This window comes from Pseudorhodoferax sp. LjRoot39 (assembly GCF_964253035.1).
GTDB lineage: Bacteria > Pseudomonadota > Gammaproteobacteria > Burkholderiales > Burkholderiaceae_C > Pseudorhodoferax.
Genome location: NZ_CAXUQL020000001.1, coordinates 1,326,864 through 1,382,291 on the forward strand (window position 1 = coordinate 1,326,864; position 55,428 = coordinate 1,382,291).

At 70.2% G+C, this 55,428-nt stretch carries 52 protein-coding genes and 1 pseudogene (2 of these 53 running past the window's edge); 28 read left to right on the forward strand and 25 right to left on the reverse strand.

The features are described from left to right. On the reverse strand, positions 1-1,432 hold the 5' portion of the coding sequence (locus ACSQ4M_RS06305; RefSeq protein WP_436188743.1) for a pectate lyase. The gene continues 581 nt to the left of window position 1, outside the view; only the first 1,432 of its 2,013 coding nucleotides appear in the window; its start codon is at positions 1,430-1,432; its stop codon lies beyond the left edge, outside the window. Between the two features lie 251 nt (positions 1,433-1,683). Beyond that, a complete protein-coding gene (locus ACSQ4M_RS06310; protein ID WP_436188744.1) occupies positions 1,684-2,244 on the reverse strand; it encodes a pyridoxamine 5'-phosphate oxidase family protein in 561 nt (186 codons plus the stop codon). Between the two features lie 98 nt (positions 2,245-2,342). Between ACSQ4M_RS06310 and ACSQ4M_RS06315 the strand changes: the two genes are divergently transcribed. Next, positions 2,343-3,293, forward strand: coding sequence for a LysR family transcriptional regulator (locus ACSQ4M_RS06315; protein ID WP_436188745.1), 951 nt, complete (start codon positions 2,343-2,345; stop codon positions 3,291-3,293). Positions 3,294-3,353: 60 nt separating this feature from the next. Here ACSQ4M_RS06315 and ACSQ4M_RS06320 read toward each other — a convergent pair whose 3' ends face one another. After that, positions 3,354-4,796 (reverse strand): serine hydrolase, encoded by a 1,443-nt coding sequence (locus tag ACSQ4M_RS06320; RefSeq protein ID WP_436188746.1) that lies wholly within the window; start codon positions 4,794-4,796, stop codon positions 3,354-3,356. 1 nt (position 4,797) lies between these two features. After that, positions 4,798-5,550, reverse strand: coding sequence for a GntR family transcriptional regulator (locus tag ACSQ4M_RS06325; protein WP_436188747.1), 753 nt, complete (start codon positions 5,548-5,550; stop codon positions 4,798-4,800). A gap of 115 nt (positions 5,551-5,665) precedes the next feature. Between ACSQ4M_RS06325 and ACSQ4M_RS06330 the strand changes: the two genes are divergently transcribed. The 5 genes from ACSQ4M_RS06330 to ACSQ4M_RS06350 all read left to right on the forward strand — a co-directional run bounded on the left by ACSQ4M_RS06330 (position 5,666) and on the right by ACSQ4M_RS06350 (position 10,321). After that, positions 5,666-5,947, forward strand: coding sequence for a UxaA family hydrolase (locus tag ACSQ4M_RS06330; RefSeq protein WP_436188748.1), 282 nt, complete (start codon positions 5,666-5,668; stop codon positions 5,945-5,947). 269 nt (positions 5,948-6,216) lie between these two features. Continuing rightward, on the forward strand, positions 6,217-7,392 hold the full coding sequence (locus tag ACSQ4M_RS06335; protein ID WP_436188749.1) for a UxaA family hydrolase: 1,176 nt from the start codon (positions 6,217-6,219) through the stop codon (positions 7,390-7,392). Positions 7,393-7,395: 3 nt separating this feature from the next. Next, positions 7,396-8,322, forward strand: coding sequence for a hydroxyacid dehydrogenase (locus ACSQ4M_RS06340; RefSeq protein ID WP_436188750.1), 927 nt, complete (start codon positions 7,396-7,398; stop codon positions 8,320-8,322). Further along, positions 8,319-9,329: an Ldh family oxidoreductase gene (locus ACSQ4M_RS06345; RefSeq protein WP_436188751.1), complete on the forward strand. Its 1,011-nt coding sequence runs from the start codon at positions 8,319-8,321 to the stop codon at positions 9,327-9,329. The genes ACSQ4M_RS06340 and ACSQ4M_RS06345 overlap by 4 nt, the downstream gene beginning before the upstream one ends. Positions 9,330-9,364: 35 nt before the next feature. Continuing rightward, a complete protein-coding gene (locus tag ACSQ4M_RS06350) occupies positions 9,365-10,321 on the forward strand; it encodes a Bug family tripartite tricarboxylate transporter substrate binding protein (protein WP_436188752.1) in 957 nt (318 codons plus the stop codon). Positions 10,322-10,324: 3 nt separating this feature from the next. Here ACSQ4M_RS06350 and ACSQ4M_RS06355 read toward each other — a convergent pair whose 3' ends face one another. Beyond that, the gene (locus ACSQ4M_RS06355) at positions 10,325-11,374 is read right to left on the reverse strand and encodes a LacI family DNA-binding transcriptional regulator (RefSeq protein ID WP_436188753.1); all 1,050 of its coding nucleotides are present in this window, start codon (positions 11,372-11,374) and stop codon (positions 10,325-10,327) included. A gap of 210 nt (positions 11,375-11,584) precedes the next feature. Between ACSQ4M_RS06355 and ACSQ4M_RS06360 the strand changes: the two genes are divergently transcribed. The 7 genes from ACSQ4M_RS06360 to ACSQ4M_RS06390 all read left to right on the forward strand — a co-directional run bounded on the left by ACSQ4M_RS06360 (position 11,585) and on the right by ACSQ4M_RS06390 (position 19,098). Next, positions 11,585-12,571, forward strand: a complete 987-nt coding sequence (locus tag ACSQ4M_RS06360; RefSeq protein ID WP_436188754.1) for a Bug family tripartite tricarboxylate transporter substrate binding protein — start codon at positions 11,585-11,587, stop codon at positions 12,569-12,571. Between the two features lie 13 nt (positions 12,572-12,584). Next, entirely contained in the window at positions 12,585-14,306 is a 1,722-nt protein-coding gene (locus ACSQ4M_RS06365; protein WP_436188755.1) for an N-acyl-D-amino-acid deacylase family protein, read from the forward strand. 89 nt (positions 14,307-14,395) lie between these two features. Continuing rightward, the gene (locus ACSQ4M_RS06370) at positions 14,396-15,112 is read left to right on the forward strand and encodes a GntR family transcriptional regulator (protein WP_436188756.1); all 717 of its coding nucleotides are present in this window, start codon (positions 14,396-14,398) and stop codon (positions 15,110-15,112) included. A 115-nt stretch (positions 15,113-15,227) separates the two neighbouring features. Continuing rightward, positions 15,228-16,259: a taurine ABC transporter substrate-binding protein gene (locus ACSQ4M_RS06375; protein ID WP_436188757.1), complete on the forward strand. Its 1,032-nt coding sequence runs from the start codon at positions 15,228-15,230 to the stop codon at positions 16,257-16,259. A gap of 3 nt (positions 16,260-16,262) precedes the next feature. Beyond that, positions 16,263-17,060: an ABC transporter ATP-binding protein gene (locus tag ACSQ4M_RS06380; protein ID WP_436188758.1), complete on the forward strand. Its 798-nt coding sequence runs from the start codon at positions 16,263-16,265 to the stop codon at positions 17,058-17,060. Beyond that, positions 17,057-17,857 carry an ABC transporter permease gene (locus tag ACSQ4M_RS06385; protein WP_436188759.1) on the forward strand — a complete coding sequence of 267 codons (801 nt, stop codon included), beginning with the start codon at positions 17,057-17,059 and terminating at the stop codon, positions 17,855-17,857. The genes ACSQ4M_RS06380 and ACSQ4M_RS06385 overlap by 4 nt, the downstream gene beginning before the upstream one ends. 5 nt (positions 17,858-17,862) lie before the next feature. After that, positions 17,863-19,098: a pyridoxal phosphate-dependent decarboxylase family protein gene (locus ACSQ4M_RS06390; protein WP_436188760.1), complete on the forward strand. Its 1,236-nt coding sequence runs from the start codon at positions 17,863-17,865 to the stop codon at positions 19,096-19,098. A 16-nt stretch (positions 19,099-19,114) separates the two neighbouring features. On the opposite strand, the gene ACSQ4M_RS06395 is transcribed toward ACSQ4M_RS06390, so the two are convergent. From ACSQ4M_RS06395 to ACSQ4M_RS06430, 8 genes are all read right to left on the reverse strand, one after another. Further along, positions 19,115-20,209: a GGDEF domain-containing protein gene (locus tag ACSQ4M_RS06395; protein WP_436188761.1), complete on the reverse strand. Its 1,095-nt coding sequence runs from the start codon at positions 20,207-20,209 to the stop codon at positions 19,115-19,117. Positions 20,210-20,314: 105 nt separating this feature from the next. Beyond that, the gene (locus ACSQ4M_RS06400) at positions 20,315-21,253 is read right to left on the reverse strand and encodes a CobW family GTP-binding protein (RefSeq protein ID WP_436188762.1); all 939 of its coding nucleotides are present in this window, start codon (positions 21,251-21,253) and stop codon (positions 20,315-20,317) included. Continuing rightward, positions 21,250-22,878 (reverse strand): amidohydrolase, encoded by a 1,629-nt coding sequence (locus ACSQ4M_RS06405; protein ID WP_436188763.1) that lies wholly within the window; start codon positions 22,876-22,878, stop codon positions 21,250-21,252. The genes ACSQ4M_RS06400 and ACSQ4M_RS06405 overlap by 4 nt, the downstream gene beginning before the upstream one ends. 7 nt (positions 22,879-22,885) lie before the next feature. Continuing rightward, a complete protein-coding gene (locus tag ACSQ4M_RS06410) occupies positions 22,886-24,550 on the reverse strand; it encodes an amidohydrolase (RefSeq protein WP_436188764.1) in 1,665 nt (554 codons plus the stop codon). Between the two features lie 15 nt (positions 24,551-24,565). Next, positions 24,566-25,594: an ABC transporter ATP-binding protein gene (locus ACSQ4M_RS06415; RefSeq protein WP_436188765.1), complete on the reverse strand. Its 1,029-nt coding sequence runs from the start codon at positions 25,592-25,594 to the stop codon at positions 24,566-24,568. Further along, positions 25,591-26,625: an ABC transporter ATP-binding protein gene (locus tag ACSQ4M_RS06420; RefSeq protein ID WP_436188766.1), complete on the reverse strand. Its 1,035-nt coding sequence runs from the start codon at positions 26,623-26,625 to the stop codon at positions 25,591-25,593. Before ACSQ4M_RS06420 ends, ACSQ4M_RS06415 begins: the two co-directional genes overlap by 4 nt. A 187-nt stretch (positions 26,626-26,812) precedes the next feature. Further along, positions 26,813-27,721 (reverse strand): ABC transporter permease, encoded by a 909-nt coding sequence (locus tag ACSQ4M_RS06425; protein WP_436188767.1) that lies wholly within the window; start codon positions 27,719-27,721, stop codon positions 26,813-26,815. A gap of 7 nt (positions 27,722-27,728) precedes the next feature. Then, complete coding sequence (locus ACSQ4M_RS06430) at positions 27,729-28,706, reverse strand: ABC transporter permease (RefSeq protein ID WP_436188768.1); 978 nt, start codon at positions 28,704-28,706, stop codon at positions 27,729-27,731. A gap of 115 nt (positions 28,707-28,821) precedes the next feature. Between ACSQ4M_RS06430 and ACSQ4M_RS06435 the strand changes: the two genes are divergently transcribed. Further along, positions 28,822-29,961: a response regulator gene (locus ACSQ4M_RS06435; protein WP_436188769.1), complete on the forward strand. Its 1,140-nt coding sequence runs from the start codon at positions 28,822-28,824 to the stop codon at positions 29,959-29,961. A 48-nt stretch (positions 29,962-30,009) separates the two neighbouring features. Here ACSQ4M_RS06435 and ACSQ4M_RS06440 read toward each other — a convergent pair whose 3' ends face one another. The 3 genes from ACSQ4M_RS06440 to ACSQ4M_RS06450 all read right to left on the reverse strand — a co-directional run bounded on the left by ACSQ4M_RS06440 (position 30,010) and on the right by ACSQ4M_RS06450 (position 33,607). Beyond that, positions 30,010-31,608 carry an ABC transporter substrate-binding protein gene (locus ACSQ4M_RS06440; protein WP_436188770.1) on the reverse strand — a complete coding sequence of 533 codons (1,599 nt, stop codon included), beginning with the start codon at positions 31,606-31,608 and terminating at the stop codon, positions 30,010-30,012. 162 nt (positions 31,609-31,770) lie between these two features. After that, positions 31,771-33,204, reverse strand: coding sequence for an NAD(P)/FAD-dependent oxidoreductase (locus tag ACSQ4M_RS06445; RefSeq protein WP_436188771.1), 1,434 nt, complete (start codon positions 33,202-33,204; stop codon positions 31,771-31,773). 4 nt (positions 33,205-33,208) lie between these two features. Next, positions 33,209-33,607, reverse strand: coding sequence for a nuclear transport factor 2 family protein (locus ACSQ4M_RS06450; RefSeq protein WP_436188772.1), 399 nt, complete (start codon positions 33,605-33,607; stop codon positions 33,209-33,211). A gap of 120 nt (positions 33,608-33,727) precedes the next feature. Here ACSQ4M_RS06450 and ACSQ4M_RS06455 point away from each other — a divergent pair, with 120 nt between their 5' ends. The 6 genes from ACSQ4M_RS06455 (at position 33,728) to ACSQ4M_RS06480 (ending at position 39,413) form a co-directional block, all read left to right on the forward strand. Continuing rightward, positions 33,728-35,251 (forward strand): PLP-dependent aminotransferase family protein, encoded by a 1,524-nt coding sequence (locus ACSQ4M_RS06455; protein ID WP_436188773.1) that lies wholly within the window; start codon positions 33,728-33,730, stop codon positions 35,249-35,251. 202 nt (positions 35,252-35,453) lie between these two features. Continuing rightward, the gene (tauA, locus tag ACSQ4M_RS06460) at positions 35,454-36,455 is read left to right on the forward strand and encodes a taurine ABC transporter substrate-binding protein (RefSeq protein WP_436188774.1); all 1,002 of its coding nucleotides are present in this window, start codon (positions 35,454-35,456) and stop codon (positions 36,453-36,455) included. 4 nt (positions 36,456-36,459) lie between these two features. Next, positions 36,460-37,257, forward strand: coding sequence for a taurine ABC transporter ATP-binding protein (locus ACSQ4M_RS06465; RefSeq protein WP_436188775.1), 798 nt, complete (start codon positions 36,460-36,462; stop codon positions 37,255-37,257). Beyond that, complete coding sequence (locus tag ACSQ4M_RS06470; RefSeq protein ID WP_436188776.1) at positions 37,250-38,107, forward strand: ABC transporter permease subunit; 858 nt, start codon at positions 37,250-37,252, stop codon at positions 38,105-38,107. Before ACSQ4M_RS06465 ends, ACSQ4M_RS06470 begins: the two co-directional genes overlap by 8 nt. Positions 38,108-38,171: 64 nt before the next feature. Further along, entirely contained in the window at positions 38,172-38,555 is a 384-nt protein-coding gene (locus ACSQ4M_RS06475) for a DUF1090 family protein (RefSeq protein ID WP_436188777.1), read from the forward strand. A 60-nt stretch (positions 38,556-38,615) separates the two neighbouring features. After that, on the forward strand, positions 38,616-39,413 hold the full coding sequence (locus tag ACSQ4M_RS06480; protein WP_436188778.1) for a TSUP family transporter: 798 nt from the start codon (positions 38,616-38,618) through the stop codon (positions 39,411-39,413). A gap of 247 nt (positions 39,414-39,660) precedes the next feature. On the opposite strand, the gene ACSQ4M_RS06485 is transcribed toward ACSQ4M_RS06480, so the two are convergent. The 3 genes from ACSQ4M_RS06485 to ACSQ4M_RS06495 all read right to left on the reverse strand — a co-directional run bounded on the left by ACSQ4M_RS06485 (position 39,661) and on the right by ACSQ4M_RS06495 (position 42,236). Continuing rightward, positions 39,661-40,203 (reverse strand): Fic family protein, encoded by a 543-nt coding sequence (locus ACSQ4M_RS06485; protein ID WP_436188779.1) that lies wholly within the window; start codon positions 40,201-40,203, stop codon positions 39,661-39,663. After that, positions 40,098-41,159: an AlbA family DNA-binding domain-containing protein gene (locus ACSQ4M_RS06490; RefSeq protein ID WP_436188780.1), complete on the reverse strand. Its 1,062-nt coding sequence runs from the start codon at positions 41,157-41,159 to the stop codon at positions 40,098-40,100. The genes ACSQ4M_RS06485 and ACSQ4M_RS06490 overlap by 106 nt, the downstream gene beginning before the upstream one ends. A gap of 309 nt (positions 41,160-41,468) precedes the next feature. Continuing rightward, the gene (locus tag ACSQ4M_RS06495) at positions 41,469-42,236 is read right to left on the reverse strand and encodes an IclR family transcriptional regulator (RefSeq protein WP_436188781.1); all 768 of its coding nucleotides are present in this window, start codon (positions 42,234-42,236) and stop codon (positions 41,469-41,471) included. Positions 42,237-42,332: 96 nt separating this feature from the next. Here ACSQ4M_RS06495 and ACSQ4M_RS06500 point away from each other — a divergent pair, with 96 nt between their 5' ends. From ACSQ4M_RS06500 to ACSQ4M_RS06515, 4 genes are all read left to right on the forward strand, one after another. Next, a complete protein-coding gene (locus tag ACSQ4M_RS06500) occupies positions 42,333-43,958 on the forward strand; it encodes a GMC family oxidoreductase (RefSeq protein WP_436188782.1) in 1,626 nt (541 codons plus the stop codon). A 70-nt stretch (positions 43,959-44,028) separates the two neighbouring features. Further along, a complete protein-coding gene (locus tag ACSQ4M_RS06505; RefSeq protein ID WP_436188783.1) occupies positions 44,029-45,147 on the forward strand; it encodes a TRAP transporter substrate-binding protein in 1,119 nt (372 codons plus the stop codon). A 64-nt stretch (positions 45,148-45,211) separates the two neighbouring features. After that, positions 45,212-45,760, forward strand: coding sequence for a TRAP transporter small permease subunit (locus ACSQ4M_RS06510; RefSeq protein ID WP_436188784.1), 549 nt, complete (start codon positions 45,212-45,214; stop codon positions 45,758-45,760). Next, positions 45,757-47,070: a TRAP transporter large permease gene (locus ACSQ4M_RS06515; RefSeq protein ID WP_436188785.1), complete on the forward strand. Its 1,314-nt coding sequence runs from the start codon at positions 45,757-45,759 to the stop codon at positions 47,068-47,070. The genes ACSQ4M_RS06510 and ACSQ4M_RS06515 overlap by 4 nt, the downstream gene beginning before the upstream one ends. A 31-nt stretch (positions 47,071-47,101) precedes the next feature. Here ACSQ4M_RS06515 and vapC read toward each other — a convergent pair whose 3' ends face one another. From vapC to xsc, 6 genes and pseudogenes are all read right to left on the reverse strand, one after another. Then, positions 47,102-47,512, reverse strand: coding sequence for a type II toxin-antitoxin system tRNA(fMet)-specific endonuclease VapC (gene vapC / locus ACSQ4M_RS06520; protein WP_436188786.1), 411 nt, complete (start codon positions 47,510-47,512; stop codon positions 47,102-47,104). Further along, a complete protein-coding gene (gene vapB, locus ACSQ4M_RS06525; protein WP_436188787.1) occupies positions 47,512-47,745 on the reverse strand; it encodes a type II toxin-antitoxin system VapB family antitoxin in 234 nt (77 codons plus the stop codon). The genes vapC and vapB overlap by 1 nt, the downstream gene beginning before the upstream one ends. Positions 47,746-47,803: 58 nt before the next feature. Next, a complete protein-coding gene (locus tag ACSQ4M_RS06530) occupies positions 47,804-48,412 on the reverse strand; it encodes an N-acetyltransferase family protein (RefSeq protein ID WP_436188788.1) in 609 nt (202 codons plus the stop codon). Next, positions 48,366-48,584 carry a DUF7661 family protein gene (locus ACSQ4M_RS06535; protein ID WP_436188789.1) on the reverse strand — a complete coding sequence of 73 codons (219 nt, stop codon included), beginning with the start codon at positions 48,582-48,584 and terminating at the stop codon, positions 48,366-48,368. The genes ACSQ4M_RS06530 and ACSQ4M_RS06535 overlap by 47 nt, the downstream gene beginning before the upstream one ends. A gap of 7 nt (positions 48,585-48,591) precedes the next feature. After that, positions 48,592-49,530: pseudogene (locus ACSQ4M_RS06540) on the reverse strand (bifunctional enoyl-CoA hydratase/phosphate acetyltransferase); the annotation flags it as partial. Between the two features lie 13 nt (positions 49,531-49,543). Then, positions 49,544-51,361, reverse strand: a complete 1,818-nt coding sequence (xsc, locus tag ACSQ4M_RS06545; RefSeq protein WP_436188790.1) for a sulfoacetaldehyde acetyltransferase — start codon at positions 51,359-51,361, stop codon at positions 49,544-49,546. A 132-nt stretch (positions 51,362-51,493) separates the two neighbouring features. On the opposite strand from xsc, the gene ACSQ4M_RS06550 reads away from it, so the two are divergent. The 4 genes in view from ACSQ4M_RS06550 to ACSQ4M_RS06565 are tightly spaced (at most 44 nt apart) and all read left to right on the forward strand, a layout consistent with a single transcriptional unit that may run on beyond the window. Next, positions 51,494-52,312 (forward strand): IclR family transcriptional regulator, encoded by an 819-nt coding sequence (locus ACSQ4M_RS06550; protein WP_436188791.1) that lies wholly within the window; start codon positions 51,494-51,496, stop codon positions 52,310-52,312. Positions 52,313-52,322: 10 nt separating this feature from the next. Further along, positions 52,323-53,285 (forward strand): AAA family ATPase, encoded by a 963-nt coding sequence (locus ACSQ4M_RS06555; RefSeq protein WP_436188792.1) that lies wholly within the window; start codon positions 52,323-52,325, stop codon positions 53,283-53,285. Between the two features lie 44 nt (positions 53,286-53,329). Beyond that, positions 53,330-55,066, forward strand: coding sequence for a cobaltochelatase CobT-related protein (locus ACSQ4M_RS06560; protein WP_436193972.1), 1,737 nt, complete (start codon positions 53,330-53,332; stop codon positions 55,064-55,066). Between the two features lie 29 nt (positions 55,067-55,095). Beyond that, positions 55,096-55,428: the 5' portion of an MOSC domain-containing protein gene (locus tag ACSQ4M_RS06565; protein WP_436188793.1), read on the forward strand. It continues 189 nt past the right edge of the window; the window shows 333 of its 522 coding nt (coding positions 1-333); its start codon is at positions 55,096-55,098; the stop codon falls past the right edge of the window.

Genomic DNA, 55,428 nt, shown 5'->3' on the forward strand with positions numbered 1-55,428 from the left:
CGTTCCAGATGTTGCTGCCGTAGCGGTGCGGGAAACGTGGGCGGTTGGACTCCAGCTCCACGACCCGCGCGTGCGTACCGGTCAGGATGCTCTCGGGGTCGCCGTCCGGCCGCTCCGCAGTGCGCGAGCGCTGGTTGTTGCGCAGCGCGCAGGTGTCGATCCAGTCGAACACCTTGCCGAGCTTGGACAGGTACTTCCTGTCGCCCGTCAGCCGGAAGTAGTGGAACAGCTGCGTGGCATTGGTGATCGAGACCGAAGGGCTCAGGCCGCGTGGCTCGTAGCTGCGTGCCGCGGCCGGCAGCCCGGCCTTGCGCAGCACGCCATAGGCATCCACCGTGTCGGCCGACAGGTGCTGCAGGCCCCAGCCGGCCTGCGGCGTGGTCGTCGCATTCGGGTTGCTGGCCTTGGCGGTGTCGCCGTCGTACTCGTACATGATGTTGTACATGCAGTCCATGGCGGCCACGGCCGGCGCCTTCAGGTCCATGTCCCCGAGGCCGAAGGAGGCGAGCATCAGGAACTTGATGTTCTCGCCCATCACGTCGTCGTTGAAGGTCACGAAGTTCGTGTAGTCGCCGTCTTCCATGCCGCTGAAGATGCCGGTGTAGCCCGGCTGGCCCGGGACGCCGCCGGGGCCCTGGCAGATGTAGTCGCCGTTCAGGTTGCCGGCCACCAGCTGCTCCCAGCCCGGGCCGGTCGGCGGCCAGTTCGGCGCCGGCATGGCCCGGGTGGCGTTGTAGGCCCGCGGAAAGCGCTGCGGCCAGCCGCCGGCGGCGACGCCGGACTTGAACTGCGCATCGAGGATGAAGGCGATGGCCTTGTCCACCGCGGTCTTGAAGCGCGCGTCCTTCTTCTCCAGGTACATGCGCAGCATGAACTGCGCCGACACGGCCGTGGTGGCGTCGTCGAAGGTGGCGTTGCCGTAGTAGTGCTGGAACTCCTCCAGCCGCCAGCCGTTGGCGCCGACCGTCTCGTACCAGCGCTTGAGCGAGGCCTCGCCGGCCAGGTCGTAGATGTAGTTCCAGCCGCCCGAGGGGTGCTGGGCCTCGACCATGACCAGCGCCGTGCGTTCGGCGGCCTTGTAGAAGGTCTCGTCCTTGGTGGCGTGGTAGGCGTCGATCAGCGCGTGGCCCACCGACGGTGTGCCGGTCGGTTGCATCCAGACCATGGACGCGGTGGCCTCCATCTCGCCCCAGCACTTGTTGCGGTTCGATGCCAGGTAGGACCAGACATAGGCGCCGCTCGAAGAGACGCTCTGGTCCATGTAGCGCGCGGCGCGCCGCATGGCCAGCTTGGTCGACTGGCGAAACGGATCGGGATCGACGGGCAGTTCGGGTTCGGCCGGCGTGACCGGCGCGCTGTCACCGTCGCCGCCGCCGCAGGCGGTGGTCACAAGGGCTCCGGCAACGGAACCGAGAAAAAGTCTGCGCTCCATGGTGTCTCCTGCTTGGAATGAAAAGGGCGCATGGCCCGAGGGCAGCGCCGGGCGATATCGCCTAACTCATACGATGTCCTGCCAATGAAGCAGCCGGGTCAATTCGAATTACTTCTAAGTAAACGTTTAACTTTTGGAGTTCAATGGGTCGGGTTGTCGTACGACTGACTGTATGGTCTCTTCGATCATGAAGTCAATGCGGGTCGGGCTTGGGGTATTCCCGGGGGGTGGCGAGCCCCCCGGCCCAGCCTTCAGTCGCCGTCCGCCTGCAAGGCGGCGATCTCGGCCTCGCTCCAGCGCGGCGTGATGTGCTGCGCGCAGTTCCAGTCGAAGGCCTGCAGCCGCAGCCGCACGATGCGCTCGGGCTTGCCGCGGTAGCCGGGCACGACCACCTGGGCGGTCAGCGCCGGGTCGGCGTCCAGCGCCAGCACCTCGGCATGCGCGTAGATCTTCAGCCGCGCGCGGCGCCGGTAGTCCATCAGGAACAGGCTCACGCGGTCGTTCGCGCGCAGATTGCCGGTGCTGATGTACTGCCGGTTGCCGCGGAAATCGGCAAACGCCAACGTGCGCTCGTCCAGCACCTTCAGGAAGCCGCGCGGCCCGCCGCGGTGCTGCATGTAGGGCCAGCCGGTCTCCGACACGGTGGCCATGTAGAAGCTGTCGCGCTCGGCGATGAAGGCCGCCTCGTTCTCGGTGAAGCGGTCGAATTCGCGGTGGCCCGGGAAGTCGGTCCACAGGCTGTCGGCGCCCATCTCGGTCTGGGCGGCGCGCACGCTCGGGGTGATGGCGATGTCGAGGTATCCGTAGGCCATGTGCTTCTCCTGGTGGTGTGTCCCAATGGTCCGCCTTTCCAAGTGAATTGATAATCCGTCGATCCGGAGAATCACTCTCCCGAAATATGAGAGGACACATGGACCGCCTCGATGCCATGGCGATGCTGGTCAAGGTGACCGAGACCGGCAGCCTGTCGGCCGCCGGCCGGGCGCTGCAGGTGCCGCTGGCCACGCTGAGCCGCCGCATCGCCGACCTGGAGGCGCAGCTGGGCACGCGCCTGCTGCTGCGCACCACGCGCAAGCTCACGTTGACGGATGCCGGCCAGGCCTATGTGGCCGCCGCGCGCCGGATCCTGGAGCTGGTGGACGCGGCCGAGCAGGAGGCCGCCGGCGAGTACCAGGCGCCCAAGGGCGAGCTGGTCGTGACCGCGCCGGTGCTGTTCGGCCGGCTGCATGTGCTGCCCATCGTGGGCGACTTCCTGGCGGCCTTCCCGCAGATCGACATCCGGCTGCTGCTGGCCGACCGCAACGTGGACCTCGTCGACGACCACGTGGACATGGCCGTGCGCATCGGCCGCCTGCCCGACAGCGGCATGGTGGCCACGCAGGTCGGCCTGCTGCGCACGCTGGCTTGCGCCAGCCCGGCGCTGCTGGTTGCGCACGGCGTGCCGCAGGCGCCCGAAGACCTGGCCCGGCTGCCCTGCATCGCCGTCGACACGCCCATGCCCGCGCCGTCCTGGCGCTTCCGCGATCCGCCATCGGGCGCGGCGCGCGATGTCGCGGTGCGGCCGCGGCTCGCGGTGACGAACCCGCAGGCCGCGGCCGACGCGGCGGTGCGCGGCATCGGCTTCGTGCGCTTGCTGCACTACCAGGTGGCCGATGCGCTGCGCAGCGGCGCGCTGCAGCCGGTGCTGGAGGCCTACGAGCCCGCGCCCGCGCCGGTGCATCTGGTGCACGCTGCACGCGGACAGATGCCGCTCAAGATGCGCCGCTTCCTCGATGCTGCCGCGCCGCGCTTGCGGCAGGTGCTGGCGCAGATCGCGGCGGGTGCGCCGACTGGGGAGGCACAGGTGGGCGACCCACGCTGATACCGGCGTGCGGCATGCCTTGCACCTCCGAGAGGCATTGCCGAAGCCAACACCTGCCGGTCAATCGCACGGCTGAAAGCGAACGCAGGCGGGAACGCTGCGAATCGCCACGAGTGTGTTCTCTCCGTCGATGCGCTCGGCCCTGAACTTCACGCTGGCGCCCGCGTGCAGCCCCGCAACGAGGGCCGGCTCGCGCACACGAAAGCGCAGCGTCGTGAACGGCAGGTTCGACGCGGGCACGAGCTTCAGGTGCACAACCATGCGCTTGCCGCCGTCTTCCTCGGTGATGGAGCGCACGGTGGCCCGCGTCTCGACCGGGCTGTCCTGGGCCACCGCTGCAGCGGCGGGCGCGGGCGTGCTTGCCGGCCCGCCCGCATGCTCCAGCGTGGCGGCCACCACCTGGTGGAGCAGGTGCTGCTGCACGCGGCCGACGCTGCCGTCGCCGTACTCGCCCGCGGTCAGCACGGCGACCAGGTCCAGGCTCGGGACCACGAACAGGCGCTGCCCGCCGTTGCCCATGGCGGCGTGCCAGTCGACGCGCTGGCCGCGGACCTGCACGCTGCCGTGCCACCAATGGTGGCCGTACTCGCCGCCCGCCTGGCACGGCGAGAGCATGGTGCGGACCCAGGCCTGCGGCACCAGCTGCCGGCCTTGCCACCGGCCCCCGTCGAGCATGAGCCGCCCGATGCGTGCGAGATCGCGCGGCACCAGGCGCAAGCCGGTGTACGCACGCGTGCGGCCGCGCAGGTCGGCCACCCATTCCCACTGCTGAAAGCCCAGCGGCTCGAACAGCCGCTGCCTGGCGAACTCCGCCAGGTCCTGCCGCGTCTTCTCTTCGAGCAGAAGGCCCAGCACCGCGGTCAGTCCGCCGTTGTAGTTGAAGTGTGTTCCGGGCGAGGTTGAGGTCGGGCGCTCGAACACGTAGCGGGCTCGGTCGCCGCGCCACAGCAGGCCCTTCTCGTCGTTGTCCCAGCGGCTGTAGCTGCCGTTCTCATCCCAGGCCAGGCCGCTGCGCATGCACAGCATGTCGGCCACCGTGATGCGCTCGCGGCCGCCATGGCGCAGGTCCGCCAGCGCCGGCAGCAGGTCCAGGACGGGGGTGGACAGCGGCGGCACGGCGCCTTCGCTCTCGGCGATGCCCCACAGCAAGGCCACGATGGACTTCGTGACGGAGCGGACATCGTGCCGCTGGTCCTTGTCGAAGGCGGTGCGGCTGGCCCACAAGGCGTAGGTCGACCGGTCCGGTCCCGCGCGGTAGGCTTCCAGCACCAGCCGGCCATGACGCTCGACCACGAAGCCATGCAGGTTGCGCGGGCTGTGCAGGAAGTCCTGTGCCGCTTCGCACAGCAGTTCGGCATCGAAGCCTGCCAGCCGGGCGTCCGATTCGGTGCGCCAGCCGTCGTCCGCCTGCAGCGGCGTGCCGCAGGCGCGGTCGGCGGGGGCAGCGTCCGCCGAGAAGGCGGCCGCGCCGAGCACGAGGAGCAGCCCGATGAATGGTTTCATCTCAACCCATGGTGCTCAGGTAGTCGTGCGCACGCGTGCTGATGGTCGACACGCGGTACTCCACCGGCCGCCCGCCGAAGCTCAGCGCGAGCCGGTGCACCTCCAGCAGCGGCGACCCCTGCGGCACGCCCAGCACCCGCGCCGCCTGGCGCGAGGCCGGCATGGCACGCGCGCGCTCTTCGGCCCGCAGCACGGTGATGCCGAACTCGGCCTGGTAGAGCTGGTAGACCGTACCAGCGCGTTCGAGGAAGCGCTTTTCTGTGAGGCCCTTGAACAGCGCCGCGGAGATGCAGATCACGTCGTGTGTGACGGGCTGGCCCGACAAACTCAGCCGGTTCTGCACCACGAACACCGGGTCGCCGATGCGCAGGCGCAGCGCCGCTGCGCAGGTCTCGTCGGCGCGCTCGCGTTCGAAGGCCAGGGTCTCCACACGCGGGAACTCGGCGGCGCGCTGCTCGGCCTGCAAGGGCCAGTCGCCACGCGGCTCCACGTGGAAGAACTGGAACAGGAAACGGTCGCGCGAATGCTGGGCCACGAAGGTGCCCTTGCCCTGGCGCCGGATCAGCACGTGCTCGTGCACGAGCTCGTCCACCGCGCGGCGCAGCGTGCCGATGCTCACGCCAAAGGACTGGGCCAGGTCGCTCTCGCGCGGCAGCGTCTGCCCCGGGGCCCAGCGCTGCGACTCGATGCGCGCCAGCAGCTTGCGCTTGACCTCGCGGTACAGCACGGTCGATGCGTTGGGGCGGGACGGCATGGGCGCACTGTAGCGCCCGAAGGCCCCGGTCTTCCAGGTCATCTAGATGAGTTGTTTGACGTGCGCGGGAGCGTGCCCGGACACTGCCTCACCCTTTCATCCCACAGGAGCAACGATGATCCATTTCGTTCTGCACGACGCCAGCGACACGGTCGCCGTGGTCGTCGTCGAAGGCGTGAAGTCCGGCGACAGCCTCAACGGCTGGATCATGGACGAGGACCGCATGGTCGAGGTCCGCGCGCAGTCGGACATCCCGATCGGCCACAAGGTGGCGCTCAAGGACATGGCGGTCGGCGACACCGTCATCAAGTACGGCATCGACATGGGCAAGGTGGTCCAGCCCATCGCCGTGGGCCAGCACGCCCACGTGCACAACATCAAGACCAAGCGCTGGTGAGAGCTTGTGAAGAAATGGCTTGAGCTCACGCAAGACCCCGATGCGCAAGGCTTCAACATTCAGCAGTGGCTGGCGGGGTCTTGCCCTGCGGGCCGGGGCGCCCGCAGGCGCCGGGCGGCGTTGCGCCGCTTGCCCGTATCTCGATACGGGCTGCGCGACGCGCCTTGCCCGACGCCTGCGGGCACCCCGTCGTGAGCCCAATCCATTCCTTCGCAAGCTCTGAGCCGCGCGCGCCACCCCGTCAACACCCTCCACGAAAGCCCAGCACCATGCCCGTCATCTCCCAAGACACCAGCTTCCTCGGCTACCGCCGCGAAAACGGCCGCGTCGGCATCCGCAACCACGTGATCATCCTGCCGCTGGACGACCTGTCGAACGCCGCGGCCGAGGCCGTGGCCCACAACATCAAGGGTGCGCTGGCGATTCCCCACCCCTACGGCCGGCTGCAGTTCGGCGCCGACCTGGAGCTGCACTTCCGCACGCTGATCGGCACCGGCTGCAACCCCAACGTGGCGGCCGTGGTGGTGATCGGCATCGAGGACGGCTGGACGCAGAAGGTGGTCGAAGGCATCGCGGCCACGGGCAAGCCGGTGGTGGGCTTCGGCATCGAGATGCACGGCGACCACGACACCATCCTGCGCGCCAGCAAGGCGGCACGCGAGTACGTGCAGTGGGCCAGCGAGAAGCAGCGCGAGGTCTGCGCCATTCCCGAGCTCTGGGTGTCCACCAAGTGCGGTGAATCGGACACCACCAGCGGCTGCGGCGCCAACCCCACCGTGGGCAATGCCTTCGACAAGCTGCACCCGCTGGGCAGCACCCTGTGCTTCGGCGAGACCACCGAGCTGACCGGCGGCGAGCACATCGTGGCCGCGCGCTGCGCCAACGACGCAGTGCGCGCGAAGTTCCAGTTCATGTTCGACCGCTACCAGGAGGTCATCAACCGCCACAAGACCAGCGACCTGTCGGACAGCCAGCCAACCAAGGGCAACATCGCCGGCGGCCTGACCACCATCGAGGAGAAGGCGCTGGGCAACATCCAGAAGATCGGCAAGCGCTGCACGGTGGACGGCGTGATCGACAAGGCCGAGACGCCCACACACCCGGGCCTGTGGTTCATGGATTCCAGCAGCGCCGCGGCCGAGATGGTGACGCTGTGCGCGGCCTCGGGCTACGCCCTGCACTTCTTCCCCACGGGCCAGGGCAACGTGATCGGCAACCCGATCCTGCCCGTCATCAAGATCTGCGCCAACCCGCGCACCGTGCGCACGATGAGCGAACACATCGACGTGGACAGCTCGGGCCTGCTGCAGCGCCAGATCACGCTCGACCAGGCCGGCGACCAACTGCTCGCATGCATGCTGCGCACCGCCAACGGGCGGCTCACGGCGGCCGAGGCGCTGGGCCACCGCGAGTTCGTGCTGACGCGGCTGTACGAATCGGCCTGACCCATGGCCCGCATCGTCATCGCGGAGTTCATGGACCTGCCGGCCGTGGCGCAGCTGCAGCAGGCGCACGAGGTGCTGTACGACCCGCAGCTGGTGGACCAGCCCGCGCGTCTGCTGGACGAGGCCGCGCGCGCTGACGCGCTGGTGGTGCGCAACCGCACCCAGGTGCGCGGCCCGCTGCTGCAGGCGCTGGCGCGCTGCAAGGTGGTGGGCCGCCTGGGCGTGGGGCTGGACAACATCGACCTGCCGGGCTGCGCGGCGCGCGGCATCGCGGTGCTGCCCGCCACCGGCGCCAACGCGCTGTCGGTGGCGGAGTACGTCGTGGCCACGGCCATGCTGCTGCTGCGCGGCGCCTACCGCGCCAGCGACGCGGTGGCCGGCGGTGCCTGGCCGCGCACGGCGCTGTCCAGCGGCCGCGAGATCGGCGGCAAGACGCTGGGCTTGGTGGGCTTCGGCATGATCGGCCAGACCACCGCGCGGCTGGCGCGCGGCCTGGGCATGGTCGTCGTCGCCTTCGACGCGATGATGGAGAACGACGACCCGGCCTTCGCCGAATCGGGCGTCGCGCCGCTGGGCCTGGCGCCGCTGCTGGCCAATGCCGACGTGGTCAGCCTGCACGTGCCGCTGACCGAGGGCACGCGGCACCTGCTCGACGCGGCCCGCATCGCCGGCATGAAACCCGGCGCGGTGCTCATCAACACCGCGCGCGGCGGCGTGGTCGACGAGCAGGCCGTGGCCGCGGCCCTGCGCAGCGGCCAGCTCGGCGGCGCGGCGCTCGACGTGTTCGAAGAGGAGCCGTTGCCGGCCACCGCGCACTTCGCCGGCTGCCCGAACCTGCTGCTGACGCCGCACATCGCCGGCCTCACGGCCGAGTCGAACGAGCGCGTGAGCACGCTGATCGCCGAGCGTGTGCTGGAGGCCCTGCGGTGAGCGCGCTGCCACTGGCAGACGCCCGGGCGCTGGCCAGCGCGGCGCTGCAGGCGGCGGGCGCCAATGCCGCCATGGCCGAGGCGGCGGCGCAGGCCCTGGTGCTGGCCGAGGCGCAGGGCCTGGCCTCGCACGGCCTGTCGCGCGTGCCGCAGTACGCCGTGCACCTGCGCAACGGCCGCGCCAACGGCAGCGCCGAGCCCGTGCTGCTGCACCGGCGCGGCGGCGCGCTGGTGGTCGATGCCGGCGGCGGCCTGGCGTTCGGCGCCTGCGCGCTGGCCGTGCGCGAGGCCATCGCCACGGCGCGCGAACTGGGCGTGGCCTTCGCCGGCGTGGTGCGCAGCCACCATTGCGGCGTGCTGGTCGACCACCTGCGGCCGGCGGTGGCGGCCGGCATGGTGGGCCTGGCCTTCGGCAACTCGCCGGCGGCCATGCCCGCTGCGGGCGGCAAGCGGCCGCTGTTCGGCACCAACCCGGTGGCCGCGGCCTTTCCGCGCGCGGCGCACGATCCGCTGCTGATCGACCTGTCGCTGTCGGAGGTGGCGCGCGGCAAGCTCATGCTTGCTGCCAAGGAGGGCCGTTCCATCCCGCTGGGCTGGGCCCTGGACGCCCAGGGCCAGCCCACCACCGACCCGCAGGCCGGCCTGGCCGGCTCCATGCTGCCCATCGGTGCCGCCAGCAGTCCCAAGGGCGCAATGCTCGCGCTGATCGTCGAGCTGCTGGCCACGGCCGTGATCGGCGCGCAGTTCGGCTTCGAGGCCTCCTCGTTCTTCGTCGACGAGGGCAACCAGCCCGGCATCGGCCAGGCCTTTCTGCTCATCGACCCCGGCGCGCTGGCCGGCACGGCGGCCTACTTCGCACGGACCGAGGTGCTGGTGACTGAGATGCTGGCCGACGAGGGCGTGCGCCTGGCCGGTGCGCGCCGGCTGGCGCTGGAGCGCCAGGCCGCAGAGCAGGGCCTGTGGATTCCCGAGGCCCTGCAGGCCCAGCTGCGCGCGCTGGCGGGCTGAAGCGCTTTCCTACCCACGACAAAAAGGAGACACCCATGAACCGCAGAGACCTGATCGCCGCCCTGGCCGCCTCGGCTGCCACGGGCGTCCCGCTGGCCGCGCAGGCGCAGCCGTCCACCATCAAGTACGTCGTGCCCTTTCCGCCCGGCGGGCTGACCGACGTGATGGCTCGCATCGCGGGCCAGAAGCTGGGCGACGCGCTCAAGGTGTCGGTGGTGGTGGAGAACAAGCCCGGCGGCAATGCCCAGATCGGCGCCGAGGCCGTGGCCAAGGGCCCGGCCGACGGCTCGCAGATCCTGGCCGTGACGCTGACGCACGCCGCCAACGTGACGCTGTTTCCGCACGCGCCCTACGACTTCGTGCGCGACCTGCGGCCCGTCGCGCTGCTGGCCGGCTCGCCCATGCTGGTGGTGGTGCCCGAGACCAGCCCGGTCAAGACCTTCGCCGACCTGGTGGCGCTGTCCAAACAGAAGACGCTGAACGCCGGTTCCAGCGGCAACGGCACGCCGCCGCACCTGACCATGGCGCTGTTCAACGACCTCAATGGCTCGCGCATGACGCACGTGCCCTACAAGGGCGGCGCGCCGTCGATGACCGACCTGATCGGCGGCCAGCTCGACGTGATCTTCTCCAACTTCCCCGAGTCGATCGCGCACGTGAAGGGCGGGCGCCTGCGCGCGCTGGCGCTGTGCTCGGCGGGCCGCCACGCGCAGGTGCCCGAGGTGCCGACCACGGCGGAGGCCGGCATGCCGGGCCTGCTGGTGGAGAGCTGGACCGCGGCCATGGCCCCGGCCAGGATGCCCGACGCGCTGGTCGACCGCTACGCGCGCGAACTCATCAAGGCGCTCTACAGCCCCGAGATCGAGGAGCGCGCCAAGGCCCTGGGCTTCCGCCCCAGCCCCATGGGCGGCGAGGCCTTCGCCAGCTTTCTGACGGAGGAGATCGCGCGCTGGGGCCGCATCATCAAGGCGGCGAACATTTCGGTGGGCTGAGCCTCAGCCCGGCGCCGGCCCGGTGCTGGCGCGCACCACCAGCGTGGCCGGCAGCAGCGGGTTGGCGGGCGGCGCATCGCCGCGCAGGGCGGCCAGCAGCACACGGCCGGCCTGCTCGCCGATCTCCTCGATTGGCAGGTGCACCGTGGTCAACGGCGGATGCGTGAAGGCGGCGAAGTCGTTGTCGTTGAAGCTGGCCACCGACAGTTGCGCGGGCACGGCGATGCCGGCCTGGTCCAGCGCCGACAGCGCACCGGCCGCGAGGTAGTCGTTGGCACAGACCAGCGCGGTGACGGGCGTACGCCGCGCGAGCAGCTCCTGCATGGCCGCGAAGCCCTGCGCGAAGCCGGTCTCGGTCTCGACCACGGCCGCGGGGTGCAGCTGCAGGCCGTGCCGTGCGATGGCCGCCGTCAACCCGCGCAGGCGGCGCTGGGCACGCTCGTTCTCGGCGGTGCTGCCGGTCAGGATGCCGATGCGGCGGTGGCCAAGTGAGGCCAGGTGGGCAACCACCTGCGCACCCGCGTCTGCCTCGTCGAAGCCCACGCAGGGCCCCTGCGCGCTGTGCTCGGCCCACAGCAACACGAAGGGCCGCCGGTGCGCGGCCAATGCCGCGAACATGGCCGGCGGCTGGTCCGCGCCCAACAGGGCCACGGCATCGACGCCGCGTTCCAGCAGCGCACGCAGCAGGGCCGGGTCGTGGCCGCGCTCGCGCTCGGGAGCCGACAGCAGCAGCGTGTAGCCCTCGGTGGCCAGCGTCGATTCCAGCGCCTGGACCATGGTCGGGAACGAGGAGCGGCCGAAGCGCGGCACGATCGCGCCCACCGTGAAGCTGCGGCGCATGGCCAGCGCCCGCGCCGCGCCGTTGGCCACATAGCCCAGGCGCTCGGCCGCGGCCAGCACGCGGGTGCGCGTGGCCTCGCTGAGCATGTCCGGGCGCGACAGCGCGCGCGAGACCGTGCCGGCCGACACGCCGGCCAGCGCGGCCACGTCGGCGAGCGAGGCCGAGCGGGACGCTTCGGCGGGAACGGGAGCGGCAGGAGATGGTGGCGGCATGGTGCGCAGTGTCGCCCAAGCCGCGCGGCCGCACGAAAGTCCTTGCAAGCGCATGCATGAAGCAGGCCGGGAGCGGGCGTGGGACGCGCCATGACCTACGGGAAACACCCAGGTGCACCACGGCGAGGCCTTTGATGACAATCAATGCAAGCGCTTGCATAGGCGCTTCCTGCACGGCCTTGCGTGCAGGACAACACAGGAGACGCCCCCATGCGCAGCTTTTCCCGCCGCGGCCTGCTGGCCTTGTCGCTCGCCGGTCTGCCGTTCGCGCCCGCCCTGGCGCAGGACGCCTTTCCCATCCCCGGCAAGCCGATCCGCATGATCGTGCCGTTCTCGGCGGGCTCCGGCTCGGACGTCACGGTGCGCGTGCTCGCCAAGCTCATGACCGAGGAACTGGGCGGACACCCGGTCGTGGTCGAGAACCGGCCCGGCGCCGGCACCTTCATCGGTGCGCAGGAGGTGGCGCGCGCGCCGGCCGACGGCCACACGCTGCTCTACACCATCGTGGTCACGCACACGCAGAACCCGCACCTGTACGCCAAGCTGCCCTACGACCCGGTCAAGGACTTCACGCCGCTCGTGCAGGTCATGAAGTCGGCCACCGTGCTGATTGCGCCGCCGAACGCGCCCTTCAACAACGTCAAGGAACTCGTGGCCTACGCCAAGGCCCATCCGGGCAAGCTCAGCTACGCCTCCTACGCGCAGGGGTCGACCTCGCACCTGAACGGCGAACTGCTCAAGATGCGCACCGGCATCGACATGGTGCACATCCCGTACAAGGGCACGGCCGACGCCTCGCGCGCGCTGATGGCCGGCGACGTGCAGCTGTACTTCGACGGCACGGCCTCGGCCGTGGAGGCCATCAAGGCCGGCCGCGCCAAGGGCCTGGGCGCCGCCACACCCACGCGGATCGCCGTGCTGCCCGAGCTGCCGACGATCGCCGAGCAGGGCGTTCCCGGCCTGGACATCGTGGGCTGGCAGGGCGTGTTCGGCCCCGGCAACATGCCGCCGGCCGTGGCGAAGAAGGTGTCGGACCTGCTCTCGAAGATCTCGCGCGGGCCCGACATCCTGAAGCTGGTCCAGCTGCAGGGCAATGAGCCCTCGGGCGCGCCGGCCGCCGAGTTCGCGGCCATCGTGCGGGCCGATTCCGAACGCTGGGGCGAGGTCATCCGCGCCGCAAAAATCAAACTCGATTGAAAAGGAAGCACCCATGTTCGATACCGTCATCCGCGGCGGCACCATCGTCGACGGCAGCGGCGCGCCGCGCTTCACGGGCGACGTCGGCATCACCGGCGGCCGCATCGCCGAGGTCGGCAGCAAGCTCGGCGCCGGCCGGCGCGAGGTCGACGCCAGCGGCGCCATCGTCACGCCCGGCTGGGTCGACGTGCACACGCACTATGACGGCCAGGTCACCTGGGACCCGTACCTGAGCCCGTCCACCGACCACGGCGTGACCAGCGTGGTCATGGGCAACTGTGGCGTGGGCTTCGCGCCCGTGCGGCCCGACCGGCACGACTGGCTCATCAGCGTGATGGAGGGCGTGGAGGACATCCCCGGCACCGTGCTGGCCGAAGGCATCCAGTGGGAGTGGGAGAGTTTCCCCGAGTACCTGGACGCGCTGGCCCGCAAGCCCCGCGCGCTCGACGTGGGCGCGCAGATCCCGCACTCGGCGCTGCGCACCTACGTGATGGGCGAGCGCGGCATCACGCACGACGAGGCCACGCCCGAGGACATCGCGCAGATGGTGCAGCTGGTGCGCGATGCGCTGCAGGCCGGTGCGCTCGGCTTCTCGACCTCGCGCACGCTCATCCACAAGTACCAGCAGCGCAAGTACCCGCCCGGCACCTTCGCCTCGCCGGACGAGATCCTGGGCATCGCGCGGGCCATGGGCGAGGTCGGCCACGGCGTGTTCCAGATGACCTCCAACCACACGCAGATGGAGACCGAGGTGCCCTGGCTGGCCGAGGTGGCGCGGCGCAACCGGCTGCCCGTGGCCTTCGCGCTGGTGCAGACCGACCAGACGCCCGACACCTGGAAGCGCCTGCTGGCGGCGCTGGACGACGCGCAGAAGGAAGACATCCCGCTGTACGGCGCCGTGGCCGGTCGGCCCGCCGGCATCCTGATGGCCTGGCTGGGCTCCACCCACCCCTTCATGGCGCACCCGCTGTGGCAGAGCCTGGCGCCGCTGCCTTGGGAGCAGAAGCTGGCGCGCCTGCGCGATCCGGCCGTGCGCGCGCAGCTGACCGACGCCACCGCCATGCGCAAGGCGGCCGAGTTCGACTCGCGCCTGGCCTACCTCACGCAGAGCTTCCACAAGATGTACGCGCTGGGTGCCGAGCCCGACTACGAGCCGGCGCAGGAGCACAGCATCGCTTCCATCGCCCACCGCGAGGGCCGCTCGCCGCTGGAGGTGGCCTACGACATGCTGATGGCGCTGGACGGCAAGGGCATCGTCTACTTCCCGAGCTTCAACTACGCCTACAACGACCTCTCCCAGCTGCACACCCAGCTGCAGCATCCGCGCACCATGATGAGCCTGGCCGACGGCGGCGCGCACTGCGGCTACATCTGCGACGTGAGCATGCCCACCTACATGCTCACGCACTGGGCGCGCGACCGTGCGCGCGGCCCCACCTTGCCGCTGGAACTCATGGTGCAGCGCCAGACGCGCGATACGGCCGCCATCTACGGCCTGCACGACCGCGGCCTGCTGCAGCCGGGCTACCTGGCCGATGTGAACATCATCGACTTCGACCGCCTGCGCATCCCGCCGCCCTACGTGGCCTTCGACCTGCCGGCCGGCGGGCGCCGCCTAGTGCAGACGGCCGAGGGCTACCGCGCCACCCTCAAGGCCGGCGAGGCCATCATGGAGAACGGCGAGCGCACCGGCGCGCTGCCTGGCCGGCTGCTGCGCGGGCCGCAGAAGCGCTGACAACCCGCCCCGGACAGGCAGGGGGCGCGGAGTATATTCAGCCGCTGCCGGGGCCTGCGCCCCGGTGCCGTTGCCAGAACTTCCGCCCCATGACCGCCACCACCCGCGAGCGCGCCCGCCGCCCTGCCGAAACCGAGGACACCGAGCTCGACGCCGATGCCCTGCCGCGCGGCCACACGCTGGCCGACCAGGCCTACCAGCGGCTGCACCACGAGCTCATGACCGGCGCGCTGCTGCCCGAGCAGGTGCTGACGGTGCGCGGCGTGGCCGAGCGCTACGGCGTGAGCCTCACGCCCGTGCGCGAGGCTGTGCAGCGGCTCGTGGCCGAGCGCGGCCTGGAGGTGGTGGGCGGCCGCGTGATCCGCGTGCCGCGGCTGGACGTGGAAACCTACCGCGAGATCCTCAAGATCCGCATGGAACTGGAGCCGCTGGCCGCGCGCGAGGCGGCCACGCGCATCGCGCACGAAGAGATCCGTCGGCTCGAGCAGGTGGTGGCCCAGCATGTGGCCGCCATCCGCGCGGGCGACGCGCGCCGCACGCTGGCCGAGAACACGGATTTTCACCTTTCGATATATCGAGCCTCCCAGCAGACCATCCTGGTCGGTTTCATCGAGGGGCTGTGGCGCCGCGTGGGCCCAACGCTGAACCTGCTGTTCCCGCGCTATTGCGGCAGCCTCACTGGGCACGAGAACCACCTGGCCGCCATGGAGGCGCTGCACCGCCGTGATGCAGAAGCGCTGGCCAAGGCGGTGCGCGACGATCTGGTGCACGGTTCCAGCTTCCTGGTGCGCCTGCTGGACCCATGAACTGGCAGCCTCTGGCTGTTTGACAATATATTCTGAGTGACCTACCGTGCGGGCTGCGCGTCCGGAGCGGTTCCGGGTGCGTGCCCCGTCCACGCCATCCAGAGAGGGTCACCGCATGCAGTTCCTGTTGTCCCGCCGCGAGTTCCAGCGCGCCGCCGCCCAGATGTTCATCGCCTCGTCCACCGGCCTGCTCGGTGCGGCGGCCCGGGCCCAGGCGCGCCAGGTGCGGCTGGGCACCTTCGGCTCCATCGACGCGCAGAACTACATCCGCGCCAAGGATTCCATCGCCAGCACCTTCGGCCCGGGCGTCACCGCCAGCTTCGTGACGGTGCGCGCGGGCTCCGAGGTGATCTCGGCCATGGCCGGTGGCAGCCTGGATGTCTGCAACATCGGCTCCAGCCCCATGGTGGTGGGCTACGCCAACGGGCTCAAGGCGTCGATGGTCTACGTCTACAAGAACATCGTCGACAGCGAGTGCCTGGTGGTGCAGGGCGCATCCGGCATCAACACCCTGGCCGAACTGCGCGGCAAGAAGATCGGCCTGCCGTTCAACACCTCGGTGCACTTTGCGGCCATCGCCGCGCTCAAGACCGCCGGCCTCAACGTCTCCGACGTGAAGCTCATCAACATGCGGGCCGACCAGATCGCCTCGGCCTGGCAGCGCCGCGAGATCGATGCGGCCTACATCTGGGTGCCCGTCGTGCCGCGCCTGACCGAAGACGCCGGCCGCATCATCTTCAAGACCGGCGATCTGGCGGACAAAAGCGGTCTGGTGATCTTCGACGGCCTGCTGGTGCGCGACGAGTTCAAGCAGAAGTCGCCCGACCTGGTGCTGGCCTTCCTGAAGGACTTCGAGAAGATCGCCCAGGCCTTCAAGCAGGACCCCAAGGACGTGGTCGCCACCATGACCAGGTTCCTGGGCGTGGACGAGCCGGCCGTGATGCGCTCGCTCAACACCTTCTACCCCGTGCCGGCGCGCGAGCAGGCCACGGCCAAGTGGATGGGCAAGCCCGGCGAGAAGGGTACGGGCGTGGAGAAGACGTTGCAGACGCAGGCGGAGTTCCTGCTGGAGTCGGGCCAGATCGCGGCGATGCCCAAGGACTGGTCCGGGCTGGTGGATGCCAGCTTCGTCGCCAGGATGGCCTGAGCGATGCAGGCTGTCGTCAAGGCGCGCTTCGACCAGGTGTCCAAGCGTTTCGGCGCGGGCGCGCGCGCCGTGCAGGCGCTCGAACCCATCACGCTGGACATCACCGCCAACGCCTTCGTCTGCCTGGTCGGCCCGTCGGGCTGCGGCAAGAGCACGCTGCTGAACCTGCTCGCGGGGTTCGACACGCCCACCACCGGCCAGGTGCTCATGGACGGCGCGCCCGTGCGCGGGCCCGATGCCCGGCGCGGCGTGGTGTTCCAGCAGGGCGCGCTGTTCACCTGGATGAGCGTGCTCGACAACGTGGCCTTCGGCCCGCTGGCCACGGGCAAGCCGCGCGCCGAGGCCGAGCGCATCGCCATGGGCTTCCTCGAGATGGTGGGGCTGGCGGCCTTCGCCAGGCGCTACCCGTACGAGCTGTCCGGCGGCATGCAGCAGCGCGTGGGCATCGCCCGGGCGCTGGCCAACGACCCGGAGATCCTGCTCATGGACGAGCCCTTCGCCGCGCTCGACGCGCAGACGCGCGAGCTGCTGCAGGAGGAGATCAAGCGCATCTGGCTGCAGACGCGCAAGACCGTGCTGTGGATCACCCACAGCATCGAGGAGGCCCTGTTCCTGGCCACCGACATCGTGGTCATGTCCGCCCGGCCCGGCCGCATCAAGGCGCGCTTTGCGCCCACCTTCGCGCAGAGCACCGAGCCGGGCCTGGCGACCAGTGCCGAGTTCGTGCGCATGAAGGCCGAGATCGTGGGCCTGCTGCACAACGAGGCGCGCACGGCGCAACAGCAGGAGGAGGCTCGATGAGCGCAAAGCCTTCTGCAAGAAGCCGCGGCCGGCTGCTCAACACGGCGTCGTTCGCGGCCCTGCTGCTCGTGTGGGTGGCGCTGACCATCGACCTGGGCCGCGGTCCGCTCGTGGCGCCGCTGTTCCTGCCCTCGCCGCAGTCGGTGGCCACCACCTTCGTCACGCTGCTGCGCAACGGTTACCAGGGCGAGAGCCTGTGGCACCACCTGGGCATCAGCCTGATGCGCTTCGGCCTGGGCTTTTCCATCGCCGCGCTGCTGGCCATTCCGCTGGGACTGTGGATGGGCATGAACGAGACCGTGAAGGGCCTGTGCGACCCGCCGATCGAGATCACGCGGCCCATGCCCAAGCTGGCGCTGCTGCCGCTGCTCATCATCTGGTTCGGCATCGGCGAGGTGTCCAAGGTCGTGATCATCGTGCTGGCGCTGTTCCCGGTGCTGTCCATCAGCGCCATGCAGGCCGTGCGTGGCGTGGGCCTGCGCAAGGTGCAGGCGGCGCTGGCGCTGGGGGCTTCGCGCGGCATGGTGTTTCGCCGCGTGATCTTCCCGGCCAGCCTGCCCGGCATCTTCACCGGGCTGCGCGTGAGCATCGGCCTGGGCGTGACCATGCTGGTGGGCGCCGAGATGATCGCCACCAGCGACGGCATCGCCTGGATGGCGCTGTCGGCGGCGGACTTCCTGCTGACCAACGTGGTGCTGGTGGGTGCGCTGATCATGGCCGTGCTGGGCTACGGGCTGGACCTGCTCGCGCGGGCCGTCGAGAACAAGGTCGTCCATTGGGGCGGCCGGGAAGGATGAACACCATGACCGACATTCAACTGCCCCGACAGGGCATCGCCTGGGACCAGCTCGAACACGAACTGCTGGACGCCGGCCGCGGCGACGCGGACTGGCGCGGCGGCCGCGTGCCCATGTTCATCCACTACGCCGGGGAAGACGCGCTGCAGGTGGCGAAGAAGGCGTATGCGATGTACTTCTCCGAGAACGGGCTGGGGCCGCGCGCCTTCGGCAGCCTGGCCCGGTTCGAGAGCGAGGTGGTGGCCATGGGCCTGGGTTTGCTGCATGGCGGCCCCGGCGCCCGCGGCGCCATGACCACGGGCGGCACCGAGAGCATCTTCCTCGCGGTGAAGTGCGCACGCGACCGCGCGCGCGCCGATGGCAGGAAGGGGCCGCTGTCCATCGTGCTGCCCGTCAGCGCGCATCCGGCCTTCGACAAGGCCGCCCACTTCATGGAGCTGGACGTGGTGCGCGTGCCGCTGGGCGCGGGCTTCCTGGCGGATCCTGCGGCCATGGAGGCGGCCATCACGTCGCAGACCATCCTGCTGGTCGGCTCGGCCCCCGCGTTCCCGCATGGCGTGGTCGACCCCATCGCCGAGATCGCGGCCGTGGCGCAGCGCCATGGTTTGTGGATGCATGTGGATGCCTGCGTGGGCGGCTACTTCATCCCGTTCGCGCGGCAGCTGGGGGCCCAGGTGCCCGACTTCGACTTCGCCGTGCCGGGCGTGACCAGCATCTCGGCCGACCTGCACAAGTACGGCTACACGGCCAAGGGCGCTTCCACGCTGTTCTTCGCGCACGCGCAAGACTTCGCGCGCATGGGCTGGTACTTCGACGGCTGGCCGCGCGGCCAGTACTTCACGCACTCGCTGGTGGGCACGCGGGCCGGCGGCGCCATCGCCGCGGCCTGGGCCGTGCTGCGCTTCCTGGGCGAGGACGGTTACCTGCGCATCACGCAGCGCGTGCTGGCCACGCGCCAGCGGCTGCAGCAGGGCGCCGCGGCGCTGGGCCTGCCCACGCTGGGCGATCCGCAGCTGTCCATCCTGGCGTATGGATCGCCCGAGCGCGACATGGCGGCCGTCGGCCGGGGCATGACGGACAAGGGCTGGACGGTGGGCTACGTGCGCCAGCCGGATGGCCTGCACCACATGCTCAACATCACGCACGAGCCGGTGGCCGGCCTGTACCTGGAGAACCTGGCCGAGGTGCTGCGCGAGCCGGCCACGCAGCGTGCGGGGCAGGGCGTGCAGGCGCGTTACTGAGCGCTTCGCAGGGGGGTCAAGCGGCGGTCGCGGGCTGCAGCAGGGGCCGGTCCGCAGGCACGTCGCCGCCCTCGGCACGGTTGCGGCCGCTGTTCTTGGCCGCGTAGAGGGCCCGGTCGGCGCGCTGCAGCAGCGTGTCGGCGCCGTCGCCCGGCTGCACACCGGCCACGCCGCAGCTGATGCTGATGCGGTGCGCACCGGCCAGCGGCCGGCCGGCGATGTGGGCGCACAGCGCGCGCGCCTTGCCCAGCGTCTGCGCGGCATCGGTCTCGGGCAGCACGACGATGAACTCCTCGCCGCCCCAGCGGCCCAGCATGTCCACGTCGCGGAGCACCTCCTGCGCGCGTGCGGCCAGGGCCACCAGCACCGCATCGCCGACGCCGTGGCCATGGCGGTCGTTGATGCGCTTGAAGTGGTCGATGTCGATCAGGATGACCGAGAACGCGTGGCCATAGCGCCGCGCCCGCACCAGCTCGGCGTCGATCACCTCCGTCACGCGGCGCCGGTTCGCCAGGCCGGTCAGCGCGTCGGTGTTGGCCAGGCGCGCGAGTTCGTCCACCGTCAGCTGCGCGGCCTGCAGCCGGTGCTGGTAGGAGGAGAAAAAATACAGCGCCGCGACCAGGATGGCCGAGACCATGTGCAGCTGGAACGTGAAGTTGGCATGCGGCGCCACCGGCCACTGCAGCAGGTAGGGGCCGCTGATGGCGACGAACAGCGCCATGATCGCCAGCGACAGGCGCAGGCTGGCCCGGTGCCCGGTCAGCGTGAAGGCAAACACGTAGATCACGGGGATCCACAGGTACAGCGGCTGGATGTCGATCTTCGCGCCCAGCACGGGAGCGTACAGCCGCAGTGCCATGCACAAGGCGCACAGGCTGGCCGCGAACAGCAGGCAGGCCATGTCGATCACGCGCATCGGCAACAGGCGCCGCCAGAGCACGAAGAATGTCGCCGGATGGAACACCATGTTCAGGGCGAACACCGCCCGCAGCACGGTGGACGCATCACCGCGCGCCTCGATCAGGCCCCAGGCCGTTCCCGAACTGATCCAGGCCAAGGCCAGGATGCCCAGCATGACGCGGCGCTTGAGTTGGTCGGAGGGCAGTGGCACGGCGAGTGGGGGCAGGTGTTCGGTCGGGCGAGAGTATCGCCAACGCGCGCCAGATCGCCGCACGGCGGGCATGCCGCGCGTGATGGGCACGGCAGATGGCGCTGGTCAGTGCGCCGCAGCCACCAGGTCTTCCAGAGCCTGCACCGGCAGCCGGCCCTGCAGGCCGATGGCCACCACCATGGGGCCGCCTGCCGGTGGTGCGGCGGGCCGCAGGCGCGCGCTGCGGCCGGCGAACTGCAGCTCGCGCCACTGGCCCGGCTCGGTGCGCACGATGCCCTTGAGCCGCAGAATGCCGGCCGGCACGGCTGCCAGCCAGCTGGCGAGTGCGGCTTCGGACAGCTCCGCCTGCGGCTGCGCCGACCAGGTGGCGTACTGCTGCCCGTGGTGGGGCGGTGCCACGTGCAGCCGTGCATCGGTCCGTGGGGCTTCCACCGCTTGCCGCAGCAGCGCCGCGCCGCTGAGCAGCGCGGTGGGCACTTCGGCCTGCGTGGTCTCGCAGCGGCGCGCGCCCGCGGCGTGTGCATCGGCCCAGGCGTGCACCTGGACCAGCCGGTCCGCGTCCACGAGCTCGGTCTTGTTCAGCACCAGCAGGTCGGCCTTGGCCACCTGGCGCGCCAGCGTGTCGGCCAGCAGCGGGTCGGCCGCCTGCTCCAGTACCACGCTGGCGTCGACCAGCACCACCACGCCGTCCAGCACCAACGCCGGGTCGGCATGGCCGAGCTGGGCGATGCGCCAGGGGTCGGAGACGCCGCTGGCCTCGACCACCACGGCGTCGAAGTCCTGGCGCCGCTCCAGCACCTGGATCAGCGCCATCGAGAGGTCGTCGCCGATCTGGCAGCACACGCAGCCGTTGGTCAGGGCCACGGTGTCGCCGCTGTTGCTTTCCACCAATGCCGCGTCCAGGTTCAGCGCGCCGAAGTCGTTGACCAGCACCGCCAGCCGCTGGCCGCCGGCATGGCGCAGCCAGTGGTTCAGCAGCGTGGTCTTGCCGGCGCCGAGGAAGCCACCGAGCACGGTGAGCGGCAGGCGCGCGCCCGGGTTCACGTGGGCACGCCGCCCAGCACGGTGCCGGCCACGCGCACGTCCTTGAGCGCCATGGGGTCGACCGCGGTGGGGTCGTCGTCGAGCACGCAGAAGTCGGCCCACTTGCCGGTTTCGATGGAGCCGATCTGGCAGTCCATGCCCAGCGTCCAGGCGGCGCCCAGGGTGATGGCGTGCAGCGCCTGTGCCACCGTGATGCGTTCGGCGGGCCCCAGCACGCGACCGGCCGAGGTCACGCGGTTGACCGCGCACCAGGCCGTGAACAGCGGCGCCAGCGGCGTGATCGGTGCGTCCGAGTGCATGGCCAGCGGCACGCCCAGGCGCAGCGCGCTGGCGCAGGGGTCGAGCCGGTGCGCCCGGTCCGGCCCCATGGTCTGGGTCAGGTGGGCCTCGCCCCAGTAGTACAGGTGGTTGGTGAACAGATTGGCGCACACCCCCAGCGCGGCCATGCGGCGCAGCTGGGCTTCGTCCACCATCTGGCAGTGCTGCAGCGTGTGGCGGTGGTCGCGCCGCGGGTGCCTGGCCAGCGCGGCCTGCAGTGCGTCGAGTGCCACGTCGATGGCCTCGTCGCCGTTGGCATGGATGTGCAGGTGGAAGCCCTGCGCATGGAAGAAGTCGACGGAAGCCTTGAGCTGCTCGGGCGACTGGTTCCAGATGCCGTTGGGCGCGCCGTTGAAGTAGCCGGGCCAGCGCAGCCGCGCCGAGAAGCCCTGGATCGAGCCGTCGGCGAACAGCTTGACGATGCCGTAGCGCAGCTTGTCGGTGCTGGCGGCCATGCGTTGGCGCAGCAGCGCGGCATGGGCCTCGGGCGCGCGGGCGTTGTTGAGCGCCATCGCGCCGGGCACCAGGCGCACCGGGAAGTCGGGCGCGGCCGTCACGCGCAGCAGGTTGGCGTAGCCTTCCTCGCTCGGGTCGTTGCCGAGGTCGGCTGAGGTCGTCACGCCGGCCTGTCGCGCCAGCGCGCCGAAGGTGCGCAGGCCGGCCTCGCTGGTGCCCGTGCTGCGAAAGCCGTTGCCGATCAGCTTCAGGATCGGGAACATGGCGGCGAACTCCTGCAGTTCGCCGTTGGGCCTGCCGTCGGCGAAGCGGGCCACGCCCTCGATTTCGCAACTGCTGTCGATGCCGGCGGCGCGCAGGGCCGCGCCGTTCACGTTCATGAGGTGGTGGCTGGCGTGCAGGATGACCACCGGCCGCGTGGTGGACACACGGTCCAGGTGTGCGGTGGTGATGCGCGCGGTGCCGAAGAAAATGGGATCGAAACCCCAGGCCAGCAGCGGCTCCTGCGGGTCGGCCAACGTGCGCTCGGCCTGCTGCAGCTGCGCGACCACCGCATCGAAGTCGGTGCAGCCCGGCCACTGCAGGCCGGGCGGCGCGGGCCGTGGGTGGAAGCCCACGTAGGCGTACTGCGCCAGGCCGCCGGCCGTCAGGTGGGCGTGGCCTTCGACGAGGCCGGGCATCAGCACCTGGTCAGCGTAGCGTTCGTCCAGCGCGTAGGTGCCCCAGGCAGCGCAGCGTTCCAGGTCCCCCACCGCGAGGATGCGACCGTCGCGCACGGCCACATGGGTGGCCGTGGGCTGCATGGGGTTCAGCGTGAGGATGCTGCGGGCGGCGTAAATGGTGGTGGTCATGGCGGCCTCAGACGGCCTGGAACACCCGGCCGGACAGCACCGTGCCCCAGACCCGCACGTCCTTGAGCGCCATCGGATCGACCGCGAGCGGGTCGTCCTCCAGCACGCAGAAATCGGCGCGCTTGCCGCAGGCGATGGAGCCGATCTCGTGGTCCAGGCGCAGCGTGTAGGCCGGGCCCAGCGTGATGGCGTGCAGGGCCTGCAGCACGGTCAGCTTCTCGGCCTCGCCGAGCACGCGGCCCTGGGGCGTCACGCGGTTCACCGCGCACCAGGCCGTGAACAGCGGCCCCAGCGGCGTGACCGGCGCGTCGGAGTGGATGGCCAGCGGCACGCCGGCGGCCAGCGCACTGCCGCAGGCATCGAGCCGCATCGCGCGGTCCGGGCCCATGGTCATCTCGTAGTGCTGGTCGCCCCAGTACCACAGGTGGTTGGCGAACAGGTTGGCACACAGGCCCAGCGATGCCATGCGCCGGAACAGGGGCGCATCGATCATCTGGCCGTGCTGCAGCGTATGGCGGTGGTCGGGCCGTGGCGCCCGCGCGAGCACGCGGCCGATGGCGTCGATGGCCACTTCGCTGGCCTCGTCGCCATTGGTGTGGGTGTGCACCAGCAGGCCGGCGCGGTGGTAGGTCTCGAAATCGGCCTCGTACTGGGCCGGCGCCATGACCCAGATGCCGTTGGGCGCGCCGTTGTAGTGGCCGGGCCAGCGCAGCCGGGCCGAGAAGCCCTGGATGGAGCCGTCCAGCATCATCTTCACGAGGCCGTAGCGCAGCCGGTCGGTGTTGCGCGCCATCAGCGCCTTCACATGCTCGGCGCCGGCCTGCGCGGCGTGCGTGCCGTGGAAGGCCTGGAAGGCCGGCAGGATGCGGATGGAGACGGCATCGTCGGCCAGGGCCGCCTCGAGCACGCGCACATCGTCTTCGCTCAGCTTGTTGACGAGGTCGGTGGCGGTGGTCACGCCCTGGCGGCAGGCCAGCCGCGCGAAGGAGCGCACGCCGGTTTCGGTCATGGGCGCCAGCAGGCCGGCGTTGCCGATCTTGCGCAGCACCAGGAACATGGCGGCCGGCTCCTGCAGCTCGCCCGTGGGCTCGCCGGCCTGGGCGTGGCCCGCGTCGAACTTGACCACGCCCTCCACCTCGTTGTCGCGCGTGATCTCGGCGCTGCGCAGCATGGCCGTGTTCACGTTCATGAGGTGGCCGTTGGCGTGCGCGATGATGATGGGCCGCACCGCGCTGGCACGGTCCAGGTGTTCCACCGTCATGCGCTCGCCGCCGAAGTAGATCGGGTCGAAGCCCCAGGCGATCAGCGGCGCGCTGGCGGCCTGGCCTTCGGCGTCCATGCGCGCCGCGATCTCGGCCAGCCGCGCGACCACGGCATCCATCGAGCGCAGGCCGGGCCAGACCTTGCCGTCGGGGTCGCGCCGGTCGAACCAGCCGGTGTAGGTCCACTCCCACATGCTGCCTTCCTTGAGGTGGCAGTGGCCTTCGACCAGCCCCGGCATCAGCACCTTGTCGGCGAAGCGTTCGTCCAGGTCGTAAGGGCCCCAGGCGGCGCAGCGCTCCAGGTCGCCGACGGCCAGGATGCGGCCCTCGCGCACGGCCACGTGCGTGGCTTCGGGCTGGCCGGATTCGAGCGTGATGATCTTGCGGGCGCGGTAGACGGTGGTGGTCATGCGGTGGATGGGCTTTCAGGCTGGCATGGCCAGCGGTGCGACGGGCACGCCGCCATGGTTTTCGACGCGGATGCAGCGCACCCAGTGGCCCGGTGCGGCCTCACGCAAGGGCGGCAGTTCGGCCGCGCAGGCCGGCACGGCCACGGGGCAGCGGCCGGCGAAGCGGCAGCCGGGTGGTGGGTTGATCGGGCTCGGTGGATCGCCTGTGAGCTTGATGCGCTGCGCGGCGCGCTGGCGCCCGCCGCCCACCGTGGGCACGGCGGACATCAGCGCCACGCTGTAGGGGTGCAGTGGCCGGGCGAAGAAGGTCTTGCGCGGCGCCTGCTCGACGATCTGGCCCAGGTACATCACGGCGATGTCGTCGCAGATGTGCTCGACCACCGCCATGTCGTGCGAGATGAACAGGAAGGTCAGGCCCAGGTCCTTCTGCAGCCGCGCCAGCAGGTTCAGGATCTGCGCGCGGATCGCGATGTCCAGCGCCGACACGGGTTCGTCGCAGACCACCAGCTCGGGCTTGGTGGCCAGCGCGCGCGCGATGTTGATGCGCTGGCGCTGCCCGCCCGAGAACTGGTGCGGGAACAGGTGCTGCTGCTCGGGCCGCAGGCCGACCTGCGTGAACAGCTCGGCCACGCGCGCATCGCGCTCGGCTGGCGTGCCGACCTGCATCAGGTCCAGCGGCGCGCGCACGGCGGCACCGGCGCGCTGGCGCGGGTTCAGCGAGGAGAACGGGTCCTGGAACACGATCTGCATGCGCCGGCGCGCCTGGCGCAGGTTCTCGCCGGACAGCGCGGCCAGGTCGGTGTCGCCCAGCCGCATGCGGCCGGACGTGACGGGCGCCAGCCGCATCACGGCCAGGGCCGTGGTGGTCTTGCCCGAGCCCGACTCGCCGACCACGGCCAGCGTGCTGCCGCGGCGCACGCGCAAGGACACGCCATCGACGGCTTTGACTACCTCCGGCGTGGCGAACATGCCGCCCCCCGACCGCGGAAAGTGCACCTGCAGGTCGTCCACCTGCAAGAGGATGTCTTCGGTGCGTGCATTCATGCGATCTCCTCCGTGCGGGCGCGCAGCTTGGGCGCCTGGGTGTGCAGCCAGCAGGCCACGCCGTGCGCGCTGCCGTTGTCATCCGGCGCCAGCGTGACCAGGGGCGGCACCTCGCTGGCACAGCGTGGCAGCGCCTCGCGGCAGCGCGCGCGGAAGGCGCAGCCGCTGCCCAGTTCCCAGATCGAGGGCACGACACCAGGGATCTCGGGCAGATCCTCGCGCGCGGCCTCCTGGCTGCTGCCCAGCTCGGGCAGGCAGGCGATCAGGCCGCGCGTGTAGGGATGGGCCGGCGCCGACAGCACCTGGCTGCAGGTGCCTTGCTCGATCACGCGGCCGGCGTACATCACCATCACGCGGTCGGCCATCTCGGCCACGGCCCCCATGTCGTGCGTGATCATCAGGATGGCCGTGCCCTTCTCGCGCTGCAGCTCGCGCAGCAGGTCGAAGATCTGCGCCTGCACGGTCACGTCCAGCGCGGTGGTCGGCTCGTCGGCGATCAGGATGTCGGGCCGGCAGGCCAGCGCCATCGCGATCATCACGCGCTGGCGCATGCCGCCGGACATCTGGTGCGGGTACTCGTGCACACGCCGCTCGGGCGCCGGGATGCCGACCTGCTTGAGCATCTCCACCGCCCGCGCCTGCGCGGCGGCCGGGTCCAGGCCCGCATGCAGCCGCAGCGACTCGGCGATCTGCTCGCCGACGGTGAACACCGGGTTCAGCGAGGTCATGGGCTCCTGGAAGATCATGGAGATGCGGTTGCCGCGCACGGCGCGCATGCGGGCATCGTCGGCGGTCAGCAGGTTCTCGCCCTGGAACAGCACCTCGCCGCCGGTGATGCGGCCCGGCGGCGAGGGGATCAGGCGCAGCAGCGCCAGCGCCGTCATGCTCTTGCCGCAGCCGGACTCGCCGACCACGCACAGCGTCTCGCCGGCGCGGATGCCGAAGTCCACGCCGTTCAGCACCATGGCCTGGCCGCGCCGGCTGCTGAAGGCCACGCGCAGGTCTTTCACTTGCAGAAGCGGATCGTTCACTTCAGCTCCTCATGGCGCGGCATTCGCGCCGTACAAGATCGGTCCGCAAGCTGCGGTTCGGATGGCCGCGGAGCGGGCCGTGCCAGTGCACGCGCAGAACTGGCTCTGCCAGGCCGCCGAGTGCGCCCCTTGAGGGGGATGGGATGTCTACACGCAGTGAGACATCCAAACGGGGTGGTCTCATCTCTCAGCGTTCCCTCAGTTTGGGGTTCAAGGCATCGTTGAGGCCGTCGCCGATCAGGCTGACGGCCAGCACGGTGATGAAGATCGCGGCGCCCGGGAAGGCCACGGCCCACCAGCACGACAGCACGTACTGGCGCGCCGAGCCGATCATGAGACCCCAGCTCATCTGGTTCGGGTCGCCCAGGCCGAGGAAGGACAGGCCGGCCTCGAACAGGATGGCGGCGCCCACCGCCAGCGTGGCCGACACCACCAGCGAAGGCAGCGCGTTGGGCAGGATCACCTTCCAGATGATGCGGGCGTCGCGTGCGCCGATGGCGCGCTCGGCGCGCACGAACTCCAGGTTCTTGGTCTTGAGGAATTCGGCCCGTGCGAGCCGCGCCGTGCCGGGCCAGCTGACGATGCCGATGGCCAGCGTGACCGTGACCAGCGAGGGCGAGAACAGCGTGACCACCACCATGGCGAATAGCAGCGCCGGCAGCACCTGGAAGAACTCGGTCACGCGCATCAGCAGTGCGTCCACGCGGCCGCCGTAGTAGCCGGCGAAGGCGCCCAGCGAGACACCGATCACCACCGACAGCAGCGCTGCGAAGGCACCGACCAGCAGCGTGGCGCGCCCGCCGTAGACGATGCCGGTCAGCACATCGCGGCCGAGCTGGTCGCTGCCCAGCCAGGCTTCCTCGCTGAACGGCGGCGTCAGCGGCATGGTGCGGATCTCGAAGGGGTCGGCCGGATGGACCCAGGGGCCGGCGATGGCCACCAGCAGCACGGCGATCAGCATCACCATGCCGGCGATGGCTGCGGGGTTGCGCAGGAACATGCGCAGCGCTTCGCGCGCCGGATGTTCGGGCGCGGCGGTGGCAGCTGTCGGCCGCGCGGCGGACGAGGGCGAGACGGGTGGGGCGGTGGTGGTCATGGTGTTCTCAGGCGGTCTTGATGCGTGGGTCGATGAGGCGGTAGGCCAGGTCGGTCAGCAGGTTCATGACGACCACCACGATGGAGGAGAACAGCAGCACGCCGAGGATGGTCGGGTAGTCGCGCCGCAGCACCGAGTCGAAGGCCAGGCGGCCCAGGCCCGGCCAGTTGAAGACCGTCTCCACGATGATGGCGCCGGCCATCACGTTGCCGAACTGCAGGCCCAGCATGGTGACCACCGGCAGCAGCGCGTTGCGCAGCGCGTGCTTGTAGAGCACGACATGCTCCGCGAGGCCCTTGGCGCGCGCGGTGCGGATGTAGTCCGAGCCCAGCACGTCCAGCATGGAAGAGCGCGCCAGCCGGCTGTACTGCGCGACGTAGACCAGGGCCAGTGTCACCGTGGGCAACACCAGGTGGTGGGCCACGTCCAGCATGTCGGCCAGCCCGGTGGCGCCCACCGAGTCTGCCGAGCGCATGCCCGCCACGGGCAGGATCGGCAGCCAGGACGCGAACAGCAGCACCAGCAGCATGCCGGTCCAGAACACCGGCGCGGCGAAGCCCACCAGCGAGAGCACGGTGATGCACTGCGACAGCAGGCCGTTGGGCCGGCGCGCGGACAGCACACCCAGCAGCGTGCCCGCCAGGAAGGCCAGCAGCACCGCCGAGACCACCAGCAGCAGCGTGGCGGGCACGCGCTCGAAGATCATCTGCGCCACCGGCAGGTTGAAGAAGTACGAGTAGCCCAGGTCGCCGCTCAACACGCGGCCGAGGTAGATGCCCAACTGCACCGGCAGCGGGCGGTCCAGCCCGTACTGGGTGCGCAGCTGGGCCATGAGCTCGGGACTCATGCCGCCGCTGGCGCCGGCGATGGTCTCGACCGGATCGCCGGGTGCGGCATGCACCAGCATGAAGTTCAGCACCACCACGGCCAGCACCAGCAGGAAGCCCTGCAGCAGGCGGGTTGCAAGAGCGCGCAGCATGTTCATGTCATCGAGGGAGTTGGGGGTGATGCGGACCAGTATGCGGGGTGTGTGCAGTTCATTTCAACGGGAGATTCGCGCATAAACTGCATGCGATCAGACAGGCGGACCGGGAGATGCGATGAAGCACAAGACCATGGACAGGCCGACGATCCTCATCGTCGACGACGTGCCGGAAAACCTGGCCGTGCTGACCCGGATGCTGCAGGACCGCTATGCGGTCCGCGTGGCCACCGACGGCGCACGCGCCCTGCGCCTGCTGCACGCCGGACCCGTGCCCGACCTGGTGCTGCTCGACGTGGTGATGCCCAAAATGGACGGCTATGCGGTGTGCCGCAGGATCAAACAGGACGCGCGCACCCGCGACATCCCGGTGATCTTCCTGACGGTGCTGGACGATGCGGTCGACGAGGAGATGGGCCTTGGCATGGGCGCGGTGGACTACATCGCCAAGCCGGTCAGCCCGCCCATCATGCTGGCCCGCATCGACGCGCAACTGCGCCTGAAGGCCGCGGCCGATTTCCTGCGCGACCAGAACCAGTTCCTCGAGGGCGAGGTCGTGCGGCGCATGGCCGCGGCCGAGCGCCAGTACGACGCGATCATCGGCACGATGGCCGGGCTGCTGCATGCGCGCGCGTTCGAAGGCGGCCGCCACGTGCAGCGCCTGCAGGCCGGCCTGCAGGCCCTGGCCGACCGGCTGCAACTGGACCCGCGCTACGCGCCGGCCTTGTCGGACGAGGCGCTGCGGCTGATGGTCAAGGCGGTGCCGCTCTACGACATCGGCATGGTGGACGTGCCGGATCGCATCTTGTTCAAGGCCGAGGCGCTGACCGCGCAGGAGCGCGACATCGTGCGCCTGCATGCGGAGCGCGGTGCTGCGCTGTTGCAGCGCATCGAACAGGGTCTGGGCGGCGGCACGCCGCTGCTGCAGACGGCCGGCGCGATGGCGCATGGGCACCAGGAGCGTTGGGACGGAAGCGGCTATCCGCGTGGCCTGGCGGGCGAGGCCATCGCGCTGGGCGCGCGGCTGGTGGCGCTGGTCGATGCCTACGAGGCGCTGGTGAGCGGACGCGCCTACCGCCTGCCCGTGTCGCATGCGCAGGCGACGGCCACCATCGCCGACGGGCGCGGCACGCAGTTCGACCCGCATGTGGTCGACGCCTTCCTGGACATCGGGGCCGAGTTCCAGCGGATCTGGCAGCACCTGGCCGATGTCGCAAGCCCGCGCGCCGGCGGAGCCATCGGGGGCCACGGGGCCTGATCCCTGGCGTGCGTGCTGGCACATGGTCGCGGGGCCGTGGCCGGGTGCTTACTTGAGGAAGACCTCGTCGTAGGGCGCGGCCGGCCCCCAGATCGTCGTCGGCACGTTGCCCACGTTCTTGCGCGTCGCCGTGTAGTAGGGCGAGTTGTTGATGAAGACGATGGGCACCTCGTCCGTCACGATCTTCTGGAAGGTGGCGTAGTAGGCCTTGCGCTTGGTCTCGTCCATGATGCCGCCAGCCGTGTTGAGCAACTCGTCGACCTGCGCGTTCCTGTACGACTGGGTGTTGGTCCAGACCACCGGCTTGATGTTGTTCGACAGGTAGGTGCGGTGCACGCCGATGACCGGATCGCCCCAGTTGAACACGGTGTCCATCGACAGGTCGAAGTCGTGCGTGGCCAGCCGCTTGGCCCAGGCCGGGAAATCGGCCGAGGCGCGCACCTCCACCACCACGCCGACCTTCTTGAGCTGCGCGCGCACGTACTCGGCCACGTTCTTCTGCTGCTCGTCCGCACCGGGCAGGTAGTCGATCGTGATCTTGAAACGCTCGCCGTTGCTGCCCGCCTTCAGGCCGGCTTCGTCGAGCAGCGCGGCGGCCTTCTTGAGGTCCACCGGGTAGCGCACGAGGTCGGCCACGGCGAACGGGCTGCTGCCCACGATGGGGCCGTCGGCCGGCGTGGCGAAGCCGCCCATGAGCGCCTTGGTGATGAAGTTCTTGTCGATCGCATAGGCGATGGCCTTGCGCACGCGCACGTCGTCCAGCGGCTTCTTGGCGGTGTTGATGGCCAGCCAATTCAGTGCGCCGATGCCCTCGAAGCCCTTGTTCGTGAGCGCGATGTTGGGGTTGTTCTGCAGCCGCTTGAGGTCGATGGAGACAGCCACGTAGGGCACCATCTGGATGTCGCCGCGCTCCAGGCCCAGCAGCAGGCTGGAGGTGTCGGGCACGATGTTCATGATGACCTTGTCCAGGTAGGGCTTGCCTGGCAGGAAGAACTTGTCGAAGCGCTCCAGCACGATGCGCTGGCCGGCGCGGAACTCGGCGAGCTTGAACGGCCCGGAGCCGACCACGTCGGTGGTGTTGCGCGGATGGGCCTTGAGGTCGGTGCCGTCGCCGTAGATGTGCTTGGGCAGGATGGGCGCGAGCGCCGGGCTCATGGCCAGCAGGATCGCCGGGTGCGGCTGGCCCATGCGGATGATGGCCGTGTAGGGGTCCGGCGTCTCCACCTTCTCCACCGGCGCCAGCATGGTCTGGAACGGGTGGTTGGCCTTGATGGCCATGATGGAGAAGGCCACGTCTTCCGAGGTGACGGGCTTGCCGTCGTGGAACACCGCGTTCTTGCGCAGGTTCAGCGTGAGCGACTTGCCGTCTTCGGCCAGCTTCCACGATTCGGCCAGGTAGGGCTGGGGCTGCCACTTGTCATCGAAGCGCAGGGGACTGGCGAACAGCTGCGTGGACGGCATGGCCGTGGCGATGCCGGACTGCACCGCGCCGTTGAGGTGGCGTGGCACCTGGGTGCTGCCCACCACCAGCGTGCCGCCCTTCTTGGGCTGCTCTTGTGCCTGGCTGGGCAGGGCCGTCGCGGCCAGCGCGGCCGCGGCGAAGACGATGTTGCCGAGGGCGCGGCGGTGCAGGGAAAACGAACGCATGGGGGAAGCTCCTTTGTTCTGCTGGCCGCGCCCGTCGCGGCCTTGCGCCAACGATACGCATGAAGCACGCCATGCACGCATGCCACAGGCGGTGAAATGCTGGAGCCAGAGGGGCAGTGTTTTCCCTTGCCATGCACCGTCGTCGTGCTGTCTCGCGTCGTGCTACTTCTCGTCGCGCAGCCAGTACCACTTGTAGAGCGCACGCTGGCCGATGCGGCGGAATGGCGCCAGCAACGGAGAACGTACCACGCCGAACGCGTTGGGATACTCCAGCGGCCCGTCGTAGATGGGCAGCGAGAACACGGCGCGCTCGGCGTCCTGGCCCGTCACGCGCTGGGCCAGGCGCTTGCCGGCCCAGGTGGAGAACGAGACCCCGTTGCCACCGTAGCCCACGGCGTACCAGATGGTCTGCGCCGGGTCGGGCCGTGTGATGCGCGGCATCATGTCGTGGCTCACGTCCACCCAGCCCCACCACGAGTGGTCGATCTGAATGCCGGCCAGCGGCGGAAACTTGCGCGCGATGGCGTCCGTCAGCAGCTTGAGGTGCTCGGGGGCCTCGGCGTCTGCGCCCGTGACGGCGCTGCGGCTGCCCAGCTGCAGCCGGTTGCCGCGCAGGAAGCGGTAGTAAAAGCGCAGCGTGCGCGTGTCGGTCAGGAAGGTCTCGTTGCGCACGCCGCAGGCCGCCATCTCCGCGGCCGTCAGCTCGCGGGTGACCACCGAGTTCGACAGGATCGGCATGATCTTGTTCCTGAGCAGCGGGTGCAGCTGTTGCCCGGTGTAGCCGCCCGTGCACACGGCCACGCGGCGCGCCCGCACGGTGCCGCCGGGCGTGCGCAGATGGTGCACGCCGGCGATGGTCTCCCAGCCCTGCACCGGGCTGGCCGGGTGCACCTTCACGCCCAGCGCGCGGGCGCGCCGCAGCAGGCCGAAGGTGAACTTGAGCGGATGGATGCCGATGCCGTGCTCTTCCCACATGGCGCCGGCGGCCTCGCGCTCGCCGCAGAATTCCTCATGGATCTGGCCGGGCGTGAGCATGCGCGTGCGGTAGCCGAACTGTTCGTTCATCACGCGCGATTCGGCGCGCAGGTAGTCCATCTTCTCGGGCCGGTGGGCCACGTACAGATGGCCGCCGTCGTAGGCGTCGCAATCGATCTCGCGCGTGAGCCCGGCGAAGTTCTCGAAGCCCGTGCGGATCTCGCGGTCGAGTGCACGCGCGGTGTCCAGGCCCCAGCGTGCGATCCACTGGCTGCGCTTGAGCCGGCCGCTCGCGTTCTGGCCCTGGCCGCCGCTGCGGCTGGAGCAGCCCCAGGAACTCTGGTTGGCCTCCAGCACCACGGCGGCAATGCCATGTTCCTGCGCCAGGTACAGCGCGGTGGACATGCCGGTGGCGCCAGCGCCGATGACGACCACGTCGGCGTCGACGTCGCCACGCACGGGGCCGTCGTCTGCCGGCGGGGTGCCGGCGCTCGCTACCCACCAGGTCGGTGCGTAGGCGCGTCCGGCACCGGGGTCGGGCGCCACCAGCGGGTCGTAGCGCGGGTCGTAGCGCCGTTCGGCGGGGGCGTCGCCGGCGGCGGTGAAGGGCAGGCTGCTCATCGCCTCAACGCGCGGGCAGGTTGGGCCGCGTCTTGCGGAACACGTTCTTGAGGTGGATCTTGCCGTCCTTGAAGGTGAACAGGTCCACGCCGTCCACCTCCACGCGCGTGCCGTCCGCGGCGGTGCCCGTGAAGGTCCATTCGGACACGCCGAAGTCGCCCTGCACGAAGTGCTTGCCGTTGCGCCACTGCGCGTCGGGCATGGTGGCCCAGGCGGCCGGGAAGGCCTTGCGCACCGCCTCTGCGCCCACATGGCGTGTGCCGCAGGCGTCCGGTCCGCCGGCGGTCTGAAAGATGCAGTCCTCGGTCATGAAGGACATCAAGGCATCGATGTCGTGGCGGTTCCAGGCCTCGCTGAAGGCGGCCAGGGTGGCTTCGGTAACGGGCGGGGGGGTGGTGCTCAAGAGGCTCTCCTGTTCAGGTTGCGTCGCAGGTTAGGCGCTTGATCCGCGCGGCGATAGTGCCAGTGGCCCCCAATCCACCACGCCAGTCTGGTGCCTGCATGGCGCTAGACTGCGCCTCCCATGAGCACCCCCGGCGCCGAAGCGCACCACCAATGGGCGCGGCTGTTCGTCGTGCCCGAGCAGCCCGGCCTGCCCCTGCAGGGCCGCCTGCGGCTGGCGATCGTGCAGCCCATCCTGGAGGGGCGGTTGCCGGCCGGCGCCGCGATGCCATCCTCGCGCGAACTCTCGCGCCTGCTCGGCCTGTCGCGCAACACGGCCACGGCGGCCTACCAGCAGCTGATCGACGAGGGCTTCCTGGAAGCGCGTGCGCGCAGCGGCGTGTTCGTGGCGCGCAACGCGCGGCCCGCCAGTGTGGGGGCGACGCCACCGACCAGCTTCGGCAGCGGTGGCGGCGTCGCGCCGGACTGGGGCGCGCGTGTGCTGCGCTCGCTGTCCGACGCGCCCACGCTGTCCAAGCCCGAGCGCTGGCGCGAGGTGCCCTATCCCTTCGTCTATGGCACGCACGATCCCGAGCTGTTCCCGATCGAGGGCTTCCGCGAATGCTGCACGCGCAGCCTGGCGCGTGCCCAACTGGCGCAGTGGACGCCGGACTTCGAGACCGATGACGTTCCCGACCTGATCGAGCAGATCCGCCTGCACCTCTTGCCCAAGCGCGGCGTGTTCGCACTGCGCGAGGAGATCCTGGTCACCGTCGGAGCGCAGCAGGCCTTCCACCTGCTGGCCGATGCGCTGCTGGACGAAACCAGCCGGCTCGGCTTCGAGGAGCCGGGCTACCCGCATGCACGCAACACCTTCTCGCTGCGCAGGCCGCGCTGGGTGCCGGTGGCGGTGGACGGCGAGGGCGTGCTGGTCGACACCTTGCCGCCGCTGGACTACCTGTTCGTCACGCCCTCGCAGCAGAGCCCGACCACGGCCACGCTGTCGCTCACGCGGCGCGAGTGGCTGCTGCGCAAGGCCGAGCTGGCCGACTTCGTGGTCATCGAGGACGACTACGAGGCCGAGAACCTGTACGAGGGCGCGCCCATGCCGGCCTTGAAGAGCCTGGACAAGAGCGGCCGCGTGGTCTACGTGGGCTCGCTGTCCAAGAGCCTGTCGCCATCGATGCGGCTGGGCTACATCGTGGCGCCGCGTGCGCTGATCCAGGAGCTGCGCGTGCTGCGCCATGCCATGGTGCGCCACCCCAGCGCCTTCCTGCAGCACGCCTATGCCCTGTTCATCTCGCTGGGCCACCACGAGTCGCACGCGCGCCGCGTGAACATGGTGATGCAGGAGCGCGTACAGCTGCTGGCGCGGGCGCTGCGCACGCAGCTGCCCGACTTCGCATTCGATCTGCCGCGCGGCGGCGCCTCGATGTGGGTGCGCGCGCCGGCCTGGGTGGATGGCGCCGAGCTCGCCACCATCGCGCAACGCCACGGTGTCTTGATCGAGGCGGGCGACGTGTTCTTCCAGCACCCGCCCTATCCCTGCCCGTACTTCCGGCTGCGGCTGTCGTCCATCGCCACCGAGCGCATCGCCGATGGCATCGCGGCGCTGGCCAAGGCGGTGGACGAACTGGCCACGGCCCGCGGCGCGCGGCGCGGCTGAGCACCGCCGGGCGCGGCGCACGCGGCCGGTGCGCGCCGCACCAAACCGAGGGTTCACCCTGGTTTCCTGGCCCCATGGACGGGCGCACGCTGGTTCTTTTGTGTCGTGCGCCTTTGCTGCACATTGGCCCGGCTCGCCCGCCCGGCGCCGCAGGTCTGCGGTGGCCGCATGTGTTCCCGTTCGGACCCAGGAGATCTCCACGATGCCCACCCGTCGATCCATGCACCGCGCCGCCGCTGCCGCCGCGCTCGTCCTCGCTGTCGGGGCCCAGGCCCAGACCAAGGAAGTGACCTTCGCCCACCAGGACATGCTGGTGCCGCTGCGCCTGGTCATGGAATCCGGGGAGGTCGAGAAGGCCACCGGCTACAAGATCAACTGGCGCATGTTCGGCGGTGGCGGCGACGTGATCCGCGCCATGGCCTCGGGCAACGTGCAGATGGGCGAGGTCGGCTCCAGCCCGCTGACGGCCGCGGCCAGCCAGGGCCAGGACATCCGGCTGTTCTGGGTCTCGGCCGACATCGCCGACGCCGAGGCCCTGGTGGCGCGCAACGGCTCCAACGTCAACACGCTGGCCGACCTCAAGGGCAAGCGCGTGGGCGTGCCCTTCGTCTCCACCGCGCACTACCAGCTCATGGCCGCACTCAAGGCCGCGGGCGTGGACGGGCGCCAGGTCAACGTCAACAACATGCGCCCGCCCGAGGTGGCCGCCGCCTGGGAGCGCGGCGACATCGACGCCACCTTCATCTGGGACCCGGTGCTGACCAAGGTCAAGGGCAACGGCAAGGTCATCGCCACCTCGGGCAGCATCGGCAAGCAGGGCTACCCCACGTTCGAAGGCATCGTCGTCGATGCCAAGTGGGCTGCCGCCAACGAGGCCTTCATGGTCGCCTTCGTCAAGGCGCTGGACCGCGCCAACGCCGAGGTGCGCTCAGGCCTGAAGGGCTGGAATGCCGACTCGGCGCAGGTCAAGGCCGTGGCCAAGTGGACCAAGGCCGACCCCAAGGACGTGGCGGCCGGCATGGCGCTGTACAGCTTCCCCACGCTGCAGGAGCAGCTCTCGGCCAACTGGCTGGGCGGCGGCGCGGCCAAGGCCATGTCCGGCACCGCGGAGTTCCTGAAGGAGCAGGGCCGCGTGCAGGAGGTCAAGCCAAGCTACGCGAACTTCGTGACCGACGTGTATGTGAAGAAGGCCCTGGGCCAGTAAAGCGATGCCCACGCTCGACATCCGAGAGCTGACGGTGAACTACGCCGTCAAGGGCGGCACGCTGCAGGCGCTGGCGCCCGTCAACCTGCGCATGCAGGGCGGCGACTTCGTGGTCGCGCTGGGGGCCTCGGGCTGCGGCAAGACCACGCTGCTCAACTGCATCGCCGGCTTTCTGCCGCCCTCGTCGGGCCAGGTGCTGCTGGACGGCCAGCCGGTGCAGGGCCCTGGCGCCGAGCGCGGCGTGGTGTTCCAGAAGCACGCGCTGATGCCCTGGCTCAACGTGCGCGACAACGTGGCGCTGGGCCTGCGGCTGCGCGGCGTGCCGGCGGCCGAGCGTGGACGCATCGCCGAAGAGAAGCTGGCCCTGGTGGGCCTGGCCAAGTACGCCGACCGCGCCGTCTACGAGCTGTCGGGCGGCATGCAGCAGCGCGTGGGCATCGCCCGCGCACTGGCCAACGACCCGGCCGTGCTGCTGATGGACGAGCCCATGGGCGCGCTGGACGCGTTCACGCGAGAGCAGGTGCAGGAGATCCTGCTGCGCGCCTGGATGGCCACGCAAAAGATGGTGTTCTTCATCACCCACGACGTGGAGGAAGCGCTGTTCCTGTCCACGCGGCTGATCGTCATGAGCCCCAGCCCGGGCCGCATCTCGCACGTCTACGACGCCGTGCCGTTCTCGCGCCAGTTCCTCGAGCATGGCGACGCGCGCAAGGTCAAGTCCGAGCCGGCCTTCATCCGCATGCGCGAAGAGGTGCTGGCCATCATCCACCACCGCGACGCACTGGAGCCAGCCCATGTCTGACAGTGCCCCCGCCCTGACCGTGCCGGCGCCTGCCGCGGCGCAGTCCGCCGCCCCGGTGAAGACCAGTCGCTTCCGCACACCGGGCGAAGGCAGCAGCGGCACCATCAGCGTGGTCACCGTGGTCGTGCTGCTGGTGCTGTGGACGCTGGTGACCAACATGGGCTGGGTTAAGCCGCTGTTCCTGCCCACGCCGCAGGCCGTGTTCGAGCAGTTCTGGCTCTACCTGACCGGCCAGGCCAACGACAAGCCCCTGTGGCAGCACTTCCTGGCCAGCATGTTCCGCGTGTTCTCGGCCTTCCTGCTGGCCTGCGTGACGGCGATTCCGGTCGGCATCGCCATGGGCATGAGCCGCTGGGCGCGCGGCATCTTCGACCCGCCGCTGGAGTTCTACCGCCCGCTGCCGCCGCTGGCCTACCTGCCGCTGATCATCATCTGGTTCGGCATCGACGAGCTGCCCAAGGTGCTGCTGATCTTCCTGTCGTGCTTCGCGCCGCTGGCGCTGTCGGCCCGTTCGGGCATGCGCAGCGCCGCGCAGGAGCAGATCAACGCGGCCTATTCCATGGGCGCGAGCTACTGGCAGGTGGTGCGCCACGTGGTGCTGCCCGCGGCCATGCCCGAGATCCTGGTGGGCATGCGCATCGCCATCGGCTTCGGCTGGACCACGCTGGTGGCGGCCGAGATGGTGGCGGCCAACATGGGCCTGGGCCAGATGGTGCTCAATGCGTCGAACTTCCTGCGCACCGACATCGTGATCATGGGCATCGTGGTGATCGGCGTGGTGGCCTACCTGTTCGACCTGCTGATGCGCTGGGTCGAGCGGCGCGTGGTGCCGTGGAAGGGCCGGATGTAGGCGCACGCGCAGGCACGGCGCAATCGCCCTGTGGGCTCGCTGTGATCTGGCCACTGATCGGCGGATGGCGCAATTGCTGGCATGCTCGGCGGCCCTCCTTCCCGGTACCGGTATGCGCTTTTGCTCTTGCACCCTGGCCTTGCTCGTGCCACTTTCGGCCTCCGTCTTCGCCCAACAGGCGGCAGCGCCGCTGGATGACGCGGCGTGCGCCGCGCAACTGGCGGCTGTCGAACAGGAGATCGACGATGCGCGTGCGAGGGGGCGGATGCTGCTGCGCCGGGAGCTGGACAAGCAGCTGGCGGCGTTGCAGGCCCAGTGCAACGCCAGCCCGGCACAGGCCAGCCGGGCGGCCAGCATCGCGCGGCTGGAGCAGGAGGTCGAGGCCCTGCGCGCCCAACTGGAGCGCGCCGAAGAGCAACTGCGCAGGCTCAGGAACGCATCGCCGTGAAGGCGCGCCGCACCCTCGCCACGTGGTGCGCCGTGGGCACCTCGGTGTGAGGCGCCACCCTTGAGCGCCGCGCTGCTCGCGCCCCCGCTGGCCGGCTGGCAACTGCTGGCCGCGCTGGCCGTGGTGCTGGGTGCCGGCTTCGTGCGCGGCTTCGCGGGCTTCGGCTTCTCGGCCTTCAGCGTGGCCGGCCTGTCGCTGCTGGTGGCGCCTTCGGCCGTGATCCCGTCCATCTTCCTGCTGGAGATCCTGGCCAGCCTGCACATGCTGCGCGCGGGCCTGCGTGATGCCGACTGGCCCTGGTTGCGCGCGCTGGTGGCGGGGCAGGTGCTGGGCGTGCCGATCGGCGTGGCGCTGCTGGCGTGGCTGCCCGAGACCGGGCTGCGCCTGGTGATCGGCGTGCTGCTGCTGGTGGCCGTGCTGGCGTTGCGCAGCGGTGTGCGCCCGGCGCTGGAGCCCACGCCGCGCATGCGCCTGGGTGTCGGCACGCTCTCCGGCGTGGTCAACGGCGTGGCCGCCATCGGCGGCATCGTGGTGGCCGTGCTGCTGAGTGCCACGCGCATGGCGCCGGCCGCGCTGCGCGCGACCATGGTGCTGATGCTGCTGTGCTCGGACGTGCTGGCGCTGGCCTTCGCTGCCGTGCTGCCGCGGGCGGGCGATGCGGGGGCGCTGGTGGGGGCAGACACCTGGCGCTGGGCGCTGTGGCTGGCGCCGGCCATGCTGGCCGGCATCTGGCTGGGCGGCCGGGCCTTCGCGCGCGTGTCGCCGGAACAGTTCCGGCGGCGGCTGCTGGATCTGCTGGGCGTGCTGGCCGTGTTGGCGCTGGGGCGGGCGGTGTGGGGAGTGGTCGGGTCCGCCTGAGCCCGGCGCTGGCATCTGCAGGCATGCTGCCGCCGGGAATCCATTGCGAGGCGATGGCAATGGCTTGAGCCCAGCGCTTGCAGGAAGCTGTTGTGCCGCTGCGTCGCGTCGGCGATGGTCCGCGCCACCGCCACCAACTCGGCATGCACCGCAGCCAGGTCAATCCCTGGTTCTTGAGCGTTCTGGACTGCCGAATCTCAACGGCGTCAGGTGCATCGACCCACAGATGCTGTGTTCTTCCTTTCATTCATTGCACTTGCGCCCTTCCCCGGTCGGTCAGGCGGTATTGCTGCAGGCGGCTGTTGGGTTTGCCGGGCAAGGTCGGTTCGATCCACAAGCGCTCCAATGCCGGGCGCAGGTAGTTGGCCCGGAAGGTGGGGCGGTGTTTGAGCGTCAGGCGTTCTTGGATCTCAGAGGGCGCCAGAGGGCCGTTGACCAGGGTTTGCAGGAGCCGCAAAACTGGGTCGGTGACTGGGTCGGTGACTGGGTCGGTGACTGGGTCGGCCACCTGCGGGGCGACTGGCGCGGCTGCCCCGTTCCACTGCGTTCCAGGTCGCAGCACCCGGGCGGTGAACTGGTTGCCGCTGGTCTCGTCGATCAGTTCGATCCGTGGCCATTCGTCCAGCGCACGGGGGATGCCGCTGCCCAGGCCGCGGTACGGCAGCAGCCGGAAGGCGTGCTCGCTCAGCGTGGGGTTGCGGCGGTTGGCCTTGCCGTGGCGGATGTCATCGACGCGCAGGCTGTCGGGTAGGTGGCCCGGGCTGATGATGTCGATGCGGTCGGTGAACACGAGGATGCGGATGGACGCGCTGGTGAAGTAGTCGCGGTGCACCAGTGCGTTGACCAGCAGCTCCTGCAGGGCGATTTCGGGCACTTCCAGGATGCCGGGCGAGGGTCGCCTTGCACGCGGTGCAGGTTGCGCTTGATGAAGGCCAACGCCTCGGTGTACTGCTGGGGCAAGGTGCCGCTGATGTCCTGGCTGTCGAGGTAGCGGGTGTCGGTGATGCGGGTGCCCGGAAAGGCCACGGCCTTGATGACGAACGCCGGGCACCAGCGCAGCGGGTTGCGTCCAAACAGCATCAGGCCCGACAAGTTCAGTTCCAGGCCGTCGCCCAGCCCCAGGTTCTGCAACAGCGCGTCCAGCGCCAGCCCGGCTTGCGTGGTGTCTACAGCGTAGTGCTTGTCCAGGTAGCGGCGAAATGCCGGTTCGTCCAGGTCTGCGCTGGTGGTGCCCGCCACGGGCACCACGTCGGCAAGGACCAGGCCGGCGCGCTGGAACATGCGCTGCAGCTCCTCGCGGGCGGTCACATGGCGCTTGTCGGCGCCTTGCTTGACCCAGATGCGGCCTTGGTGGTCGAGATAGGGCTTGGCCAGGCCATTGGGCACCGTCACCACCATCACCAGCCCGGCCTCGGTCTTCACGTTCTCGGTCAGGGGGTGAATCGGAGGACGCACATGCTGACTGCTGGCGTTGCTGAGCATCTGGTTGAGTCGGCGCAGTTCGGGAGCGTCCAGCCCCGCGATGCGGCCGTCGTCGTCGACGCCGATGAGCAGCGTGCCACCACCGCTGTTGGCGAACGCGGCCAGCTCAGCGGCCAGCGCATCGGGGTTGTGGAACGTGCGCTTGAACTGCTGGCGGGTGTGCTCGCCCAGGGCAATGCGCTCCACCAGCGCAGCCTCTGTCAAAGGTGGCTCATGCATAACGCTCAGAGCTGAGGTATCGCGCCCTTGCGCCCGTTTGGTCACAGGGGGACCAGCCCGGCCATCAGTGCCGTCTCGGCCTGGCAGCGGCCCTTGCCGATGAGGCCGTACTCGAACTGCTCTGCATTCACGCTAAGGCTCGGCGCGGCAGAAGGCAGCTCGTAAGTTTGCGCAGATGAGGGCATGGGTCAGCGGATGAACGCGATCGACGACATCGGGAACTGCTTCAAATAGCCGGTTGGCGTGAACGGTTGTGATTCTGACGCAGGCCTTGTCGCCGAAGCCGGCCCAGAGGGCAACGGCTTACAAGGGTCCTGTCGAGGGGGCAAAGGAGCCGAAGGAGGGCGCACAGCGCTACAGCAGCGTCCGCATACGCGCCGCCGCCGCATGCAGGAACGGCAGCTTCTCGCGCGCCTCCTCCAGCGACATGCGCGCCGTCGGCGCATGCACCGCGATCGCCGCCCTGGGCCGCCCCTGCCCATCCAGCACCGGCACGGCCACCGCGATCAGCCCGGCGATGAACTCGCCGCGGTCATCGGCGTGGCCCTGGGCCGCGATCTGCGCGCATTCGGCGCGCAGCGCCTGCGCGTCCGTGAGGGTCTCGGACGTGAGCCGCTCCAGCACCAGCTGGCCGATCAGCGCATCGCGCTCGGCGGCCGGCATCAGGGCCAGGAACAGCTTGCCGCTGGCCGTGGCATGCAGCGGCACGTGCGAACCGACCTCCAGCGTGAGCCGCAGCGGCCAGTGCGCCTCCACGCGGTCCAGGTAGAGCACGCGCAGACCGTCCAGCGTGGTGAAGTTGCAGGTCTCGCCGACCTGCTGCACGAGCCGCGCCAGCACATCGTGGCGCAGCCCGCGCGCGGCGCCGTGGTTCAGCGTGTCGAAGGCCAGCCGGCTGAGTGCCGGGCCGACCACGAAGCAGCGCTCGTCCACGTCGCGCGCCAGGAAGCCGCCCTCCTGCAGCTGGCCGCACAGCCGGTGCACCGTGGGCTTGGGCAGGCCCAGCCGGTCCGCCAGCTCGGCCAGCGTCAGCGCGTGGCCGGCCTCGGCCACCGCCGCCAGCAGGCGCAGGCTGCGGGCCGCGGACGAATCGGATGCGGTCGAGGGGTCAGGGGCTTTCACGTCGGCACGCTCAGGGTAATCATCAAGAAACGGAACGTTTCATTCCAAGAATAATCGTCTCGACTTCATTTCGGAAGAATTCGTTCCGGAAAATCCATGCAAGAAGTGTTCGATCACATTGTCGTGGGCGCTGGCTCTGCCGGCTGCGTGCTGGCGGCTCGGCTGTCCGAAGACCCCGGCACGCGTGTGCTGCTGCTGGAGGCCGGCCCGCCCGACCGCTCGCCGTGGATCCACCTGCCCATCGGTTACGGCAAGACCATGTGGAGCCCCGAGGTCAACTGGTGCTACCAGACCGATCCGGACCCGAACATGAACGGTCGGCGCATCTACTGGCCGCGCGGCAAGACGCTGGGCGGCAGCAGCTCCATCAACGGCCTGATCTACATCCGCGGCCAGCAGGAGGACTACGACCACTGGGCCGCCCTGGGCAACACCGGCTGGAGCTACGACGAGGTGCTGCCGTACTTCGTGAAGTCCGAGAACAACCAGCGCGGCGCAATCCCGCTGCACGGCGATGCCGGGCCGCTGCGTGTGTCGGACATCGGTGCGCGGCACGAACTCATCGAGGCCTTCATCGCCGGCGCTGGCGAGATCGGCGTGCCCCGTACGAACGACTTCAACGGCGCCCGCCAGGAGGGCGCGGGCTACTACCAGCTGACCACGCACCGCGGCCTGCGCGTGAGCGCCGCCAAGGCCTACCTGAAGCCCGCGCGCGGCCGGCCCAACCTGCGCGTGGAGACCGGTGCCTTCGCCTCCGGTGTGCTGCTGGAGGGCCGGCGCGCCGTGGGCGTGCGCTGGCGGCAGGACGGCATCCTGCGCGCGGCACGCTGCCGCGGCGAGGTGCTGCTGGCCGCCGGGGCGCTGCAGTCGCCCCAGTTGCTGCAGCTCTCGGGCATCGGCCCGGCCGCGCTGCTGGCCGAGCACGGCATCGCCGTGGTGCATGACGCGCCTGGCGTGGGAGAGAACCTGCAGGACCACCTGCAGATCCGCCTGATCTACGAGTGCACGAAGCCCATCACCACCAACGACCAGCTGCGCAGCTGGTGGGGCCAGGCCCGGCTCGGCCTGCAGTGGCTGCTGGCGCGCAGCGGGCCGTTGGCGGTGGGCATCAACCAGGGCGGCTGCTTCCTTCGCGCGCTGCGCGGGCCCGACGGACTGCCGGTGGCCACCACGCCCGACATCCAGTTCCACGTGGCCACGCTGTCGGCCGACATGGCGGGCGGCAAGGTGCATCCGTTCTCGGGCTTCACGATGTCGGTGTGCCAGCTGCGGCCCGAGTCGCGCGGGCGCGTGCGCATCCGCTCGGCCGACCCGTTCGAGCCGCCTTCGATGCAGCCCAACTACCTGGCCACCGAGCTGGACCGGCGCACGGCCGTGGCCGGCATGCAGGCCGCCCGTGCGATCGCGGCGGCGCCGGCCATGCGGCCCTATGTGCGGCGCGAGGTCAAGCCCGGCCCGGATGCGGCCGACGAGGCCGCGCTGCTGGCCTTCTGCCGCGACAACGGCGCCACGATCTTCCACCCGAGCGGCACCTGCCGCATGGGCGCGGACGAGGGCGCGGTGCTCGACCCGCGGCTGCGCGTGCGCGGCATCGAGGCGCTGCGCGTGGTCGACTGCTCGGCCATGCCCACGCTGGTCTCGGGCAACACGCATGCACCGGCGGTGATGATGGCCGAGAAGGCCGTGGACATGATCCGGGAGGACGCGCGCAGGCGGCCTTGATGGATGGCGGGGCGCGCCTGCCAGGGTACGGCGCGCGGTTCTTCAACGAGCGACGAGAAGGAGACAGACCATGGCGAAACTCACACGGCGGGGCGCCCTCGGCGGGGCCGCCTCGGCACTGGCGGCAGCCGGCCTCGCGGCCCCCACGCTGGCGCGCGCGCAGAGCACGGTGCGCATGAAGATCCAGACGGCGGTGCCCACCTCCAGCATCTACTTCGACCTCATGAAGAAGCTGGGCGAGCGCTGCGACAAGATGTCCGGCGGCAAGATCAAGATGGAGATGCTGCCCGATGGCGCGGTGGTCAACGCCTTCGAGATGCTCGACGCGGTGGACAAGGGCGTGGTGGACGGCGGCTACTCGTGGACGCACTACTGGTCGGGCAAGAACACCGCGGCCGGCCTGTTCTCCAACCCTGCGGCCGGCGCCGGCACCGGCATGGACCAGATCTCGCACGTGGCCTGGCTGCTGCAGGGCGGCGGCATGGCGCTGTACAAGCGCTTCTACGCCGAGGTGCTCAAGCTCAACATCGAGCCGCTCATGGTGCAGCCCATGGGGCCGGACCCACTGGGCTGGTTCAAGACGCCCATCGCCTCGCTGGACGACATGCGCAAGCTCAAGTACCGCGCGCCTCCTGGCCTGGTCGGCGAGATCTTCAAGGAGATGGGCATCAACGCCGTGGCCATGCCGGGCGGCGAGATCGTGCCGGCGGCGCAGCGCGGCGTGATCGACGCGGCCGAGTGGATCGGCCCGGCGGACGACCTGGCGCTGGGCTTTCACACCGTGTTCAAGCACTACTACCTGCAGGGCCTGCACCAGTCCACCGACGTGGGCGAGCTGCTCATCAACAAGCGCACCTGGGACAAGCTGGCGCCCGAGCACAAGGCCATCATCGAGGCCGCGGCCCTGGCCTGCATGACCGAGACCTACAGCTACAACGTGCAGCGCAACGCGCAGGCGCTGCAGAAGATCCAGGGCGAGTTCAAGGTGCAGGTGCACGACACGCCCAAGGACATCTTCCCGGCCTTCATCAAGGCCACCAACCTGGTGTACGACCGCGAGGCCGGCAAGAACCCCTTCTTCAAGGAGGTGCTGGAGTCGCAGCGCACGTTCGCCAAGCTGGTCGTGCCGTACTGGAACAAGATCGTCGGCCTGTACTACAACCTGGGCATCGACTCGCCCTACAAGTGAACGGCGTGCCGCGGGGCCGCCGTGGCGGCGCTGCGGCATCCGGATGGAGAAACGGATGCCCCCCATGGAAACGGGACTGCTGCGCGCCGCGCGCGCGCTCGACCGCGTGGCCATCGTCTCGGGCCACCTCGTGGCCTGGATGATCGTGCCGCTGGTGCTGTCGCTGAGCTACGAGGTGGTGGCGCGCTATGTGTTCAACGCGCCCACGCAATGGGCCTACGACATGACCTTCATGCTGTACGGCAGCTTCTTCATGCTGGGCGCGGCCTACACGCTGCAGCGCAAGGGCCACGTGCGCACCGACAGCTTCTACGCCAACTGGTCGCCGCGGCGCCAGGCCGGCGTGGACCTGGCGGGCTACCTGCTGATGTTCTTTCCGTTCGTGGGCGTGCTGCTGTTCGTGGGCTGGGGCTACTTCTGGAAAGCCTTCGTCAGCAACGAGACCTTCGTCAGCAGTTCCTGGCAGCCCATCACCTGGCCGTTCAAGCTGTCGCTGCCGGTGGCCGGTGCGCTGCTGATGCTGCAAGGCATCAGCGAATGCCTCAAGTGCCTGCACACGCTGCGCACCGGCGCCTGGCCGGGCAATGAGGCCGCGCCGGAGATCGCGGTATGAGCGACGAAGTCCTGGGCATCGTCGCGCTGCTGGTGCTGTTCGGCGCGATCTTCATCGGCTTTCCGATCTCGTTCACGCTGGGGGCGCTGTCGCTGGCCACGGGCTTCATCGCGCTCGGGCCGGTGGTGTTCGACCTGGCCATCCTGCAGACCTTCTCGGTCATGCGCGACACCGTGCTGGCCTCCATCCCGTTCTTCCTGTTCATGGGCTTCCTGCTGGAGCAGTCCGGCCTCATGGAGCGGCTGTTCCGCGGCATCCAGCAGCTGCTGGCCGGCGTGCGCGGCTCGCTGTACATCGCGGTCATCATCACCGCCACCATCTTCGCGGCGGCCACCGGCATCGTCGGTTCGGCCGTCACGCTGCTGGGCGTGATGGCCGGGCCGTCCATGATCAAGAGCGGCTACGACCCCAAGCTCAGCGCCGGTGCCATCACCGCGGGCGGTACGCTGGGCATCCTGATTCCGCCCAGCGTGATGCTGATCGTGATGGGGCCGGTGGTCGGCGTGCCGGCCACCGACCTGTTCGCGGCCGCCGTGCTGCCGGGGCTGCTGCTGTCCACGCTGTTCCTGGTCTGGTGCCTGCTGCGCTGCTGGCTCAACCCGGCGCTGGGGCCGGTGCTGCCGCCCGAGCTGCGGCCCACCTCGCTGGCGCCGGTGGTCAAGGACCTGGTGCTCGGCGTGCTGCCCGTGGTGGTGGTCATCGCGGCCACGCTGGGAGTGATCCTGCTGGGCATCGCCACGCCCACGGATGCCGGCGCCGTGGGCTGCGCCGCCACCTTCGTGCTGACCGTGGGCTCGGGCCGCATGCGCTGGCCGCAGATCCGGAAGTCCATGCTGCAGACGCTGGAGGTCTCCAGCATGATCCTGCTGCTGGTGGTGGCCAGCAACCTGTTCGGCTCGGTGTTCGCACGGCTCGGCAGCCCGGAGTTCATGGCCGAGTGGCTGCTCAGCCTGTCGTTGCCGCCCATGGTGATGCTGGGGCTGATCCTGGGCCTCATCTTCGTGCTGGGCTGGCCGCTGGAGTGGGTGCCCATCGTGCTGATCGTGGTGCCCGTGGTGCTGCCCATCGTGCAGGCCGCGGGCATCGACCTGCTGTGGTTCTGCACGCTGGTGGCGGTCACGCTGCAGACGGCCTGGCTGTCGCCGCCGGTGGCGCTGTCGGCCTACTTCCTCAAGGGCGTGGTGCCGCAGTGGGAGCTCAAGCACATCTACGCCGGCATGCTGCAGTTCATGGCGCTGCAGGTGCTGGCCGTGATCATCCTGATGCTGTTCCCGGCGCTGGCGACCTGGCTGCCGCGCGTGGCGGGCTGAGGGGCTGTACCTGAGGATGCCGGCACCGCCTTCAGCGGCCGGCGCTGATCCAGTTCCCTACCTCCAGCGCAGGGACGCGCACGAACTCCGAGGTGTTGTTCGTCACCAGCGTGAGCCCTTCGCTGCGCGCATGGCCGGCGATGTGCAGGTCGTTCACGCCGATGGGCTGGCCTTGATTTTCCAGTGCTGCGCGGATGGCGCCGTAGTGCTGCGCGGCCTTGGCACCGTACGGCAGCGCATCGAGGCGGCTGCAGAAATCCTCGATGGCGGCCAGGTTCTCGCGCGTGCGCGTGCTTTTCTCGGCGCCGTGCAGCAGCTCGGCCAGCGTGATCGAAGAGATCGCCATGCGGCTGGCGTTGGCGTTGAAAGTGGCCTGCACCTCGACCGGCCGCCGCTTGAGCACGTCGATGACGATGTTGGTGTCCAGCAGGTAGCGCAGCATCAAAGCGCTTCCCGCGCGGCTTGGTGCTGGTCGGCGCGCTCGGCCATGAAGTCGTCGCTGACGACCGGCCCATCGAGGAAGAAGCTGTCCCAGGTCTGGCCCAGCGGCGCGATGATGCGTTCGTTGCCCCTGACGCGGACTTCCACCTTGTGCACGCCTTCGGGCAAGCGAACGTCCAGCGGGAGCCGAACGGCCTGGCTGCCGTTGTTGATGAAGACGGTGCCGATGTGCATGAAGAGCGCCTCGAAAGCAGATGTATATGGCAATCGAATATGGCGCGCGTCGACCGCGTCAAGCCGACCCGCTGTATCGCCCTGCGGGCCGACCGGCTAGCCCGCCGCCGAGCAGCACATGGTTTTCGTGGCGCGCCTCGCCCAGCGTGAACCAGTCGGTGCCGACCCGCCTGTAGCCCTGGTGTGCGTAGAACGCCAGGGCACGGGCGTTGCGTGCATTGACCGTGAGCCACAGCGCGCAGCCTGCCTGCGAGCGCGCCAGACCTTCGGCGGCCTGCAACAAGCGCGTTCCGATGCCGCGGCCGACGAAGTGCGCCTGCACGTAGAGCGTCTGCAGCTCTGCCGTGGAGGCTGCGCCGACCGGGTCCTGCGCCCCGATGCGCAGCACCGCCATGCCGACGAGCCGGCCGGCCAGCTCCGCCACCAGGACGCGGACGCCAGGATCGCCCAGCAGGGCGGCGTGGCGCTCCATGCCGAGTTCGGACAGCACATGGCGGGCGATGTCGTCGTCGATGCCGTCGATGGCGTAGGTGTGCAGCCAGACCTGCGTCGCCAGGGTGGCCAGGCGCGCCGCGTCACCCGTCCCGGCGCTGCGCACGACCAGCACCGCGCCCTGCGCTTCAGCCGATGCGCCGGACGTCCCCGTTGCTGGGGGTGGTGTGCTCATGGAACAAGTCCTCCAGGTACTGCTGCAACGCGTCTTCGGCGAGTCTGTCGGGCACCACGAAGTCGGCGGGAACGCGCTGGCCCTCCAGGCTGGCCGAGAAGGCCCGCCAATGTTGCCCGTCGCCGACGATGTCCACCAGCCTGCCGAAGATGCTGAACCGGATGGACCGCATCGCCGCGCTACCCCGCCGCCAGCACCGCCAGCGCCACCGAGGCGATGCGCGCGCCGGCCGAGTCGGCGCGCGAGGTCACCACCACCGGCACGCGCGCGCCCAGCACCAGGCCGGCGCAATCGCCGCCGCCCACGTAGACGAAACTCTTGTAGAGCATGTTGGCGGCGTTGAGGTCGGGCAGCAGCAGCAGGTCGGCGTCGCCCGGCACCACGCCTGCGATCTTCTTGATGCGCGCGGCCTCGGCCGAGAACACGTTGTCGAAGCCGAACGGCCCTTCGACGATGGCGCCCGGCCAGGCGCCGGCCTGGGCCTGCGCGACCAGGGCCTGCGCGTCCAGCGTGGCCGGGATGGCCGCCGTCACGGTCTCCACCGCGGCCACGATGCCGACCTTGGGCCGGGGGTTTCCCAGCTTCTGCAGCAGCGCGATGGCATTGCCCAGGATGTCCTGCTTGGTGCGCAGGTCGGGCGCGATGTTGACCACGCAGTCGGCCATGGCCAGCAGCTTGGGGTAGTGCGGCAGGTCGAACAGGAACACGTGGCTGATGCGGCGCTCGCCGCGCAAGCCGTTCTCCTTGTGGACCACGGCGGACATCAGCTCGTCGGTGTGCAGCGAGCCCTTCATGAGCACGTCGACCTGGCCGTTGCGCGCCAGCCGGGTGGCCTCCAGCGCAGCGGCGGTGCCGGTGTCTGCGGTGTCGACCTGGGCCATGCCCGACAGGTCCACGCCCGCGGAAGCGGCAGCCTGCGCGATGGCCGCGTGCGGACCGACCAGCACGGGCTGGCCGATACCGCTGGCCGCGATGCGTTGCGCCGCATCCAGCGCCAGCGCGTCGCAGGGGTAGACCAGGCCGATGCGCGGCAGGCGCGCATTGGCGTCGGCACGGGCTCGCGCGATCAGCGCTGCGAGGCGCGGATGCGCCTGTAGTTCAGGCAGGGGCTGCACCGTCCGCCCCCGGGACTCAGACGTAGTCCTTGTACTTGTCCAAAAAGCGCACCGGCTTGGCCAGCGCGTCGCGGCGGAACGGGTCGCCGAGTTCGCGCGTGCACATGATCTCGATCACGCAGGTCTTCTTCTCGTTCATCTGCAGATCGATGGCCTTCTTGAGCGCGGCGCCCACCTGGGCCAGGTCGTCCACCACGATGCCTTCTGCGCCCATGCTCTGCGCGATGCCCGCGAAGCTCGGGCTCTCCAGCTCGCCGGCGACGAAGCGGCGGTTGTAGAAGTCCACCTGGTTCTTCTTCTCCGCGCCCCACTGGCGGTTGTGGAACACCACGGCCGTGACCGGGATGCCGTGGCGCACGGCCGTCATGATCTCGGTCATGCTCATGGCCCAGGCGCCGTCGCCCGCGTAGGCGATGGCCGGGCGGTCCGGGCAGGCCAGCTTGGCGCCGATCATGGTGGGCAGCGAGTAGCCGCAGTTGCCGAAGCTCATGGGCGCGAAGAAGCTGCGCGGCTCCTCGAAGCGCAGGTAGCTGTTCGACACGGCGTTGATGTTGCCGATGTCGGTGGACACCATCGCGCGCGGCGGCATGGCCTTTTCCAGCTCGCGCAGCACCTGGCGCGGGCTCAGGTAGTCGCCGCCGTTGAAGGTCTTCTCGCCCTTGGCTTCGGCCACCATGTCCTGGCTGAAGGGGTCGCGCTCCTGAGTCCACTCCGTCAGCTCCTTCTCCCAGGCGGCCTTCTCGGCGGCGATCCTCGTAGCGCGCTCGCCCTTGGTGGCGTCGCAGGCCAGGCTCTGGCCGCCGATGCGCGCCAGCAGCGCCTTGGCCACGGCCTTGGCGTCGCCATGGATGCCCACGTGGATCTTCTTCACCAGGCCCAGGTTGGTGTGGTCGGCCTCCACCTGGATGATCTTCGCGTCCTTGGGCCAGTAGTCCATGCCGTGCTGCGGCAGCGTGCCGAAGGGGCCCATGCGCGAACCCAGCGCGATGACCACGTCGGCCTGGCTGATCAGCTTCATGGCAGCCTTGCTGCCCTGGTAGCCCAGCGGGCCGGCCCACAGCGGATGGCTGGCGGGGAAGCTGTCGTTGCGCAGGTAGCCGTTGCAGACCGGGGCGCCCAGCCGCTCGGCGAGTGCCTTGGTCTCCTCCACCGCATCGCCCAGCACCACGCCGCCGCCGGCCAGGATCACCGGGAACTTGGCATTCGCCAGCAGCTCGGCCGCAGCCGCCATGCTGTTCTCGCCACCCGCGCCGCGCTCCACGCGCATGGGCTTGGGAATCTCGCACTGGATCTCGCCGTAGAAGTAGTCGCGCGGGATGTTCAGCTGCGTGGGCGCCATCTCGCTCATCGCGCGGTCGAAGCAGCGCGCGGTGAACTCGGCCATGCGCTTGGGGTTGGTCACATGGCCCTGGTACTTGGTGAACTCCTGGAACATCGGCAGCTGGTTGGCTTCCTGGAAGCCGCCCAGGCCCATGCCCATGGTGCCGGTCTCGGGCGTGATCATGACGACCGGGCTGTGCGCCCAGTAGGCCGCTGCGATGGCCGTCACGCAGTTGCTGATGCCGGGGCCGTTCTGGCCGATCACCACGCCGTGCTGGCCGCTGGCGCGCGCGTAGCCGTCGGCCATGTGGGCCGCGCCCTGCTCGTGCACCACCGGGATCAGCGTGATGCCGGCCGGCGCGAAGATGTCCATCGCGTCCATGAAGGCCGAACCCATGATGCCGAAGATGTGGCGCACGCCATTGGCGACCATGGTTTCGACGAAGGCTTCGGAAGGCGTCATCTTCTGCACGCCGGCAACGACGCTGCGGCCGTCGGTGGTGGTCTGGCTCATGGGGGTCTCCGGTGAAAACGGGGTAGGTCGAATTGCCAGCGGATTCTAGGAAGCTCGGCTTCAGAACGTCAACAAATTTCGAAAAATGAAACTTCTTGGTCCGAATAACGGAATATGAGAACATCCAACGCCATGCACATCGTTCCACCCTCCCTGCCCGCCGGCGCCGCGGCCGAGCTCTCGGGCGACACGCCCACGATGCGGCTGTTCGCGCTGCTGGAGGTCATCGCCGCGCGCGACCAGCTGTTCACGCTGCAAGCCCTGGTGGACGAGACCGGCCTGCCCAAGCCCACGCTGCACCGCATGCTGCAGCAGCTCGAAGGCGCGGGCCTGCTGCAGCGCGAGGGCGACGGCCGCCACTACGGCACCGGCGTGCGCCTGCGCCGCCTGGCCGAGAACCTGCTGCTCAACGACACCTTCCACGGCGCGCGCCATGCCGTGCTGCGCCGGCTCGTGGAAGAGGTGGGCGAGAGCTGCAACATCACCGCGCTGGCAGGCGACGAGGTGGTCTACCTGGACCGCGTGGAGACGGCTGCGCCGCTGCGCTTCTACCTGGCCCCTGGCTCGCGCGTGCCGGCGCACTGCTCGGCCAGCGGCAAGCTGCTGCTGGCGCAGATGAGCCCCGCGCAGCGCCAGCGCCTGCTGGGCCACGCGCCGCTGATGGCCTACACGCCCAAGACCGTGACCGACCTGTCCCAGCTGGAAACCGCGCTCAAGGCCGTGCGCCGCGCCGGCCATGCGCTGGACGACGAGGAGTTCCTGCCCGGCCTGCTCTGCGTGGCCGTGCTGGTGCCGTCCGATGCCGGCCGCTCCAACCTGTGCGTGGCGGTGCAGGCGCCTGTCATGCGGCTGCCGCGCGAGAAGGCCGAAAGCGTGCTGCCCGCGCTGCAGCGCGCCGCCCGCGCGCTGGCCGCCATCGAGCACGCCGTGCCGCGCCAGACTTCTGCCTAGGACCCTGGCCATGATCGACCCCACCACCGTTCCCGACACCCAGGTCAGCGTGCGCGAGGTCTTCGGGCTGGACAGCGATCTGCGGGTGCCCGCTTTCCGCACGCCCGACGCCCATGTGCCCGAGACCGACCCGGCCTACCGCTTCCAGCACGACGTGACGCTCGCGCTCTTGGCCGGCTTCGCGCACAACCGGCGCGTGCTGGTGCAGGGCCTGCACGGCACCGGCAAGTCCACCCACATCGAGCAGGTGGCGGCGCGGCTGAACTGGCCCTGCCTGCGTGTGAACCTGGACGGCCACGTGGGCCGGCTCGACCTGATCGGCCGCGACGCCGTGGTGCTCAAGGACGGCAAGCAGGTCACCGCGTTCCAGCCCGGCATCCTGCCCTGGGCGCTGCAGCGGCCCGTGGCCCTGGTGTTCGACGAGTACGACGCGGGCCGGCCCGACGTGATGTTCGTGATCCAGCGCGTGCTGGAGCAGGGTGGCCGCCTCACGCTGCTGGACCAGAACACCGTGCTCACGCCGCATCCGGCGTTCCGGCTGTTCGCCACCGCCAACACCGTGGGCCAGGGCAACCTCAATGGCCTGTACCACGGCGTGCAGCGGCTCAACCACGCGCAGATCGACCGCTGGAACATCGTCGCCGCGCTGGACTACCTGCAGCCCGCGGAGGAAGAGGCCATCGTGCTGGCGCGCGTGCCGGCGCTGGGCGACGAGGCCGGCCGCCGCCTGGTGGCGCAGATGGTGGCGCTGGCCACGCTCACGCGCAAAGGCTTCGCGGCGGGCGACGTGTCCACGCTGATGTCGCCGCGCACCGTGATCACCTGGGCCGAGAACCTGCAGATCTTCGGCGACGCGGCAACAGCCTTCCGGCTCTCGTACGCCAACAAGTGCGACGAGGCCGAGCGCCCCGTCGTGGCCGAATACTTCCAGCGCTGCCTGGACCGTGAACTGGAACCGTCGGGTATCCAGTGACGCCGCGCCACTGGCCCGAGCCGCCACGCGCCGATGCGGCCGGCGTGCCACCCACGCCGCCGCAGCTGGCGCGCTGGCACGAGCAGGTGGAGGAACTCAGCGCCGGTGCCATCCGCGCGCTGAGCGGTGAGGCCGATCTGCATTTCCGCGGCCGGCGCCTGCACCGCGGCCGCCAGCCGCTGCCGCTGTTCGGCCCGCACCTGGCGCCCGCGCTGGAGCAGGGCGACGACGCGGGCTCCTTCCGCGGCGCGGCCGACGGCATCGCGCTGCGGCTGGCGCACAGCGATGCGGCGCTGCACCGCAGCCTGTGCCCGCAGCCGCCCGTGGAACGCCTGCTGTTCGAGCTGCTGGAACAGCTGCGCTGCGAATCCCTGGCCGATTCCGCCATGCCCGGCGTGGCGCGCAACCTGCGCCACCGTTTCGACGCCTGGTCGCGCGCCTACCACCATGCGCGGCTCAACGAGACCACGCGCGGCATGCTGCTCTACACCGTGGCGCAGATCAGCCGTTCGCGCGTGACGGGCGAGCCGGTCATGGAGGAGACCGAAGACCTCATCGAAGGCACGCGCGCCGAGCTCGTGCCGCAGCTGGGCACCGACCTCGCCGGCCTGCGCCGCCAGCGCCACGACCAGGCCGCCTATGCGCTGCATGCGCTGGCCATCGCGCGCGCCGTGGCCGCCATGCTGGCCCATGGTGCCGAAGCGGCCGAGCAGGAGGCGGCCGCGCGCGACGGCGAGGAAGAAGAGCAAGCTACCGGCTTTCGCGTGCTGATGGACTTCGACCCACCGGCCGGCGAGGCCGGCCGCCTGGCCCAGGCCGGCGATGCCCGCGTGCTCGAAGGCGGGTCAGAGGCCTACCGGGTCTTCACGCGCGCCTACGACCGCGAGGTGGCCGCTACCGCACTGGTGCGCCCCGACGCATTGCGCGAACTGCGCGAGCGGCTGGACGCGCGCATCGCCCGCCAGGCCGTGCAGCTGCCCTGGCTGGTGCGCGCGCTGCAGGCATTGCTGGCCCGCCCCCACGCCGACGGCTGGCACGACGGCCAGGAGGAGGGCCTGCTCGACGGCCGCCGGCTGGCCCGGCTGGTGGCGCTGCCGACCGAGCGCCGGCTGTTCCGCGCCGCGCGCACGCAGCCGCTGGCCGACTGCGCCGTGACGCTGCTGCTCGACTGCTCGGCCTCGATGAAGGAGCACGCCGAATGGACGGCCATGCTGGCCGACGTGCTGGCGCGCGCGCTGGAGCGCATCGGCGCGCGCTGCGAGGTGCTGGGCTTCACCACGGGCGCCTGGAACGGCGGCCGGGCCCAGCGCGACTGGCAGCGCGCCGGCCGCCCCGCGCGGCCCGGCCGGCTCAACGAGCTGTGCCACATCGTGTTCAAGGACGCGGCCACGCCCTGGCGCCGCGCGCGCCCCGGCATCGCCGCGCTGCTCAAGCCCGACCTGTTCCGCGAAGGCGTGGACGGCGAGGCGCTGCAGTGGGCCGCCGGCCGCCTCGCCGCGCAGGAGGCCGAGCGCCGCATGCTGCTGGTGTTCTCCGACGGCTGCCCCATGGACGGCGCCACGCGCCTGGCCAACGGCATGCACACGCTGGACCGGCACCTGCAGCAGGTGGCGCAGCGCATCGAGCAGCAGGGGCAGATCGCGCTGGTCGGCGTGGGCGTGGGGCTGGACCTGAGCCCCTACTACGCCGCCAGCCACGTGCTGGACCTCGCGCACGCGGGGGCCGGCAATGCGGTGTTCCGCGAGGTGGTGGGGGTGCTGGGTGGGCGGGTGCGGCGCTGAGGGTGCGTCGCTGTGCGAGCATGCGCGCCATGCCCGACCTGCGCCAGCTGACCTGCCAGTTTCCATATACCGGCCGCCTGCAGGCCATCGTGTTGCGGCCTGCCCGCGAGGCGCCTGCTCTGTCGGTCGAGCGCGCTCTGGCGCTGCCCGACCGTGGTCTGCAGGGCGACCGCAGCGCGCAGCGGGCGTCCACACGCGCGCCCGGTGGCAAGCGACAGGTCACGCTGCTGCAGGCCGAGCACCTGCCTCTGGTGGCGGCCTGGGCCGGGCTCGCGCAGGTGACGCCGACGCAACTGCGCCGCAACCTCGTGGTCCAGGGGCTCAACCTCGTCGCGGCGCGCGCTCTGTTCGCCGATCAGCCG

What these genes read in the sequence shown, in the direction of transcription:
- ACSQ4M_RS06310 (WP_436188744.1), bottom strand. Translation starts at nt 2,244, where the DNA reads ATGGCCTACGGATACCTCGACATCGCCATCACCCCGAGCGTGCGCGCC.
- ACSQ4M_RS06315 (WP_436188745.1), top strand. Translation starts at nt 2,343, where the DNA reads ATGGACCGCCTCGATGCCATGGCGATGCTGGTCAAGGTGACCGAGACC.
- ACSQ4M_RS06320 (WP_436188746.1), bottom strand. Translation starts at nt 4,796, where the DNA reads ATGAAACCATTCATCGGGCTGCTCCTCGTGCTCGGCGCGGCCGCCTTC.
- ACSQ4M_RS06325 (WP_436188747.1), bottom strand. Translation starts at nt 5,550, where the DNA reads ATGCCGTCCCGCCCCAACGCATCGACCGTGCTGTACCGCGAGGTCAAG.
- ACSQ4M_RS06330 (WP_436188748.1), top strand. Translation starts at nt 5,666, where the DNA reads ATGATCCATTTCGTTCTGCACGACGCCAGCGACACGGTCGCCGTGGTC.
- ACSQ4M_RS06335 (WP_436188749.1), top strand. Translation starts at nt 6,217, where the DNA reads ATGCCCGTCATCTCCCAAGACACCAGCTTCCTCGGCTACCGCCGCGAA.
- ACSQ4M_RS06340 (WP_436188750.1), top strand. Translation starts at nt 7,396, where the DNA reads ATGGCCCGCATCGTCATCGCGGAGTTCATGGACCTGCCGGCCGTGGCG.
- ACSQ4M_RS06350 (WP_436188752.1), top strand. Translation starts at nt 9,365, where the DNA reads ATGAACCGCAGAGACCTGATCGCCGCCCTGGCCGCCTCGGCTGCCACG.
- ACSQ4M_RS06355 (WP_436188753.1), bottom strand. Translation starts at nt 11,374, where the DNA reads ATGCCGCCACCATCTCCTGCCGCTCCCGTTCCCGCCGAAGCGTCCCGC.
- ACSQ4M_RS06360 (WP_436188754.1), top strand. Translation starts at nt 11,585, where the DNA reads ATGCGCAGCTTTTCCCGCCGCGGCCTGCTGGCCTTGTCGCTCGCCGGT.
- ACSQ4M_RS06365 (WP_436188755.1), top strand. Translation starts at nt 12,585, where the DNA reads ATGTTCGATACCGTCATCCGCGGCGGCACCATCGTCGACGGCAGCGGC.
- ACSQ4M_RS06370 (WP_436188756.1), top strand. Translation starts at nt 14,396, where the DNA reads ATGACCGCCACCACCCGCGAGCGCGCCCGCCGCCCTGCCGAAACCGAG.
- ACSQ4M_RS06375 (WP_436188757.1), top strand. Translation starts at nt 15,228, where the DNA reads ATGCAGTTCCTGTTGTCCCGCCGCGAGTTCCAGCGCGCCGCCGCCCAG.
- ACSQ4M_RS06380 (WP_436188758.1), top strand. Translation starts at nt 16,263, where the DNA reads ATGCAGGCTGTCGTCAAGGCGCGCTTCGACCAGGTGTCCAAGCGTTTC.
- ACSQ4M_RS06385 (WP_436188759.1), top strand. Translation starts at nt 17,057, where the DNA reads ATGAGCGCAAAGCCTTCTGCAAGAAGCCGCGGCCGGCTGCTCAACACG.
- ACSQ4M_RS06390 (WP_436188760.1), top strand. Translation starts at nt 17,863, where the DNA reads ATGACCGACATTCAACTGCCCCGACAGGGCATCGCCTGGGACCAGCTC.
- ACSQ4M_RS06405 (WP_436188763.1), bottom strand. Translation starts at nt 22,878, where the DNA reads ATGACCACCACCATTTACGCCGCCCGCAGCATCCTCACGCTGAACCCC.
- ACSQ4M_RS06410 (WP_436188764.1), bottom strand. Translation starts at nt 24,550, where the DNA reads ATGACCACCACCGTCTACCGCGCCCGCAAGATCATCACGCTCGAATCC.
- ACSQ4M_RS06415 (WP_436188765.1), bottom strand. Translation starts at nt 25,594, where the DNA reads ATGAATGCACGCACCGAAGACATCCTCTTGCAGGTGGACGACCTGCAG.
- ACSQ4M_RS06425 (WP_436188767.1), bottom strand. Translation starts at nt 27,721, where the DNA reads ATGACCACCACCGCCCCACCCGTCTCGCCCTCGTCCGCCGCGCGGCCG.
- ACSQ4M_RS06430 (WP_436188768.1), bottom strand. Translation starts at nt 28,706, where the DNA reads ATGAACATGCTGCGCGCTCTTGCAACCCGCCTGCTGCAGGGCTTCCTG.
- ACSQ4M_RS06435 (WP_436188769.1), top strand. Translation starts at nt 28,822, where the DNA reads ATGAAGCACAAGACCATGGACAGGCCGACGATCCTCATCGTCGACGAC.
- ACSQ4M_RS06440 (WP_436188770.1), bottom strand. Translation starts at nt 31,608, where the DNA reads ATGCGTTCGTTTTCCCTGCACCGCCGCGCCCTCGGCAACATCGTCTTC.
- ACSQ4M_RS06445 (WP_436188771.1), bottom strand. Translation starts at nt 33,204, where the DNA reads ATGAGCAGCCTGCCCTTCACCGCCGCCGGCGACGCCCCCGCCGAACGG.
- ACSQ4M_RS06455 (WP_436188773.1), top strand. Translation starts at nt 33,728, where the DNA reads ATGAGCACCCCCGGCGCCGAAGCGCACCACCAATGGGCGCGGCTGTTC.
- tauA (WP_436188774.1), top strand. Translation starts at nt 35,454, where the DNA reads ATGCCCACCCGTCGATCCATGCACCGCGCCGCCGCTGCCGCCGCGCTC.
- ACSQ4M_RS06465 (WP_436188775.1), top strand. Translation starts at nt 36,460, where the DNA reads ATGCCCACGCTCGACATCCGAGAGCTGACGGTGAACTACGCCGTCAAG.
- ACSQ4M_RS06470 (WP_436188776.1), top strand. Translation starts at nt 37,250, where the DNA reads ATGTCTGACAGTGCCCCCGCCCTGACCGTGCCGGCGCCTGCCGCGGCG.
- ACSQ4M_RS06475 (WP_436188777.1), top strand. Translation starts at nt 38,172, where the DNA reads ATGGCGCAATTGCTGGCATGCTCGGCGGCCCTCCTTCCCGGTACCGGT.
- ACSQ4M_RS06500 (WP_436188782.1), top strand. Translation starts at nt 42,333, where the DNA reads ATGCAAGAAGTGTTCGATCACATTGTCGTGGGCGCTGGCTCTGCCGGC.
- ACSQ4M_RS06505 (WP_436188783.1), top strand. Translation starts at nt 44,029, where the DNA reads ATGGCGAAACTCACACGGCGGGGCGCCCTCGGCGGGGCCGCCTCGGCA.
- ACSQ4M_RS06510 (WP_436188784.1), top strand. Translation starts at nt 45,212, where the DNA reads ATGGAAACGGGACTGCTGCGCGCCGCGCGCGCGCTCGACCGCGTGGCC.
- ACSQ4M_RS06515 (WP_436188785.1), top strand. Translation starts at nt 45,757, where the DNA reads ATGAGCGACGAAGTCCTGGGCATCGTCGCGCTGCTGGTGCTGTTCGGC.
- vapC (WP_436188786.1), bottom strand. Translation starts at nt 47,512, where the DNA reads ATGCTGCGCTACCTGCTGGACACCAACATCGTCATCGACGTGCTCAAG.
- vapB (WP_436188787.1), bottom strand. Translation starts at nt 47,745, where the DNA reads ATGCACATCGGCACCGTCTTCATCAACAACGGCAGCCAGGCCGTTCGG.
- ACSQ4M_RS06530 (WP_436188788.1), bottom strand. Translation starts at nt 48,412, where the DNA reads ATGAGCACACCACCCCCAGCAACGGGGACGTCCGGCGCATCGGCTGAA.
- ACSQ4M_RS06535 (WP_436188789.1), bottom strand. Translation starts at nt 48,584, where the DNA reads ATGCGGTCCATCCGGTTCAGCATCTTCGGCAGGCTGGTGGACATCGTC.
- xsc (WP_436188790.1), bottom strand. Translation starts at nt 51,361, where the DNA reads ATGAGCCAGACCACCACCGACGGCCGCAGCGTCGTTGCCGGCGTGCAG.
- ACSQ4M_RS06550 (WP_436188791.1), top strand. Translation starts at nt 51,494, where the DNA reads ATGCACATCGTTCCACCCTCCCTGCCCGCCGGCGCCGCGGCCGAGCTC.
- ACSQ4M_RS06555 (WP_436188792.1), top strand. Translation starts at nt 52,323, where the DNA reads ATGATCGACCCCACCACCGTTCCCGACACCCAGGTCAGCGTGCGCGAG.